The sequence below is a fragment of the Streptomyces sp. NPDC045695 genome (genome assembly GCF_056432025.1).
This window is the reverse complement of record NZ_JBWKJU010000009.1, coordinates 1-55,754: the sequence shown is the minus strand read 5'-3', so window position 1 is coordinate 55,754 and position 55,754 is coordinate 1. Positions and strand designations below refer to the sequence as shown.

General features: G+C 72.8%; 55 protein-coding genes and 1 riboswitch (1 of these 56 running past the window's edge). Of the genes, 33 read left to right on the top strand and 22 right to left on the bottom strand.

Features of this window, described 5'->3' with window-relative positions; genetic code table 11:
- From AC07DU_RS17765 to AC07DU_RS17725, 9 genes are all read left to right on the top strand, one after another.
- Positions 1-764 carry the 3' portion of a hypothetical protein gene (locus tag AC07DU_RS17765; RefSeq protein ID WP_479112210.1) on the top strand. Its footprint begins 298 nt before the window's first position, so only the last 764 of its 1,062 coding nucleotides appear in the window; the start codon falls outside the window, past its left edge; the stop codon is at positions 762-764.
- Positions 764-2,050 carry a sensor histidine kinase gene (locus tag AC07DU_RS17760; RefSeq protein WP_479112208.1) on the top strand — a complete coding sequence of 429 codons (1,287 nt, stop codon included), beginning with the start codon at positions 764-766 and terminating at the stop codon, positions 2,048-2,050. The genes AC07DU_RS17765 and AC07DU_RS17760 overlap by 1 nt, the downstream gene beginning before the upstream one ends.
- Positions 2,047-2,760, top strand: coding sequence for a response regulator transcription factor (locus AC07DU_RS17755; RefSeq protein WP_360890197.1), 714 nt, complete (start codon positions 2,047-2,049; stop codon positions 2,758-2,760). Before AC07DU_RS17760 ends, AC07DU_RS17755 begins: the two co-directional genes overlap by 4 nt.
- 62 nt (positions 2,761-2,822) lie before the next feature.
- On the top strand, positions 2,823-4,271 hold the full coding sequence (locus tag AC07DU_RS17750; protein WP_479112206.1) for a peptidoglycan D,D-transpeptidase FtsI family protein: 1,449 nt from the start codon (positions 2,823-2,825) through the stop codon (positions 4,269-4,271).
- A 64-nt stretch (positions 4,272-4,335) separates the two neighbouring features.
- Positions 4,336-4,836, top strand: a complete 501-nt coding sequence (locus AC07DU_RS17745; protein WP_479032977.1) for an N-acetyltransferase family protein — start codon at positions 4,336-4,338, stop codon at positions 4,834-4,836.
- 64 nt (positions 4,837-4,900) lie between these two features.
- The gene (locus AC07DU_RS17740; protein WP_479112204.1) at positions 4,901-5,608 is read left to right on the top strand and encodes a DsbA family oxidoreductase; all 708 of its coding nucleotides are present in this window, start codon (positions 4,901-4,903) and stop codon (positions 5,606-5,608) included.
- A 69-nt stretch (positions 5,609-5,677) separates the two neighbouring features.
- On the top strand, positions 5,678-6,739 hold the full coding sequence (locus AC07DU_RS17735; protein ID WP_479112202.1) for an aminotransferase class V-fold PLP-dependent enzyme: 1,062 nt from the start codon (positions 5,678-5,680) through the stop codon (positions 6,737-6,739).
- 93 nt (positions 6,740-6,832) lie between these two features.
- A complete protein-coding gene (locus AC07DU_RS17730; RefSeq protein ID WP_479112200.1) occupies positions 6,833-7,918 on the top strand; it encodes an amidohydrolase family protein in 1,086 nt (361 codons plus the stop codon).
- Between the two features lie 283 nt (positions 7,919-8,201).
- Entirely contained in the window at positions 8,202-9,125 is a 924-nt protein-coding gene (locus AC07DU_RS17725; protein ID WP_479112198.1) for an SCO1860 family LAETG-anchored protein, read from the top strand.
- A 126-nt stretch (positions 9,126-9,251) separates the two neighbouring features.
- On the opposite strand, the gene AC07DU_RS17720 is transcribed toward AC07DU_RS17725, so the two are convergent.
- Positions 9,252-10,484, bottom strand: coding sequence for a CapA family protein (locus tag AC07DU_RS17720; protein ID WP_479112196.1), 1,233 nt, complete (start codon positions 10,482-10,484; stop codon positions 9,252-9,254).
- Positions 10,485-10,936: 452 nt separating this feature from the next.
- Positions 10,937-12,358 (bottom strand): Rv2231c family pyridoxal phosphate-dependent protein CobC, encoded by a 1,422-nt coding sequence (gene cobC / locus AC07DU_RS17715; RefSeq protein WP_479032993.1) that lies wholly within the window; start codon positions 12,356-12,358, stop codon positions 10,937-10,939.
- Positions 12,359-12,501: 143 nt separating this feature from the next.
- Here cobC and AC07DU_RS17710 point away from each other — a divergent pair, with 143 nt between their 5' ends.
- Positions 12,502-13,227: a ZIP family metal transporter gene (locus AC07DU_RS17710; protein ID WP_479112194.1), complete on the top strand. Its 726-nt coding sequence runs from the start codon at positions 12,502-12,504 to the stop codon at positions 13,225-13,227.
- Between the two features lie 11 nt (positions 13,228-13,238).
- On the opposite strand, the gene AC07DU_RS17705 is transcribed toward AC07DU_RS17710, so the two are convergent.
- The 7 genes from AC07DU_RS17705 to AC07DU_RS17675 all read right to left on the bottom strand — a co-directional run bounded on the left by AC07DU_RS17705 (position 13,239) and on the right by AC07DU_RS17675 (position 22,097).
- Positions 13,239-14,789 (bottom strand): cobyrinate a,c-diamide synthase, encoded by a 1,551-nt coding sequence (locus tag AC07DU_RS17705; protein ID WP_479112192.1) that lies wholly within the window; start codon positions 14,787-14,789, stop codon positions 13,239-13,241.
- Positions 14,783-15,382: a cob(I)yrinic acid a,c-diamide adenosyltransferase gene (cobO, locus tag AC07DU_RS17700; RefSeq protein WP_360899644.1), complete on the bottom strand. Its 600-nt coding sequence runs from the start codon at positions 15,380-15,382 to the stop codon at positions 14,783-14,785. Before cobO ends, AC07DU_RS17705 begins: the two co-directional genes overlap by 7 nt.
- Positions 15,382-17,511, bottom strand: coding sequence for a putative cobaltochelatase (locus AC07DU_RS17695; RefSeq protein WP_479112190.1), 2,130 nt, complete (start codon positions 17,509-17,511; stop codon positions 15,382-15,384). Before AC07DU_RS17695 ends, cobO begins: the two co-directional genes overlap by 1 nt.
- A gap of 262 nt (positions 17,512-17,773) precedes the next feature.
- On the bottom strand, positions 17,774-19,297 hold the full coding sequence (locus AC07DU_RS17690; protein WP_479112188.1) for a cobyric acid synthase: 1,524 nt from the start codon (positions 19,295-19,297) through the stop codon (positions 17,774-17,776).
- Positions 19,294-20,289 (bottom strand): cobalamin biosynthesis protein, encoded by a 996-nt coding sequence (locus AC07DU_RS17685; RefSeq protein WP_479112186.1) that lies wholly within the window; start codon positions 20,287-20,289, stop codon positions 19,294-19,296. The genes AC07DU_RS17690 and AC07DU_RS17685 overlap by 4 nt, the downstream gene beginning before the upstream one ends.
- A 58-nt stretch (positions 20,290-20,347) precedes the next feature.
- Positions 20,348-20,433, bottom strand: a riboswitch (cobalamin riboswitch).
- Positions 20,434-20,583: 150 nt separating this feature from the next.
- Positions 20,584-20,805 carry a hypothetical protein gene (locus tag AC07DU_RS17680; RefSeq protein WP_479033009.1) on the bottom strand — a complete coding sequence of 74 codons (222 nt, stop codon included), beginning with the start codon at positions 20,803-20,805 and terminating at the stop codon, positions 20,584-20,586.
- A 29-nt stretch (positions 20,806-20,834) separates the two neighbouring features.
- Positions 20,835-22,097 (bottom strand): inorganic phosphate transporter, encoded by a 1,263-nt coding sequence (locus tag AC07DU_RS17675; RefSeq protein ID WP_479033012.1) that lies wholly within the window; start codon positions 22,095-22,097, stop codon positions 20,835-20,837.
- Positions 22,098-22,405: 308 nt separating this feature from the next.
- Here AC07DU_RS17675 and AC07DU_RS17670 point away from each other — a divergent pair, with 308 nt between their 5' ends.
- Together AC07DU_RS17670 and AC07DU_RS17665 are read left to right on the top strand one after the other, a co-directional pair.
- The gene (locus AC07DU_RS17670) at positions 22,406-23,536 is read left to right on the top strand and encodes an alpha/beta hydrolase family protein (protein ID WP_479112184.1); all 1,131 of its coding nucleotides are present in this window, start codon (positions 22,406-22,408) and stop codon (positions 23,534-23,536) included.
- Between the two features lie 116 nt (positions 23,537-23,652).
- On the top strand, positions 23,653-25,077 hold the full coding sequence (locus tag AC07DU_RS17665) for a hypothetical protein (RefSeq protein WP_453373734.1): 1,425 nt from the start codon (positions 23,653-23,655) through the stop codon (positions 25,075-25,077).
- A 67-nt stretch (positions 25,078-25,144) separates the two neighbouring features.
- Here the strand turns inward: AC07DU_RS17665 and AC07DU_RS17660 are convergent, their stop codons facing one another.
- Positions 25,145-25,540, bottom strand: a complete 396-nt coding sequence (locus AC07DU_RS17660; RefSeq protein ID WP_479112182.1) for a VOC family protein — start codon at positions 25,538-25,540, stop codon at positions 25,145-25,147.
- Between the two features lie 62 nt (positions 25,541-25,602).
- Entirely contained in the window at positions 25,603-26,493 is an 891-nt protein-coding gene (gene ypfJ / locus AC07DU_RS17655; protein ID WP_479112180.1) for a KPN_02809 family neutral zinc metallopeptidase, read from the bottom strand.
- A gap of 272 nt (positions 26,494-26,765) precedes the next feature.
- Between ypfJ and AC07DU_RS17650 the strand changes: the two genes are divergently transcribed.
- The 8 genes from AC07DU_RS17650 to amaP all read left to right on the top strand — a co-directional run bounded on the left by AC07DU_RS17650 (position 26,766) and on the right by amaP (position 32,202).
- Positions 26,766-28,364, top strand: coding sequence for an ABC-F family ATP-binding cassette domain-containing protein (locus tag AC07DU_RS17650; protein WP_360899617.1), 1,599 nt, complete (start codon positions 26,766-26,768; stop codon positions 28,362-28,364).
- A 386-nt stretch (positions 28,365-28,750) separates the two neighbouring features.
- Positions 28,751-28,975: a helix-turn-helix domain-containing protein gene (locus tag AC07DU_RS17645; protein ID WP_360899614.1), complete on the top strand. Its 225-nt coding sequence runs from the start codon at positions 28,751-28,753 to the stop codon at positions 28,973-28,975.
- A gap of 166 nt (positions 28,976-29,141) precedes the next feature.
- Positions 29,142-29,921, top strand: coding sequence for an enoyl-CoA hydratase/isomerase family protein (locus tag AC07DU_RS17640; RefSeq protein WP_360899611.1), 780 nt, complete (start codon positions 29,142-29,144; stop codon positions 29,919-29,921).
- A gap of 157 nt (positions 29,922-30,078) precedes the next feature.
- Positions 30,079-30,513: an Asp23/Gls24 family envelope stress response protein gene (locus AC07DU_RS17635; protein ID WP_360899608.1), complete on the top strand. Its 435-nt coding sequence runs from the start codon at positions 30,079-30,081 to the stop codon at positions 30,511-30,513.
- 16 nt (positions 30,514-30,529) lie between these two features.
- Positions 30,530-30,715: a hypothetical protein gene (locus tag AC07DU_RS17630; protein WP_360899605.1), complete on the top strand. Its 186-nt coding sequence runs from the start codon at positions 30,530-30,532 to the stop codon at positions 30,713-30,715.
- A gap of 7 nt (positions 30,716-30,722) precedes the next feature.
- Complete coding sequence (locus AC07DU_RS17625) at positions 30,723-31,088, top strand: Asp23/Gls24 family envelope stress response protein (RefSeq protein ID WP_479033024.1); 366 nt, start codon at positions 30,723-30,725, stop codon at positions 31,086-31,088.
- The gene (locus AC07DU_RS17620) at positions 31,085-31,639 is read left to right on the top strand and encodes a DUF6286 domain-containing protein (protein ID WP_479033026.1); all 555 of its coding nucleotides are present in this window, start codon (positions 31,085-31,087) and stop codon (positions 31,637-31,639) included. Before AC07DU_RS17625 ends, AC07DU_RS17620 begins: the two co-directional genes overlap by 4 nt.
- Before the next feature lie 5 nt (positions 31,640-31,644).
- On the top strand, positions 31,645-32,202 hold the full coding sequence (gene amaP, locus AC07DU_RS17615; protein WP_479112178.1) for an alkaline shock response membrane anchor protein AmaP: 558 nt from the start codon (positions 31,645-31,647) through the stop codon (positions 32,200-32,202).
- 27 nt (positions 32,203-32,229) lie between these two features.
- On the opposite strand, the gene AC07DU_RS17610 is transcribed toward amaP, so the two are convergent.
- From AC07DU_RS17610 to AC07DU_RS17590, 5 genes are all read right to left on the bottom strand, one after another.
- Positions 32,230-32,985: an SDR family oxidoreductase gene (locus AC07DU_RS17610; RefSeq protein WP_479112176.1), complete on the bottom strand. Its 756-nt coding sequence runs from the start codon at positions 32,983-32,985 to the stop codon at positions 32,230-32,232.
- 9 nt (positions 32,986-32,994) lie between these two features.
- Entirely contained in the window at positions 32,995-33,786 is a 792-nt protein-coding gene (locus tag AC07DU_RS17605; RefSeq protein ID WP_479112174.1) for an SURF1 family cytochrome oxidase biogenesis protein, read from the bottom strand.
- A 122-nt stretch (positions 33,787-33,908) separates the two neighbouring features.
- Positions 33,909-34,142, bottom strand: coding sequence for a hypothetical protein (locus AC07DU_RS17600; protein ID WP_360899587.1), 234 nt, complete (start codon positions 34,140-34,142; stop codon positions 33,909-33,911).
- Between the two features lie 89 nt (positions 34,143-34,231).
- Positions 34,232-35,209, bottom strand: coding sequence for a DEDDh family exonuclease (locus AC07DU_RS17595; RefSeq protein WP_479033132.1), 978 nt, complete (start codon positions 35,207-35,209; stop codon positions 34,232-34,234).
- A 43-nt stretch (positions 35,210-35,252) separates the two neighbouring features.
- Positions 35,253-35,876: a TetR/AcrR family transcriptional regulator gene (locus AC07DU_RS17590; protein ID WP_479112172.1), complete on the bottom strand. Its 624-nt coding sequence runs from the start codon at positions 35,874-35,876 to the stop codon at positions 35,253-35,255.
- Positions 35,877-36,009: 133 nt separating this feature from the next.
- On the opposite strand from AC07DU_RS17590, the gene AC07DU_RS17585 reads away from it, so the two are divergent.
- From AC07DU_RS17585 to AC07DU_RS17555, 7 genes are all read left to right on the top strand, one after another.
- Positions 36,010-36,819: an acetoacetate decarboxylase family protein gene (locus AC07DU_RS17585; protein WP_479112170.1), complete on the top strand. Its 810-nt coding sequence runs from the start codon at positions 36,010-36,012 to the stop codon at positions 36,817-36,819.
- Position 36,820: 1 nt separating this feature from the next.
- On the top strand, positions 36,821-37,705 hold the full coding sequence (locus tag AC07DU_RS17580) for an SDR family NAD(P)-dependent oxidoreductase (RefSeq protein ID WP_479112168.1): 885 nt from the start codon (positions 36,821-36,823) through the stop codon (positions 37,703-37,705).
- Between the two features lie 20 nt (positions 37,706-37,725).
- Positions 37,726-39,015 (top strand): amidohydrolase family protein, encoded by a 1,290-nt coding sequence (locus tag AC07DU_RS17575; protein WP_479033037.1) that lies wholly within the window; start codon positions 37,726-37,728, stop codon positions 39,013-39,015.
- Positions 39,015-40,232 (top strand): amidohydrolase family protein, encoded by a 1,218-nt coding sequence (locus AC07DU_RS17570; protein WP_360899569.1) that lies wholly within the window; start codon positions 39,015-39,017, stop codon positions 40,230-40,232. Before AC07DU_RS17575 ends, AC07DU_RS17570 begins: the two co-directional genes overlap by 1 nt.
- Positions 40,233-40,366: 134 nt before the next feature.
- Positions 40,367-41,332, top strand: coding sequence for a sterol desaturase family protein (locus AC07DU_RS17565; RefSeq protein WP_479112166.1), 966 nt, complete (start codon positions 40,367-40,369; stop codon positions 41,330-41,332).
- Positions 41,333-41,376: 44 nt separating this feature from the next.
- Positions 41,377-42,081 carry a lysoplasmalogenase gene (locus AC07DU_RS17560; RefSeq protein WP_479033135.1) on the top strand — a complete coding sequence of 235 codons (705 nt, stop codon included), beginning with the start codon at positions 41,377-41,379 and terminating at the stop codon, positions 42,079-42,081.
- 31 nt (positions 42,082-42,112) lie between these two features.
- Positions 42,113-43,156: a zinc-dependent alcohol dehydrogenase family protein gene (locus tag AC07DU_RS17555; RefSeq protein WP_479033041.1), complete on the top strand. Its 1,044-nt coding sequence runs from the start codon at positions 42,113-42,115 to the stop codon at positions 43,154-43,156.
- A gap of 69 nt (positions 43,157-43,225) precedes the next feature.
- Here the strand turns inward: AC07DU_RS17555 and AC07DU_RS17550 are convergent, their stop codons facing one another.
- Positions 43,226-44,770, bottom strand: coding sequence for a S8 family serine peptidase (locus tag AC07DU_RS17550; protein WP_360899557.1), 1,545 nt, complete (start codon positions 44,768-44,770; stop codon positions 43,226-43,228).
- Positions 44,771-45,027: 257 nt separating this feature from the next.
- On the opposite strand from AC07DU_RS17550, the gene AC07DU_RS17545 reads away from it, so the two are divergent.
- The 3 genes from AC07DU_RS17545 to moaA all read left to right on the top strand — a co-directional run bounded on the left by AC07DU_RS17545 (position 45,028) and on the right by moaA (position 48,278).
- On the top strand, positions 45,028-45,393 hold the full coding sequence (locus AC07DU_RS17545; RefSeq protein WP_360899554.1) for a DUF485 domain-containing protein: 366 nt from the start codon (positions 45,028-45,030) through the stop codon (positions 45,391-45,393).
- Positions 45,390-47,057: a solute symporter family protein gene (locus AC07DU_RS17540; RefSeq protein ID WP_360899547.1), complete on the top strand. Its 1,668-nt coding sequence runs from the start codon at positions 45,390-45,392 to the stop codon at positions 47,055-47,057. Before AC07DU_RS17545 ends, AC07DU_RS17540 begins: the two co-directional genes overlap by 4 nt.
- Before the next feature lie 231 nt (positions 47,058-47,288).
- Positions 47,289-48,278, top strand: a complete 990-nt coding sequence (gene moaA / locus AC07DU_RS17535; RefSeq protein ID WP_366868996.1) for a GTP 3',8-cyclase MoaA — start codon at positions 47,289-47,291, stop codon at positions 48,276-48,278.
- Between the two features lie 59 nt (positions 48,279-48,337).
- Here the strand turns inward: moaA and AC07DU_RS17530 are convergent, their stop codons facing one another.
- Both AC07DU_RS17530 and AC07DU_RS17525 read right to left on the bottom strand, forming a co-directional pair.
- A complete protein-coding gene (locus tag AC07DU_RS17530) occupies positions 48,338-48,574 on the bottom strand; it encodes a hypothetical protein (protein WP_479112399.1) in 237 nt (78 codons plus the stop codon).
- Positions 48,575-48,725: 151 nt separating this feature from the next.
- Complete coding sequence (locus AC07DU_RS17525; protein ID WP_360899538.1) at positions 48,726-49,067, bottom strand: DUF3099 domain-containing protein; 342 nt, start codon at positions 49,065-49,067, stop codon at positions 48,726-48,728.
- 188 nt (positions 49,068-49,255) lie between these two features.
- On the opposite strand from AC07DU_RS17525, the gene AC07DU_RS17520 reads away from it, so the two are divergent.
- Positions 49,256-49,534, top strand: coding sequence for a GlsB/YeaQ/YmgE family stress response membrane protein (locus AC07DU_RS17520; protein WP_360899535.1), 279 nt, complete (start codon positions 49,256-49,258; stop codon positions 49,532-49,534).
- A 127-nt stretch (positions 49,535-49,661) separates the two neighbouring features.
- Here the strand turns inward: AC07DU_RS17520 and tyrS are convergent, their stop codons facing one another.
- The 3 genes from tyrS to AC07DU_RS17505 form a co-directional block, all read right to left on the bottom strand.
- Positions 49,662-50,930, bottom strand: coding sequence for a tyrosine--tRNA ligase (gene tyrS / locus AC07DU_RS17515; RefSeq protein WP_360899532.1), 1,269 nt, complete (start codon positions 50,928-50,930; stop codon positions 49,662-49,664).
- A 65-nt stretch (positions 50,931-50,995) separates the two neighbouring features.
- On the bottom strand, positions 50,996-52,396 hold the full coding sequence (locus AC07DU_RS17510; protein WP_479112163.1) for a metallopeptidase TldD-related protein: 1,401 nt from the start codon (positions 52,394-52,396) through the stop codon (positions 50,996-50,998).
- Positions 52,393-53,955, bottom strand: coding sequence for a TldD/PmbA family protein (locus AC07DU_RS17505; RefSeq protein ID WP_479112161.1), 1,563 nt, complete (start codon positions 53,953-53,955; stop codon positions 52,393-52,395). The genes AC07DU_RS17510 and AC07DU_RS17505 overlap by 4 nt, the downstream gene beginning before the upstream one ends.
- Before the next feature lie 146 nt (positions 53,956-54,101).
- Between AC07DU_RS17505 and fabG the strand changes: the two genes are divergently transcribed.
- Together fabG and fabI are read left to right on the top strand one after the other, a co-directional pair.
- Positions 54,102-54,821, top strand: coding sequence for a 3-oxoacyl-[acyl-carrier-protein] reductase (gene fabG / locus AC07DU_RS17500; protein WP_360899523.1), 720 nt, complete (start codon positions 54,102-54,104; stop codon positions 54,819-54,821).
- Between the two features lie 5 nt (positions 54,822-54,826).
- Complete coding sequence (gene fabI, locus AC07DU_RS17495; RefSeq protein ID WP_360899520.1) at positions 54,827-55,597, top strand: enoyl-ACP reductase FabI; 771 nt, start codon at positions 54,827-54,829, stop codon at positions 55,595-55,597.
- The last annotated feature ends 157 nt before the right edge of the window (positions 55,598-55,754 follow it).

The following is a 55,754-nucleotide window of genomic DNA, read 5'->3' as shown; positions in this document are numbered from 1 at the left end:
TCACCCGGCCCTGGGGCATGCGGGTGCCGGCCTGGCTGCTGGTCGTCCCGGTGTTCGTCGCCACGGGACTGCTGACGCCGATCTTCCTCGGGTTCCCCGGTCAACTGCTCGTGCGGCTGCTCGGCTTCGCGGCGGACCCCACGAAGACGGCGCTGCGGGAGCCGTTCCTCGACCCCTGGGTGTTCAACGTCGTCTACACCGGCTTCATGGTCCAAGGACTCGCCCTGGCCGGACTGTTCGTGCCCTATGCGCGGAAGCGTTGGGGCCGGCGGTGGCAGGGCGTGCTGGGGCCGGGGGTCGCCCGGGTCGGCTCCCGGGGCGGATCCCGGAGGCTGCCGTCGCCCACGGGGGTGGCGGCGGCAGCCGCGGCAGCGGCCGGGCTGGCCGTCGCGGCCCTGCACGCCTACTGGGCCTTCGGCGGTACGGCGGGGATGGACGCCGAGGCGGTGGCCGCGTATTCGACGGAGGCGGCCGTGGTCACCGCGGTCCACGGGATGTGCGCGCTCGCTGCCGGAGCGGGGGCGCTCCTGCTGGCCCGAGGCGGGGCGCTGCGGGCGTGGTGGCCGCTCGGCCTCGCCTGGACCGGCGCGGGGGCGACCCTGACCTGGGGGGCGTGGACGCTGATCGCCACGCTGGGACCGGAGCTGGACGGCGGTGAAGGGCCGTCCGGGACGGCCCAGTTGATCTACGCTGGACAGATGATCACCGGATCCCTCGCGGCCGCGGTCCTCGCCCGCTTCCTCATATCCCGTCGCGAAGGGTGATGCGCGAGGGGGTGCGCAGGCTGCTGGGGGCCCGGGCCCGGCTGCGCTGGATCCATCTGATCCTCGGCGGGGCCCTGCTGATGCCGTATTTCCTCCTCGCCCAGGTGGGCGTCGGCATGGCGGCCGGCGGGGTCAACGCCCTCAGCTCCTTCCCGCTCACCCTCGCCGCCTATGCGGCCGCCCTACCGCTGGCCGCGGCGACGGCGGTGTACGGGCTGGTCCGGCCGCTGTCGGTGACCGCCGTCCGGGCCATGTGCGCGGTGCCGGGGGAGGGACTGGCCGAGGGGCCGGCGCGGTCCTGGGCCGCCCGGGGCAGGACCTCCGCCTGGTGGACCCTCCACCTGGGGGTCGGAGCGCTGGTCAGCGGGATGACCCTGGCGGTCCCGCCCATGGCGGTGGTGCTGATCGCGCTGCCGTTCGTGAGGCGACTGCGGGACGTCGAGCTCGGCCTGGGCTGGTTCTCCACGAGGGCCGATCCGTACCTCGCACCCCTCCTCGGGATCGGCCTGCTGGCCGGGCTCGCGCTCTGCGCCGCCGCGGCCGGGGCGCTGCTGGCCCGGCTGGCGCCCGTACTGCTCGGGCCGACGGCGGCGGACCGGCTGGCCGCGGCCGAGGAGCGGACCGCCGACCTGGCCGTGCGCAACCGCCTGGCCCGGGAACTGCACGACGCGGTCGGGCACGCGCTGAGCGCCGTCACCCTGCAGGCGGTCGCCGCCCAGCGGGTACTGGAGCGCGACCCCGGCTTCGTACGGGAGGCGCTGGCCGCGATCGAGGACACCACCCGGCGGACGGTGGGCGAGCTGGACGCCGTACTGGGCCTGCTGCGGGACGGGGACCCCGCCCGGCCGGACGCCGCGCCCGCGCCGACCCTCGCCGCCGACCTCGACGGGCTGCTGGCCCGCACCCGGGCCGCCGGCACCCCCGTCACCGCACACCAGGACCCCGGACCCCCCGGCGACTGGGCCCGGCTTCCGGCGATCGCCTCACGCGAGGCGTACCGGATCGTCCAGGAGGGCCTCAGCAACGCGCTGCGCCATGGCGCCGGCCCCGTGGACCTGCGGATCCGCGTACAGCCCGGCCACGACACCGGACCCCGACACCTGGAGATCACCATGACCAATGCGCCGGCCGCGCCCGAGGACCGGGAGCTCCGGACCACCGGCGGCCGTGGACTGCGCGGCTGCGCCGAGCGGGCCGCACTGCTCGGCGGCAGCGTCGAGGCGGGCCCGCACGGGGACCGCTGGCGGCTGCGGGCCGTCCTCCCGCTCGGCGGAGGCGACCGATGACCGGCCGGGCCCCCTCCGACCAGGCCCCCTCCAACCGGGCCCCCTCCGGCCGCCCGCCGCTGCGCATCGTGCTCTGCGACGACGAGCGGATGGTCCGCACCGCGCTGCGGGTCATCCTGGAGGCCGAAGCCGATCTGGAGGTCGTCGGCGAGGCGGCCACCGGGGCCGAGGCGGTCCCGCTGGTCCGCTCGCTGGCCCCCGACGTGGTGCTGATGGACGTCCGCATGCCCGAGATCGACGGCATCCGGGCCACCGAACAGATCCTCGCCACGATGAGCGAGCCACCCCGGATCGTGGTCGTCACCACCTTCGAGAACGACGCCTACGTCTACGACGCGCTGCGCGCGGGGGCCGCCGGCTTCCTCCTCAAGCGGGCCGACCCCGACGAGCTGATCGGTGCGGTCCGGCTCGTCGCGCGCGGCGACTCGCTGCTCTTCCCGGCCGCGGTCCGTTCCCTCGCCGCCGCCCACACGGCCGGTGCCGCGCCCGTCACCGCGCCCTGGGTGGCCCGGCTGACCGACCGCGAGGCCGACGTACTGCGTCTGATGGCCGCCGGACTGTCGAACCACGAGGTGAGCGAGCGCCTCGGGGTCGGACCCCAGACGGTCAAGACCCACGTCGCGGCGGTCCTCGCCAAGACCGGCTCCCGCGACCGCACCCAGGCGGTCATCGCGGCGTACGAGGGGGGCTTCCTCATGAAGAAACAGTGAGAACCCCGCCACAACCGGGGCAGAGCGGAACGGCCGGGGCCGCTGGGACGTCCTTCCAGGGGATGAACAAGACGATCAGGCGTGCGTCGGTCTTCTGTCTGCTCCTGGTGCTGGCCCTGCTGGTCCGCGTCACCTGGGTGCAGGCGTACCAAGGCCAGGCGCTCGCAGACGACAAGCACAACCGCCGCAATCTCATCGGGCAGTACGAGAACCCGCTGGGCGACATCATCGTGGGCGGGGAGGCGATCACCGGCTCGGCGAAGACGGGCGGCAAGGACTTCGGTTACAAGCGGACGTACGTCGACGGCCCCCTCTACGCGCCGGTCACCGGGTACAGCTCCCAGGCCTACGGCACGACCATGCTGGAGGGCGTCTACAAGAACGTCCTCAACGGCTCCGACAGCCGGCTCAAGACCGTGATGGACCTGCTCACCAACAAGCGGGCCGACCCCGGCGACGTCCTGACCACCCTCGACAAGAACGTCCAGAAGGCCGCCTACGACGCGCTCCAGGGCAAGCAGGGCGCTGCCGTGGCCCTCGATCCGGCGACCGGCGAGATCCTCGCGGTGGTCAACAACCCGTCCTTCGACCCGGGCACGATCACCGGCGCCAATGACGTGCAGGCCTGGACCGAGCTCTCCGCCGACCAGGGCAAGGCGATGGAGAACGTAGCCCTGCGCAAGCCCCAGGCCCCCGGTTCCACCTTCAAGCTCGTCACCCTCGCCGCCGCGATCGAGAACGGCCTCGTCACCGACATCGACCAGCAGACCGGCACCCCCGATCCGTACACGATCCCCGGCACCCGCACCCTGCTGCCCAGCGAGGCGGGCTCCGCGGCCTGCAACAACGTTTCCCCGCGCACCGCCCTGCGGCTGTCCTGCAACAACGTCTTCGCCGAGCTCGCGTCCAAGCTCGGCCAGGACAAGATGCGCGCGACGGCGGAGAAGCTCGGTTTCAACGTGCAGATCGACACCCCGGTCCGCACCAACCCGCCGAGCAAGTACCCGTCCAAGAAGATGTCGGTCGACCAGGTCGCCCAGACGGGTATCGGCCAGTTCGACGTGCAGGCCACCCCGCTCCAGATGACGATGGTGACGGCCGCGATCGAGAACGGCGGCAAGCTCGTCGCGCCGCACATGGTCTCCGAGGTCACCGACGCCGACGGCAACGTGCTGGAGAGCTTCAAGAACCCGAAGTCCCAGCAGGTCATGAGCGAGAAGACCGCCTCGATGATCCGCGACGCCATGCGGACGGTCGCCACCGAGGGCGGCGGAAAGCCGGCCCAGGTGACGGGCGCCGAGGTGGGCGGCAAGACCGGTACCGCCCAGCGCGGCGTCAACAACAGCCTTGCGCCGCTGGCCTGGTTCACCTCGTACGGGAAGCTGAACGGCAAGCAGATCGCCGTCGCCGTGGTGATCGAGAACTCCGACACCGACCGCTCCGAGATCGGCGGCGGCAAGCTGGCCGCCCCCATCGCCCAGAAGATGATGGAGGCGTGGCTGAAGAAGTAGCCACGCGGGAGACGCCGGCCGCGCGCCGGGAACCGTTCACGGGTCCCGGCGCGTTTTCCCTCCCATGATCAGAACCGCGCAGCCGGCCGACCTCGAAGCCATCGCCGCCCTGCACACCAGGGCCCGCGCCACCTACTACCAGGGCCACATCCCCGAGCAGGCCTACGCGGGCGACGCCGAACTCGCGCGCACCCGCGAGGGCTGGACCTCGGCCGTCGCCCGCGACGCCGCCGACGGCGGCGTCCTGTGCGCCGAGCAAGACGGCGAGATCACCGGGGTCGCCGCCTACCGGATCGCGGACGGCGAGACCACCCTGACCCAGCTCCACGTCGATCCGGTCCACTGGCGCCGGGGCACCGGGGCCGCCCTGCACGCCGCCTGCCTGGACGCCTGGCGCCGCGCCGGGATCCGCCGGGTCCGCCTGGAGGTCTACGAACACAACCTCCGCGCCCAGGCCTTCTACGCGACCCACGGCTGGCGCCCGGACCCGTCCGCTCCGCAGGCGGGCTCCCACCGCACGCTCTGGTTGCAGGTCGAGCCCCTGTCCGCGCCGTCCGGGGAATGAGACGCAGAGGCGGATGGTTGAACGGGCAAACAGTTCCGCCCTGAGCCTGGAGAGAAGAAAGATCATGCGCGTCGAGATCTGGAGCGACATCGCCTGCCCGTGGTGCTACATCGGCAAGGCCCGTTTCGCCAAGGGGCTGGCCGGGTTCGCGCACCGGGACGAGGTGGAGGTCGTCTTCCGGTCCTTCGAGCTCGACCCCCACGGGGCCAAGGGGGTCACCTCGCCGGTCGAGGCCATGATCGCGAGGAAGTACGGCCGCACCCTCGACGAGGCGCGCGCCATGGAAGAGCACGTCGCCGCCACGGCCCACGCGGAGGGGCTGGAGTACCGGACCGCCGGCCGCGACCACGGCAACACCTTCGACATCCACCGCCTGCTGCACCTGGCCGCCGCCCGTGGCCGCCAGGAGGAGCTGCTCGACCTCACCTTCCGGGCCCACTTCGGCGAGGAGCGCTCGGTCTTCGACCGCGAGGTGCTGGCCGGGCTCGCCGTCGAGGCCGGGCTCGACGGGGCCGAGGCCCGCGCGGTCCTCGCCGACGACTCCGCCTACGCCGACCAGGTCCGGGGCGATGAGCGCGAGGCCGCCGAGCTCGGCGCGAACGCCGTGCCGTTCTTCGTCCTCGACCGCCGCTACGGGATCTCCGGCGGGCAGCCGGCCGAGGTGTTCACCCGGGCCCTGGAGCAGGCATGGGCCGGGCGCGAGGTCGAGGAGCCGTCCGCCGGAGCCGAGGCGTGCGAGCCCGACGAGGCGTGCGCGGTCCCGCAGGTATAAGGATCGGTTGGGGTTGACCCAGTAAGTCAGGCAATGGACTTTGAGTCGTTCCTGGCGCAGAGTTGAGGCATGGATCTTCCGATCGCCGAAGCGACCCGTGCCGAGTTCGCCCACTCCACCACCTACCTCAACACCGCCACATGCGGGATCCTCCCGCGTTCCGCCGTCGCGGCAGTACGGGAGCTGGCCGAGGCGGCGGGGGCCGCGGTCCCCGCCGGATCCGGTGACTTCGACCGCGTGAACCGGGTCCGCGCCGCCTTCGCCTGCCTGGTGGGGGTCGACGTCGAGGCGGTGGCCCTCGGCTCCGCCGTGGCCACCCATGTCGGCCTGATCGCGGCCTCGCTGCCGCCGGGCGCGGAAGTCCTCTGCGCGGAGGGCGACTTCGCCTCCGTGATCAACCCCTTCGTGGTCCGCGGCGACCTCAAGGTGCGCTTCGCGCCGCTGGAGGGCGTCGCCGAGGCCGTCGGCCCGGACACCGCCCTGGTCTCCCTGAGCGCCGTACAGTCCGCGGACGGGCGGATGGCCGACCTGCCCGCGGTGCGCGCGGCGACGACGGCGCACGGGGCCCGGATGCTCGTGGACGCGACCCAGGCGGCGGGCTGGCTGCCCTTCGACGCGTCGCCGTACGAGTACACGGTCACCGCCGGCTACAAATGGCTGCTCGGCGCCCGCGGAGTCTCGTACCTGACCGTTTCGCGGGAGGCCCTGGACACCGTGACCCCGCTGCACGCCGGATGGGTCGCGGCGCAGTCCATGTGGGACGCCACTTACGGCCCGATGCCCGAACTGGCCCATGGCGCCAGGCGGTTCGACGAGTCCCCGGCGTTCCTCGCCTATCACGCGGCCGAGCCCTCGCTGGGCCTGCTGGAGCGGATCGGCATCGAGGCGATCCACGCCCACGACACCGCCCTGGCCGCCCGCTACCGTGCCGGGCTCGCCCGCCTCGGCCACGAGCCCGTGCCCGGAGGGGCCGCCATCGTCTCGGTGCCGGGCCTCGCGGACCGGCAGCCCGCCCTGCAGGCGGCCGGCGTCGCCACGTCCGCCCGGGCGGGCGCCCTGCGGGCCTCGTTCCACTTCTACACCACCGAGGCGGACGTGGACCGGCTGCTGGACGCCCTCTCCGCGTCCTGACGCGCCGGGGGCCGGGGTCGGGGGGCGGGACCCCGAGGCCCCGGCCCCCGGGGTCCCGGCCGGGCCCCCGGAGCGCGCACGTACAGTGCCGCCATGAGCGATGTGCTGCACGTGAAGGGGCGGGTGCTGGTCGGGCCCGACGAGGTCCGCGACGAGCTCTGGGTGGTGGGCGGAAGGATCTCCTACGAGCGTCCGCCCGGCGCCCGCGAGGTCACCACGGTGACGGGCTGGACCCTGCCCGGACTGGTCGACGCCCACTGCCACGTGGGCCTGGACTCCCACGGCCCGGTCGACGCCCAGACCGCCGAGCGCCAGGCCCTCACCGACCGCGACGCCGGGACCCTCCTCATCCGCGACGCCGGATCACCCTCCGATACACGCTGGATCGACGACCGCGAGGACCTGCCGAAGATCATCCGGGCAGGCCGGCACATCGCGCGCACCCGTCGCTACATCCGCAACTACGCGCACGAGATCGAGCCCGCCGACCTCGTCGAGTACGTCGGCCGCGAGGCGCGCCGCGGCGACGGCTGGGTGAAGCTCGTCGGCGACTGGATCGACCGGGAGGCCGGGGACCTCGCGGCCTGCTGGCCCCGCGCCGAGGTCGAGGCGGCCATCGCCGAGGCCCACCGGCTGGGCGCCCGCGTCACCGCGCACTGCTTCGCCGAGGAATCGCTGCGCGACCTGGTCGAGGCGGGCATCGACTGCATCGAACACGCCACGGGCCTCACCGAGGACACCATCCCGCTGTTCGCGGAGCGCGGGGTCGCGATCGTCCCGACCCTCGTGAACATCGCGACCTTCCCGAAGATGGCGGCGGGAGGCGAGGCGAAGTTCCCGCGGTGGTCGGCGCACATGCGGCGGCTCCACGAGCGGCGCTACGACACCGTGCGGGCCGCCTACGACGCGGGCATCGAGGTCTACGTCGGCACCGACGCGGGCGGTTCCCTGCCGCACGGCCTGGTCGCCGCCGAGGTCGCGGAGCTGGTGAAGGCCGGCATCCCGCCGCTGGAGGCGCTCTCCGCGACGACCTGGGGGGCGCGCGCGTGGCTCGGCAGGCCCGGTCTGACCGAGGGGGCGCCGGCGGACCTCGTGGTCTACGCCGCCGACCCGCGGGCCGACGTACGGGCGTTGGCCCAGCCGCTGCGCGTCGTGGTGAACGGCAAGGTCAGGGCCTGAGCGGCACGCGGTACCCGTGTTGACGGGGCGTGACGTCCGGGCCTCCCCGGTCGTTGGAGAGGCCCGCGCGGGAGGTCTGCCTGGGGCAGGAGGGAACTCCCGTTCCTCGTGAGGCGAAGAGAATCGAATATGTGCATGGAAACCACCCATTGGGGTGAACTCACCTCAGGTGGCTGCCCGTTCACTCTCAGTGCGTAAAGATTCCGGGGTCGAGGCCGTCGGCGCGCGCAATGTCCCCCATTGGCGGCGCGACGGCACCCATCTCCCCGGGGGTTCCACCACCTTGAACAGCAACACCTTCCGCATGCCCGCGGCCGTCCTCCTCGCCACGGGGGCGGTAGCCCTGCTCACCGCTCCGCCCGCCTTCGCCACGGGAGGCGGCGGAGCCGGAGGCGAGGGCAAGGCCGGCGCCGTGGTCCTGCGCACCGGCCTGGACGTCGGCCTGCTCAACAAGACCGTGCACGTGCCCCTGAAGGCCACCCTCAACGAGGTCAGCGCCCCGGCCACGGCCGAGAAGACCGCCCTGACCGTCACCCTGGACGGCGTCGAGGGCAACCAGCCGGTCAGCGTCCTGCGCGCCGACGTGGCCACCTCCAAGGCGACCGCGGACAAGACCCGCGCGCAGGCGGAGGCGAACCTCGCCAAGGCCAGGGTCCACGTGCCAGGGCTGCCGTTACTCTCCCTCATCGAGGTGGAGAAGGTCAGCTCCAAGGCCGTCTGCGAGGCGGGCAAGAAGCCCGTGGCCAGCGCGAACGTCCTCGGTACGGTGACGGCGCTCGGCAAGAAGGTCACCCTGTCCACCGGCGGCCCCACCAAGATCGAGGTGCCCGGCGTGGGCCTGGTGAGCCTGGAGCTGTCCGGCACGCAGACCACCTCCACCACGGCCGCCGCGGCCGCGCTCCGCCTGAAGGTGTCAGTGAACCCGCTGAACCTGAACGTGGCGCAGGTCGAGGGCGAGATCGTGCTCGCCGAGGCGCACTGCGAGTCCCCGACCGGACCGGCACCGAGCCCGTCCGCCCCCTCGGCCACGCCGGACGTCAAGCCCCAGACGGGATCCTCCACAGGCGGCTCGGCCCTGACCACGAACGCCAACCTCGCCGAGACCGGCGGCGGTTCGCTGACCCCCTACGTCGCGGGCGGGGCGCTGGTCCTGCTCGGCATCGGAGGGGGCGCGCTCGTCGTGACCCGGCGCGGCAGGAGTTCGTAGCCCGGCCCGAGGCGCCGGCCGGCACCCGCTGGAGCACCGGGAGGGGAGTGCTCGGCGGGTGGCGTGCCGACGGGTGGCGTGTCGGAGGTCGCCGTGCCGATGGGCGGCGCTTGAGCGGTCGGCGTTTCAGCGGGCGGCGTGCTCCAACCCCTGCCCGGCCGCGCCACGTGACATCACGGCCTCGGTGACCTGCCGGTCGATCCGGGCGTACTCGCTGCGCTTGGCGACCGGGAGGGAGTCGTCGGAGGCCGCGCAGGAGGCGCAGACGACGCGGAACGGCGGCCCCATGTCGGAGAACTGCGTGAGGTACTCCGCCTTCACCACCTCCCAGCGCCCGGGATGCGCCGGCGCCGGGGCGAAGGTGAAGCGGGGAATCGAGGACTGGTTGCCGCGCAGCTTGTCGGCCGGAGTGAAACTGGCGACCTGGTCGCCCATCCCGAAGACCACCCAGGTGCCGTTGATCTTCTCGTAGGGCTGCGGCACGTGGTTGTGCGTGCCGATGATCAGATCGATGTCGGGAAGGCCGTCGGCCGCGCGGGAGGCGGTCAGCGTCTGGGACAGCGCGCGTTGCTGCTCGTCGGGGGCCGTCTGCCACTCGGTGCCCCAGTGGACGCTGAGCACCACCACGTTCGCGCCGCCGGCCCGGGCGGCGCGGGCGTCGGCGATGATCCGGTCCGCGTCGATCAGGTTGACGGCCCACGGCTTGTCCGCAGGGAGTGGAATGCCGTTCGTGCCGTACGTGTACGAGAGTTGGGCCACCTTCGCACCGCCCGCCGCCATCAGGGCCGGGGTCTTGGCCTCCTGCGCGCTGCGGGCCGAGCCGGCGTGCGGGATGCCGACCCGGTCGAGGTGGTCCAGGGTACGGGCGAGACCCTCGTAGCCGTCGTCCAGCGTGTGGTTCGACGCGGTGGAACAGCCGTCGTAGCCCGCGTCCTTGAGCGCGTCCGCCAGCTGGTGCGGGGCCTTGAAGAGCGGATACCCCGTGTAGGGGCCGCCGGGGCGCCCGTACGGTATCTCGTGGTGGCATATCGCCAGGTCGGCGGCGGAGACCAGGGGTGCGACCCCCGCGAGTATCTTCCGGAAGTCGTACTCTCCGGCCCGGCCCGCGTCGTCCGCCGACCGCTGGACGATCGAGGGGTACGGGATGATGTCACCGGTGGCCACCAGGGTGAACGACTGCCCGGCGGCCCCGGGCGGCGCGGCGCTCGCGGCCGGCGTGCTTCTGGCGCCGAGCCGTTGCTGCGAGGCGGCGGGCCCCCGTTCCCCGTCACCCTCGATCAGCCCCGGGACGACGAGCACCCCACCGCCCACCACGACCAACCCGGCGACGGCCGCGCCCATCCGTGCGGATGCCTTCATCGATGCCCCCTGCTGCGCTGTCCACCCACCCCAGGCGCCATGCTAGGTGCCCGCCCGGGTACGCGCCTTTCGGAACCCGGCGCCGTGGCCCAACCCACCGGATCCGACGGGGTCGGGTGTGTGCCGGGGCGTCCCCGCAGGGCGCCGAACACACCGCCGCCGCACTCCCCGACCCCTCGCCACGTTCGGCGCCCGAGGAGACACCCCGGCGCGCGCCCGGCCCCGGCGGAACCGGCCCCGGTACTGCGGCCCCCGCCCCCAGGCGGGACCACCCCCGGTGCTTCGGGTCAACGCGCGGCGAGCGCGCGCCCGAGGAGACGCCCGGGCGCGCACCCGGCCCCGGCGCGCGCCCGGGCCCGTCGGAACCGGCCTCGTCGGAACCAGCCCCGGCGGAACCGGCCGGCCCCGGTGCTTGGGCCCCCTGCCCCGGGGGACCCGCCCGGTACTCGGGGTCAACGCGCGGCGAGCGCAAGGGCGTGGTCCATGGCCTGGAGCAGCCGGCCCGTCGTCGCCCGGTCGCGGACCGCCAGCCGGAGCCAGGAGGGGTCCAGCCCGGGAAAGGTGTCACCGCGCCGGACGGCGAAGCCGAGGGCGCGCAGCCGGGTGCGGACCTCCGCGCCGCCCGCCACCCGGATCAGGACGAACGGCCCCTGCGCCACTCCCACGGTCGAGATCTCCTCGAACTCCGCGAGCCCCGCCAGCAGGTGCGCCCGGTCCACCGCGATCTGCCGGGCCGCCTCCGCCGCCTCGGCCAGCGCCGCCGGAGCCACACAGGCCTCGGCCGCCACCAGCGCCGGGGTCGACACCGGCCACAGCGGCTGCGCGGCCGCCAGCTTCGCGATCACCTCGGGCTCTGCGAGCACGTAGCCGATCCGCAGCCCTGCGAGCCCCCAGGTCTTCGTCAGGCTCCGCAGCACCACCAGCCCCGGCACGTCCATCCGCCCGGCCAGGGCCTCCCGCTCGCCGGGGACGGCGTCCATGAACGCCTCGTCGACCACCAGGAGCCGGCCGGGCCGGGCCAGCGCGGCCAGCGTCGCCGCCGGGTGCAGGACCGACGTCGGGTTGGTGGGGTTGCCGATCACGACCAGGTCCGCGTCCTCGGGGACGGCCGCCGGGTCCAGCCGGAACCCGTCCGCCGCCCGCAGCACCACCCGCTCCACCCGGTGCCCCGCGTCCCGCAGGGCCGCCTCCGGCTCGGTGAACTGCGGATGCACCACGACCGGCCGTACGGCGCCCAGGGCCCGCGCGATCAGTACGAAGGCCTCCGCCGCCCCGGCCGTCAGCAGGACCCGCTCGACCGGCAGCCCGTGCCGGGCCGCCACCGCCGCGCGGGCGGGCCGCCCGTCGGGGTACGCCGCGAGATCGCCGAGGGAGGCGGCGATCCGCTCCTTGAGCCAGGCCGGGGGCGTGTTCGCCCGGACGTTGACCGCGAGGTCCACCAGCGCGGAGCCCGCGTCGATCACCTCGGCGTCCCCGTGGTGGCGCAGGTCGTGGGCGTGCGTGGTGGCCACCGCGCAGGTCGCCGCCATGGACCGCCGCTTGGGTACGAGGAGTTCCCCGCCGCCGGCGAGGGCTGCGGCCTCCGCCACCGAGGGGGTCCCGGCGGCGGTGCGGGCCGCGTCCGAGGGGTGCGGCACGGTGACGGCGGCGAGTTGCTCGGCCGGGTAGCCGAGGAGGGGCACGCCGAAACGTTCCGCCGCGCCCGCGATCCCCGCCTCGCCCACCTTCGACTCCACCGTGGCCAGCGCCGTCACCGCCGCCGTGGCCAGCCCGGCCCCCCGCAGCGTCTCCTCGACCAGGGCGCAGACCTCCGCGACGGAAACCCCCGCGCGGCCGCCGACCCCGACCACCAGCTGCGTCACGTGCTCGCCCACCGCGGATCCTCCTCCGTAGTCACCGTCACCGTCACCGCGGCCGTCCACTGGTCGGCCGTCCGCCGGTCGGTCGTCAACACTGCTCCGCCCGCCACCCGCGCGCGGACGTGCGCGCGGAGCGGGGAGCCGGTATTCAGGGGCACATGGCCGTGATCGTGGCGTTGGGCGCCTTCCTGATGACCCTGGCGGGCGGATGGACGGCGCAACGCGTCACCGACCGCCGCCACCTCGTGCTGGGCCTCGCCGGAGGGCTGATGCTCGGCGTCGTCGGCCTCGACCTGCTCCCGGAGGCCCTGCACGCGGCGGGGGACGACGTCCTCGGCGTCCCGCTCGCCCTGCTGCTCTTCGTCACCGGATTCCTCGTCGCGCACGTCGTCGAACGGCTCCTCGCCGTACGCCAGGCCGCGCACGGCGCCGAGAACGGCGGACGCGTCCCGCAGGTCGGGCTCACCGCCGCCGCGGCCATGGTCGGCCACAGTCTCGCCGACGGCGTGGCCCTGGGCGCGGCCTTCCAGGTCGGCGGGGGGATGGGGGTCGCCGTGGCGCTGGCCGTCGTCACCCACGACTTCGCCGACGGGTTCAACACGTACACGCTCACCAGTCTCTACGGCAACGCCCGGCGCAAGGCCCTGATGATGCTCTTCGCGGACGCCGTCGCCCCCGTCGTGGGCGCGGCGTCCACGCTGCTGTTCACCCTTCCGGAGGAACCCCTCGGCGCGTACCTGGGGTTCTTCGGCGGGGTCCTGCTGTACCTGGCGGCCGCCGAGATCCTGCCCGAAGCCCATCACCGGCACCCCGCCCTGTCCACGCTGATGTGCACGGTGGGCGGGGTGGCCGGCATCTGGCTGGTGGTCGACCTGGCCGACTGATCTCGGCGGCTTCACGGGCGTACGGCCGCCGCCGCCTCGACGAACCGCAGGGCGACGGACGGCTCGGCCGCCCAGTGCGTGTGCAGGTAGCTGGCGTGCACACCCGCCTGTACGAAGCCCTCCACGCGGCGTTCCGGGTGCGTGAACCCCCACGCGGGCGCGGCTCCGGCGCCCGGCTCGATCACCGTCCGGTGGAACTCGTGCCCGCGCAGCCGGGTCCCGGCGGGCGCGAGCGCGCTGTCGGACACCGCCACGGCCTCCCGGTAGCCCAGGGTGAGGCGCTCCGACATCCGCGCGTCGGCGTCGAGCACCCCGCACATGGGCTTCCCGTCGAGGGACCGCGCGAGGTAGAGCAGCCCGGCGCACTCGGCGGCCACCGGGCCGCCGGCCGCGGCGAAGGCGGCCACCGCCCCGCGGAGCGGCTCGTTGGCGGACAGCTCGGGTGCGTAGACCTCGGGGAAGCCGCCGCCGATCACCAGGCCGGTGGCTCCGTCGGGGAGCGCCTCGTCCCGCAGCGGGTCGAACGTGACGACGTCGGCCCCGGCCGCTTGCAGCAACTCGGCGTGCTCGGCGTACGAGAACGTGAACGCGGCCCCGCCCGCGACTGCGACCACCGGTCGTGGACTGGGGCTCTGCCCCAGACCCCGCGCCTCAAACGCCGGCGAGGCTGGATTTGGCCGATGCAGCGCCTTCTGCGAGCCGTGGCCGCCGGGCGGGCTGGAGTGCCCGGAGGGCGCTTCCAGCCCCTCCGACACCTTCAGCCCCTCCGGCGTTTGAGGAGCGGGGTCTGGGGCGGAGCCCCAGCTGCGCGCCAGCGCAGCGGCCGGAGACCACGGCTCGCAGGCCAGGGCCGGGGCCGTACGCGCCAAGGCCATCAGCGCGTCCAGGTCACAGCCCTCGCGGACCTGCGCGGCCAACGCGGCCACCGCGGCCAGCGCATCCGTGCGCCGCTCGGCCACGGGCACCAGGCCCAGGTGCCGCGAGGGCGTGGCCACCTGTGGAGCCCGCCGCAGGACGCCCAGGACCGGCATCCCCGCCTCCTCCAGGGCCTCGCGCAGCATCACCTCGTGCCGGTCGGAACCGACCTTGTTCAGGATCACGCCCCCCAGCCGCACCTGCGGGTCGAAGGAGGCGAAGCCGTGCACCAGCGCCGCCACCGACCGCGACTGCGAGGAGGCGTCGACCACCAGCACCACCGGCGCCCGCAGCAGCTTCGCCACCTGCGCCGTCGACGCCAGTTCGCCCCGGCCCGCGGCCCCGTCGTAGAGGCCCATCACACCCTCGACCACGGCGAGGTCGCAGCCGGCCGCCCCGTGCGCGAACAGCGGAGCGACCAGCTCCGGCCCGCACATGAAGGCGTCCAGGTTGCGCCCCGGCCGGCCGGTGGCCAGCGCGTGGTAGCCGGGGTCGATGTAGTCGGGCCCGGCCTTGTGCGGGGACACGGCGAGGCCGCGCTCCGCGAAGGCCGCCATCAGGCCCGTGGCCACGGTGGTCTTGCCGCTGCCGGACGACGGCGCGGCGACGACCAGACGAGGCACGTTGAACCGGTACGAGGTCACCACTCGATGCCCTTCTGGCCCTTCTGACCGGCGTCCATGGGGTGCTTGACCTTGGTCATCTCGGTCACGAGGTCCGCGAACTCCACCAGCTTCTGCGGCGCGTTGCGACCCGTGATCACCACGTGCTGCGTTCCGGGACGGTTGCGCAGCACCTCGATGACCTCGTCGACGTCGATCCAGCCCCAGTGCATCGGGTACGCGAACTCGTCGAGCACGTACAGCCGGTGCGTCTCGGCCGCCAGATCGCGCTTGACCTGCTCCCAGCCCTCCTTCGCGGCCTGCTCGTTGTCGAGCTGCGCGTCCCGCTGGACCCAGGACCAGCCCTCGCCCATCTTGTGCCAGACGACGGAGCCGCCCTCGCCGGAGGCGCCGAGCACCTTGAGCGCGTTCTCCTCGCCGACCTTCCACTTCGCCGACTTGACGAACTGGAACACCCCGATCGGCCAGCCCTGGTTCCAGGCGCGCAGCGCCAGCCCGAAGGCGGCCGTCGACTTGCCCTTGCCCGGGCCGGTGTGGACGAAGACGAGCGGGCGGTTGCGGCGCTGGCGCGTCGTGAGTCCGTCGTCCGGAACGACGGACGGCTGTCCCTGAGGCATTACGCGGCCCTCCTGTTGGTGTGGGATGCGGCGGTCGGTCCCGATGCGGGGGATGCCGCCGCGGTACGTACGTTCTTCACGAGCCCGGCCAGCGAGTCGGCCCGCAGCCCGTCGAGCGTGACGGCGGGTCCGCCGAGGTCGCCGGCCAGCACCCCGGCCAGCCCCAGCCGGACCGGCCCGGATTCGCAGTCCACGACCACGGAGGCGACGCCCTGCGCGGCCAGCAGCCGGGCGCTGCGTCCGGAGAGCTCGCGAGGGTCGCCGCCCGCGGCGCCGGCCGAGGTGGCCCGGCCGTCGGTGACGACCACGAGCAGCGGGCGGCGGCTCGGATCCCGCAGCCGCTCGATCCGGAGCACCTCGTGGGCCTTCAGCAGTCCGGCGGCCAGCGGGGTGCGGCCGCCCGTGGGCAGCTGCTCCAGCCGGGCCGCGGCAGCGTCCACCGAGGACGTGGGCGGCAGCGCCAGCTCGGCCGTGGACCCCCGGAAGGTGATCAGGCCGACCTTGTCGCGGCGCTGGTAGGCGTCCAGGAGCAGCGACAGGACGGCGCCCTTGACCGCGCTCATGCGCTGACGCGCGGCCATGGAGCCGGAGGCGTCGACGACGAAGAGCACGAGGTTGCCCTCGCGGCCCTCCCGGGTGGCCTGGCGCAGGTCGTCCTTGCGGATCACCAGACCGCGCCCGTTACGGCCGCGCGCCTTCTGGTGCGGGGCCGCCGCGTGCACGGTGGCCGCCAGGTGCAGCTTCGTGAGCTGGCCGCGGGGGCGCTGGGCGCCGGTGGTGCGGCCGTGGGCGGTGCGGGCGCGCGAGCGGCGCCCGGCCGCGCCCTCGCCGAGGCCCGGCACGCTCAGCATCTTGGTGCGAAAGGGCGCGGCGGCCCGTACGGCGGCCTGCTCGGGCCCGCCGTCTCCCTGGGCCGGGGCGGAGGGCCGGGGGGTCTCCGGGGCGTCCGCGGGGGCCTCGGGGGCCTCCGGCGCCTCGGCGCCCTCCGACGGCCCGTTGCCCTGCGGGGGCACCCCGCCACCGCCGTCGGGGCCGCCGTCCCCGGGACCGCCACCGTCGTCGTCCGGGCCCTTCGGCTCCGGGTCGGACTCGTCGTCCGGATCCGGTTCCGGCTCGTCGTCGGGGAACTGGTCCAGGATCTCGTCCAGTTTGTCCTCGTCGAGCCCGGGGGCGTCGAAGGGATTGCGGCGCCGCCGGTGGGGGAGCGCCAGCAGCGCGGCCTGCCGCACGTCCTCCTTGCGCACCTCGGTCCGTCCGGCCCAGGCGGCCAGCGCGGTGGCGGTCCGCGCCATCACGATGTCGGCCCGCATGCCGTCGACCTCGAAGGCGGCGCAGGTCGCGGCGATCCGCAGCAGCGCGGTGTCACCGAGCGCGACCTTCGGGAGCAGTGCCCGCGCGGCCACCACCCGGGCGCGGACCTCGCTCTCGTCACCCGCCCAGCGGGTCGCGAAGCCCGCGGGATCGTCGTCGTAGGCGAGCCGGCGGCGCACCACCTCCACCCGCTGGGCGGGTTCGCGGGAGGCGGAGACCTCGACCGTGAGACCGAAGCGGTCGAGCAACTGCGGTCGCAGCTCGCCCTCCTCCGGGTTCATCGTGCCGACGAGGAGGAAGCGGGCGGCGTGGCGGACGGAGACGCCCTCGCGCTCGACGTACGAGGCACCCATCGCGGCGGCGTCCAGCAGCAGGTCGATCAGGTGGTCGTGGAGCAGGTTGACCTCGTCCACGTACAGGATCCCGCGGTGGGCGTCGGCGAGCAGCCCGGGCTCGAAGGCCTTCACGCCCTCCGCCAGGGCCCGTTCGATGTCGAGGGCGCCGACCAGGCGGTCCTCGGAGGCGCCGACGGGCAGCTCCACCATGCGGGCGGGGCGGGCGGCACCGGGGCCGCTCTCGTGCGGGCCGTCGGGGCAGGCCGGGTCGGGCGCGGTCGGCGCGCAGCTGAACCGGCAGCCGGGCACGACGTCGACCTGCGGCAGCAGCGCGGAGAGCGCGCGCACGGCGGTGGACTTGGCGGTCCCCTTCTCACCGCGCACGAGCACCCCACCGACCGCGGGGCTCACGGCGTTGAGCAGGAGCGCCAGCCGCAGGTCGGTCTGGCCGACGACTGCGGTGAACGGGTAGGGCGTGCTCATACTGTGGCCCCTCCTTCTTGTGTACGGGTATGCGTGTGCGGGCGGGCGGGGCGATCCGGAGCGTGCGGGCGTGGGGCTCGGGGGAGGCCGGCCACTGCGCGGGGCCGTCCCCTGCCCGCCCTTCCACCGTTCCCCGGGGCTCCGCCCCGGACCCCGCGCCTCAAACGCCGGCGGGGCTGGACCAGCGGGATGGGGTCTGGGGCGGAGCCCCCGATTCGGGAAGGGGCGGGGTGGGGGACGGCCGCCCGCAGGGCCCGGCGCCTCACGGGGCACCCGGCGGCAGGAACGGGAGACCCGTCGGAGCCCCGGACTCGATCAGCCGAAGCAGCGCACGCGTATCGGCGTGCTCCTCGATCAGATCGCCCAGCAGGTCGAGCTGTTCCTCCCGCAGGGAGGAGAACGAGGTGTCCGCGGCCGGGACGAAGCGGCGGCCCGCCGCCGCGGCCACCTCCCGCAGGAACGCCCGGCGGAAGCCGTCCGACTCCAGCGAGCCGTGCCAGTGCGTGCCCCACACCGACCCGACCCGGCACCCGTCCAGGAACGGCTCGCCGCCCAGGACCTCGGCCACCCCGTGGTGGATCTCGTAACCGCAGACCTCCTCGCCCAGCGCCGAACCCTCCGGCCGCGCCAGGGTCTTCTCCACGGCGAACCGCACCCGCACGGGCAGGAGCCCGAGGCCCTCCACCTCCCCGGCCCGCGATTCGACCTCGTCGCAGATCCGCTCGCCCAGCACCTGGAAGCCGCCGCAGATGCCCAGGACCGGGCGGCCCTCCGCGGCCCGCCGCAGCAGCGCGTCCGCGAGGCCGCGCTCCCGCAGCCACGCCAGGGCCTTCACCGTGCCGCGCGTGCCGGGTACGACGACCAGGTCCGCGTCGGCCAGTTCCTCGGCCCGGTCCACGAACCGCACCACGACCCCCGGCTCCGCCGCGAGCGCGTCGACGTCCGTGAAGTTCGACATCAGCGGCACCGCGCACACGGCGACCCGCAGCACGTCCTCGCCCACCGGCGGCGCCACCACGGACTCCCGTACCGCGCCCCGCAGGGAGACCCTCAGGCCGTCCTCCTCGTCGATGCCCAGGCCGTGCCGGAAGGGCAGCACGCCGTACGTGGCCCGTCCCGTCAGACCGCGCAGCATCTCCATGCCCGGCTCCAGCAGCGACACGTCGCCGCGGAACTTGTTGACGAGGTACCCCGCGATCAGCGACTGGTCCTCGGCCGACAGCAGCGCCGTCGTACCGAAGAACGACGCGAAGACCCCGCCCCGGTCGATGTCGCCGACCACGACCACCGGAAACCGCGCGGCCCGCGCGATCCCCATGTTCACGATGTCGGTCCGGCGCAGGTTGATCTCGGCCGGACTGCCCGCCCCCTCGCAGATCACGGCGTCATACGTGCCCCGCAGCTGCTCCAGGCAGTCCGTGACGATGCCGAGCAACTGCTCCTGCCGGCCCCCGTGGTAGCCGCGCGCACTCATCTCGCCCACGGGCTTGCCCAGCAGCACCACCTGGCTGCTGCGGTCGCTGCCGGGCTTGAGCAGCACCGGGTTCATCAGCGCGGTCGGTTCCACGCGGGCCGCCTGGGCCTGCATGGCCTGGGCGCGCCCGATCTCGGCGCCCTCGCGCGTGACGAACGAGTTCAGCGACATGTTCTGCGCCTTGAAGGGCGCCACCTTCACGCCCTGGCGGGCCAGCCAGCGGCAGATGCCCGCCGTGACCACGCTCTTGCCGGCGTCCGATGTGGTGCCCGCGACCAGCAGTCCGCCGCCGCGCTTCGATCCGCCGCTCATGGACGTCCCTTCCTTGTCCTACGGGAGTTAAGGGAGTTACGGGAGCTACCGGAGCTACGGGCGAGCAGCGTCCGGGCCGCCACGCACGCGCCCAGCGCCAGCCAGGTCACCTGCCGCGACAGCCGGACCGCCCGTTCGATGTCCGCGACCTCCACGGGCCGCCCCGCCCCGCCGTTCAGTACGGCCCGGTGTTCGACCCGGCCGCCGTAGGCCAGGGTCCCGCCCAGTCTGACGCCGAGCGCCCCGGCGAAGGAGGCCTCGACGGGCCCGGCGTTGGGACTCGGGTGCGCGGCGGCGTCCGCGCGCCAGGCCCGTACGGCTCCCCGCCGGTCGGGGCCGGCCAGTACGGCGGCGATCGCCGTCAGCCGGGCTCCCGGCCAGCCGGCCAGGTCGTCGAGCCGGGCGGAGGCCCAGCCGTAGCGCAGGTAGCGGGGGGACTTGTGGCCGACCATCGAGTCCAGGGTGTTGACGGCGCGGAAGGCCAGCAGCCCCGGAACCCCGGCGACCGCCCCCCACACCAGGGCCCCGACCACCGCGTCGGAGGTGTTCTCGGCGACCGACTCCACGACGGCGCGGGCCATCTGCTGGTCGTCCAGGGCCTGCGGGTCGCGCCCGCACAGGTGCGGCAGGCGCTCCCGGGCCACCTCGGTGTCCCCGACGGCGAGCGCACCGCCGATGGCGCGGGCCTCCCGGCCCAGCGAGGTGCCGCCGACGACGGCCCAGGTGGCGGCGGCGGTCAGAGCGATACGGGCGGCCGCGGGCCGCGAGCGCACGGCGCGGGCGCCCAGAACGCCGAGGGCGGCCGCGCCCCCGGCGCACACCAGGGTGTGCAGGAGGCCCCGGGCGCGGTCGTCGCGCCACAGGGCGCGCTCGACGGCGGCGGCGGTTCGTCCGAAGGCGGCCACGGGGTGCCCACGGCGGGGATCCCCGAGGATCCGGTCGCCGATCAGGCCCGCCGTGGCGCCGTACGCGAAGACGCGATCGGCACGCATGGTGGCAGGTATGTCCTCACTCAGGGTCCGCGCCCTGGTTCGACGTGTCCGGCGGCGAGAGTTCCTGGCTCCCGGGGCGCACGCGCGGCGTGCGCTCCCCGGTGACAGTGGCGGGACCGCGCCGGATTCGCACCGGACTTCCTCTCCATGCCGCCGTATTGGCTCGGGCAGTCCACCACGCCCCGCGAAGGCCCGTCAACTCGCCGTTGACCTGCGACTCCGCAGGGACGGGGACACGCGAAAGACTCCCCCCGGGCAAACCCGGGGGGAGTCTTCACACGCTCTGGCGCCGCCTCAGGAGACGATCAGGTAGATCCCGAACGTCACGGCCGCCGCGACGAGCGCGAAGCAGACGTACGCGCCGCTGCGGGCGAGGGTGGCGGTGCCGCCCTGCTCGGTGGCGGTCTCGTGCTTGGACAGGCCCACCAGGCCCAGGGTGAACAGGGCCACGAGGGCGACGGTGGCGGAGAGGCTGACCCCGAAGACGGAGCCGAGTGCTTCCCAGTCGATCTTCATACTGCCGTTTCCTCTGTCGTTCTCGAAGGTCAGACCGCGGCGGCCGGAGCGGCCGGGGTCGTCGCTGCCGGGATGGTGGCCTTGAGGGCGTCGTCGGTCACCGCGGCGGTCGTGGCGGCCGCGACGGTCGGCGGGACGGTGACGGCCGCCATCGCCGTGGTGACGACACCCGGCTCCTCGGCGGCGGCCGGCTCGACGTCGTTGACGTTGTGGTGGTCGACGACCTGGCGGCGGGAGATGGCCCAGATGGCGAAGCAGGAGGCGACGAGGAAGACCGCGACGGCGGCGACGCCGACGTCACCGGTGCGCATGACCAGCTCGGCACCGGAGGCGACCAGGGCCGCGGCCGGCAGGGTCAGGCCCCACGCGATGAACATGCGGGTGGCGGTCGACCAGCGGACCACGCCGCCCTTGCGTCCCAGACCCGCGCCCATGACCGCGCCGGAGCAGGCGTGGGTGGTGGAGAGGGAGAAGCCGAGGGAGGAGGAGGCCAGGATGACGCTGGCGGCCGAGGTCTGGGCGGCGAAGCCCTGCTGCGGCTGCAGGTCGGTCAGGCCCTTGCCCATGGTGCGGATGATGCGCCAGCCGCCCAGGTAGGTGCCCATCGCGATGGCCATACCGGCGGAGACGATGACCCAGACCGGCGGGTTGGCGCCGGCCGGCAGGGCGTTCCCGGCGATGAGCGCCAGGGTGATGATGCCCATCGTCTTCTGCGCGTCGTTGGTGCCGTGCGCCAGGGAGACGAGACCGGCCGAGGCGATCTGCCCGGCGCGGTAGCCCTTGGTGGAGGTCTTCTCGCCGACCTTGCCGCCCAGCTTGTACGTGACCTTGGCGGCCAGCATCGCGGCCACACCGGCCACGATCGGCGCGGCGATCGCGGGGATGAGCACCTTGGTGACGACGACGCTGCCGTTGACCGCGTCGAGGCCGGCGGAGGCGACCGCGGCACCGATCAGGCCGCCCATCAGGGCGTGGGAGGAGCTGGAGGGCAGTCCGACGAGCCAGGTGACGAGGTTCCACAGGATCGCGCCGACGAGCGCGGCGAAGATCACTTCTGGCTGGATGCCCTCTTCGTTGACGAGGCCCTTGGAGATCGTCTTGGCGACCTCCACGGACATGAACGCGCCGACGAGGTTGAGCACGGCGGACATGGCCACCGCCGTCTTGGGCTTGAGGGCGCCGGTCGAGATGGTGGTGGCCATCGCGTTGGCTGTGTCGTGGAAACCGTTCGTGAAGTCGAACACGAGAGCGGTAATGATCACGATCCCGAGGAGAAGCGTTATGTGCTCCATTTACCCAGGCTTCTGTTTGACGTCAGTGGCTCGGCGACCGTAAGCAATCTGGGTGAACGGAAGATGAACTGGCGCGGGCGGAGCGGTGTACTGACCCGGGGCGCGATCGAGCCGTTTGTCCCGATTCTGGCGTAGATATATGGATTAATGCACGTCAAAGCCGGGTGAATGAACCCCTCCGGGCCGCCTCCGCATTGCATACGGTCCCGTCTGCGGGCGCCGGATGAGACCCAGATCACCCCGCCGTGCCTACGGCGGAGCGATTGCCTCGGGTGGCCCGCCGGAGCCCGCACCTCGACACTGGAGCGGTGCGTAGAGCCACAGCGACGGCAGCGGCCGTCGCCACGACCCTCCTGGGCGCCGGTGCGGCCGCCGTCGCGGCCGGCCGGTACGCCGCCGACGCGGCCCTGCGCCCCGAACCGGGCCGCCCCCTGCCCGGCGGGCCGCGGCTCAGCGTCCACTCCACCGCCGCCGGCCGGGTGGCGCTCACCCGCTCGCTGTCCTCCCTGACGCCGGGCACGTACGGCCTGACCGCGCCCGGTGTGCACGCCGTCGTCGGGCCCGTCCTCCCCGACGCCGCCCACGGCCCGGACACCGTCGTACGCCGGCTCCTCGCCGTCACGCACGGCACCCTCGACCCCGGCACGCGGGTCACCCTCACCCCCCAGGTCCACGTCGGCGACCCGCGCACCGCCCTCGGCCTCGACCACGCCGACGTCGACGTCCCGGGGGAGCTCGGCGCCCTGCCCGCCTGGTTCCTGCCCGGGGCCCGGGACACCTGGGTCATCACCGTGCACGGGCTCGGCGCCAGCCGTGAGCACCCCATGGTGGTCATGCCCTTCCTGCACCAACAGCGGATGCCCGTCCTCGACCTGGCCTACCGCGGCGACCTCGGCGCCCCCTCCTCGCCCGACGGCCTCGGCCACCTCGGGGAATCGGAGTGGCGCGACCTGGACGCCGCCATCCGCTACGCCCTGCGCTACGGCGCCCGGCGCGTGGTCCTGCACGGCTGGTCCACCGGCGCCACCATGGCCCTGCACGCCGCCGAGCGCTCGGCGCTGGCCGACCGGATCTCCGGGCTGGTGCTGGACTCGCCGGTGCTCGACTGGCACACCACCTTGCGCCGGCTCGCCGCGGCGCGCCGCACACCGGCCGCCGTGCTGCCGCTGGCGGTACGGGCCGCCGAGGGGCGCGCGGGGCTGCGCGCCGACCGCCGGCCGCCGGGCGCGCACCCCGGCGCGCTGCGCGTGCCCGTCCTGGTCTTCCACGGCCCGGACGACACCTTCGCCCCCTGGGAACCCTCCCGCAGGCTCGCCGCCGCCCGCCCCGACCTCGTCACCCTGCACACCGTGCGCGGGGCCGGACACGGGGCGATGTGGAACGCCGACCCGGGCCGCTACGAGGAGGCCCTGCGCCGGTTCCTCGTGCCCCTCATGTGAAGGCCGTGTGACGGAGGGGGCCCTGCGGGCGTCTTGCCCCGGTCTGCACCGCCGGCCCGTGTGGTAACGGCTGGTTCCGTTTGGGCTTTCGGCCAGTGACGGGCGAGACTGCTTCCGTGACGTCCCGAAAGCCTGATGAGCAGTTGGCTCGCGACTCCAGACTCCGACTCGTCTCCCCGCGGTCGGTCGCCGCGGCCCGCAAGGCGGTGACCGACCGACGCCCCCGGCCCGCCCAGCGGCCCCCGGCGGGCACGCCCGCCACCGCGGACCTCGCCAACCGGGCCCGGGCCTCGCTCGCCGACGCCGTACGCCTGACCCGCTGGGCCGAGCGCAACCTCGGCGCCGCGGACGGCGGCCGGCCCGCCCCGACGGGCGCCCTGGCGGCCTCCGACGTCGAACGCGCCGCCGAGGAACTGAGCCTGACGCACGGCCAGATCCAGGTGGGCTGGGACCGCGCGCGCCTCGCCGGCCTCGTCGAGGTGCACGGCGGCCACGCCCGGCCCGGCTGGCGACTGCGCGCCTGGGACCGGGACGACAGCGCCGTACTGCGCGGCTGGGTCGCGCTCTTCGACGCCTGGTCACTGGTCCACCCCGCCCCCGCCGACATCGCCCCCGCGGCGGTCGCCGAGGTCGTGGAGGCCATGCCCCAACTCCTCTCCCTGCTCCAGCTGTCCGCCGGGCCCGTGACCGTCCCCGACCTGCTCGACCTGCTGGGGCAGCGCGTCACCGAACTGCGCGACGAGCGGTGCGAGATCCCCTACGACGCCGAGCCCGTGACGGCACTGACGGCGGCCCGCGCCTCCGCGGAGAGCCGCCCCGTCCCGCTCGCACGGCTGCTGCGCTGGGCGCTCGGCGGACTGGCCGCCGTGGACGCCGTCACCCTCGGCCCCGCCCGGGCCACCCTCACCCCGCTCGGCAGCTGGGCCGTCTGGGTCAAGCTGGAGCAGATCTGCGTCGCCGCGCAGAGCCCCGCCGGGAACATCGAACAGTCGGCCGCCGCCATGCTGCACGGCTGCGCCCGGCTCACTCCGGGACCGGCCCGCGCGGAGTATCAGGCCTGGCTCGCCGCCCGCCCCGTCGGCCACGCCGTGACCGAGCTCCTGCAGGCGGCCCGCGGCGAGGACGCCCTGCTGCGCGGCCTCGCCTTCGAGGCGCTGCGCGTCGTCGGCGCCCCCGCCGAGCCCGAGGTCCGCGCCGCCGTCCGCGAGCCGGCCCTGCGCCCCTACGCCCTGCTCTGGCTCGCCGAGCACGACGGGATCGACCCCGACGAGGCGCAGGACGTGCTCACCGCCGAGGAGTCGACCTGGCTCTGGGTGGACACCGCTGCCGCCATCGCCGACCACGGCGAAGCCGACCTGCTGGCCCGCCACTTGGACTCGGCCGTCCGCACCACCGTGCCCCGGCTGCTGGACGAGGTCCGCGCGGTCGGCCATCCCCGCACCGTGCAGGTCCTGGTCGCACTGGCCGCGGCCCACCCCGACCCGGCCCTGGCCAAGGCGGTCCGCCGCGCGGCCTTCGAGGTGCACACGGGCGGCGCGTAACGCGCGTAGCGTCGGCCGCGGCGGAGGGCACGTACGCGCCGCGATGTGTACGTGGGCGCCGCGGGTCTCAGACCTGCGGCGCGTACGTCCCGAAGCTCCAGATGTTGCCCTCGGCGTCCCGGGCCATGTAGTCGCGGGAGCCGTAGTCCTGGTCGGTGGGCTCCATCAGGACCTCCGCCCAGTGCTCGGCGGCCCGCCGGTGGTGGGCGTCCACGTCGTCGACCACGACATAGACCCCGCAGGGGCCGGCGCCCTCCATGGCCCGGGCGAAGACCCCGCCGGTGCCCTCGCTGCCGAGCATCACGATGCCGTTGCCGTACGCCAGCTCCGCGTGCACCACCGAGCCGTCCTCACCCTCGTACACCGCGACCTGGCTGAATCCGAAGGCCTCGGTGAGCAGCTTGATGGCCGCCTTCGCGTCGCGGTAGACCAGCGTGGGACAGATGGATGAAGCGCCTGCCATGACGATCACTCCCTCTCGTGACGGTGATCCGCGTCACACAGCATGGCAGGCGCCGCCGACCGTCAGCGGAAGGTGTCGCACCGGGCCATGTCGCCGCTGCGGTAGCCCTGGTAGAACCACTGCTGGCGCTGCTCGGCCGAGCCGTGCGTCCAGGACTCCGGGGTCACCCGGCCCTGGAACCTCTCCTGGATCCGGTCGTCGCCGACCGCGGCCGCCGCGTCCAGCCCGTCCCTGATGTCCTGGTCGGTCAGGGTGGTGATCAGCGGCCGCCCGGTGGACGCGTCCGGAGTCCTCGTCGCGTTGTGCGCCCACACCCCGGCGTAGCAGTCGGCCTGGAGCTCCACCTTGACCGCGTTGCTGTTCGCGCCCTGCCGTCCGTCCTGGGCCCGCTGGAGCGTTCCGGTCAGGTTCTGGATGTGGTGGCCGTACTCGTGGGCGACGACGTAGGCCTGCGCGAAGGGCCCGCCGCTCGCACCGAACTTCGTCCGCAGCTCGTCGAAGAAGCCCAGGTCCAGGTAGACCTGGCGGTCTCCGGGACAGTAGAAGGGGCCGACGGCCGAGGTGGCCGTCCCGCAGGCGGTGTTCACCCGGCCGGTGAAGAAGACCGTGGACGCGGGGCTGTACTGCCCGCCGCGTTCGGTGAACTCCTGCTTCCAGAAGGCCTGGGTGCTGCGGACCACGGCCACCTGCCGGCAGTCCTCCCGTGCGTTGGCGTCCCGGCCCGTCTTGCAGGCCCGTTCCACCTCACTGAGGCCCGACGAGGCGGGGGCGGGCGCGGTGTCCCCCGAGGACAGCCCCAGCTCCTCGGGACCGACACCGAAGAGCAGTCCCACGACCAGTGCGATGAGGCCGACGATCCCGCCGCCGACGGTGGCCCTGCCGCCCGGGATGCGACTGCCCCGCACGTCCTTGACCTCGGAGGAGTCCAGCTGGGCGTCATCGTCGAACTGCATCCCGCACCGCCTTCGCTGCCTGAACCGGCCCTGCGGTGAGTATCAACCCATTCGTTCCGGCACGCGCCCCGGCCCACCACAGCGGCCGCTGAGCCGGACGGGGGACACGGGACACGGCCCCGCGGGCCGGGCGGACCGGCCCGCGCGCCCGGAAAGTAGTTGCGCACCCCCGGTAGAATGTCTCCCATGGCAAATCTCCTCGCGGATTAGCGGCGTCGAAGCATCGCGTCCTGCCCCCCTTCCGCCGTCCCGACCCGCCCTGGAGTATTTCCGTGATCACCGCCACCGGCATCGAGCTGCGCGCCGGCGCCCGCATCCTCATCGAGTCCGCCTCCTTCCGCGTCGCCAAGGGCGACCGCATCGGCCTGGTCGGCCGCAACGGAGCGGGCAAGACCACCCTCACCAAGTGCCTCGCGGGCGAGGGCCAGCCCGCCGCCGGATCCATCACCCGCTCGGGCGAGGTCGGCTACCTGCCGCAGGACCCCCGCACCGGCGACCTCGACGTCCTGGCCCGCGACCGGATCCTGTCCGCGCGCGGCCTCGACGTGCTCATCAAGAAGATGCGGGCCAACGAGGAGCGCATCGCCACCGGCTCCGGGGGCACCCGCGACAAGGCGATGAAGCAGTACGAGCGCCAGGAGACCGAGTTCCTGACCAAGGGCGGGTACGCCGCCGAGGCGGAGGCCGCGACGATCTCGGCCGCCCTCGGCCTGCCCGACCGGGTCCTCGGACAGCCGCTGCACACCCTCTCCGGTGGTCAGCGCCGCCGCGTCGAGCTCGCCCGGATCCTCTTCTCCGACGCCGACACCCTGCTCCTCGACGAGCCCACCAACCACCTCGACGCCGACTCGATCGTCTGGCTGCGCGACTACCTGAAGACCTACCGCGGCGGCTTCATCGTCATCTCCCACGACGTCGACCTGGTCGAGACCGTCGTCAACAAGGTCTTCTACCTGGACGCGAACCGCTCCCAGATCGACGTCTACAACATGGGCTGGAAGCTCTACCAGCAGCAGCGCGAGGCCGACGAGAAGCGCCGCAAGCGCGAGCGCCAGAACGCCGAGAAGAAGGCCGCGGCCCTGAACTCGCAGGCCGACAAGATGCGCGCCAAGGCCACCAAGACCGTCGCCGCGCAGAACATGGCCAAGCGCGCCGAGCGGCTGCTGTCCGGCCTGGAGGCGGTCCGCGTCTCCGACAAGGTCGCCAAGCTGCGCTTCCCGGACCCGGCGCCCTGCGGCAAGACCCCGCTGACCGCCGAGGGCCTCTCGAAGTCGTACGGCTCGCTGGAGATCTTCACCGACGTCGACCTGGCCATCGACAAGGGTTCCCGCGTGGTCATCCTCGGCCTCAACGGCGCCGGCAAGACCACCCTGCTCCGCCTGCTGTCGGGCACCGAGAAGCCGGACACCGGCACGGTCGTCGCCGGTCACGGCCTCAAGCTCGGCTACTACGCCCAGGAGCACGAGACCCTGGACCCCGAGCGCACGGTCCTGGAGAACATGCGCTCCTCCGCGCCCGACCTGGACCTGGTCGCGGTGCGCAAGACGCTCGGCTCCTTCCTGTTCTCCGGCGACGACGTGGACAAGCCGGCCGGGGTGCTCTCCGGCGGTGAGAAGACCCGCCTGGCCCTGGCCACGCTGGTCGTCTCCTCGGCGAACGTGCTGCTCCTCGACGAGCCCACGAACAACCTCGACCCGGCCAGCCGCGAGGAGATCCTGGGCGCGCTACGCACCTACAAGGGCGCCGTCATCCTCGTCACGCACGACGAGGGCGCGGTGGAGGCCCTGGAGCCGGAGCGGATCATCCTGCTCCCGGACGGCGTCGAGGACCTGTGGGGACCGGACTACCGGGACCTCGTGGCCCTCGCCTGATCCCCGGCGGACCGCCCCCGGGACCCCGCCCGGGCCGCCCTGCGGCACTGATCCAGTTCCTTATGGATCATTCGGCTCAGGGGTGATCCATCATCTGAGTGAGACGGTCTCGTACCGCAGCGGCGGCGCACTACGGCCCCGGCCGCACCTGTGAGGGTGCGCGACCGGGGCCGCTCTCGTGCCGCGCCCCGCCTCTGACCTGGTGATTCCCGCCGAAGGCGGTGAAGTGTGACGGAAGTCATGCGGCGGAAGAGGAGATTCCGTTCTGCTGGAGCGTCCACCCCCTGGGAAATGCCGCCGTACCGACCTTGCGGAATGGGTGGCCAGGAAGCGTGGGAGGGGTGATCATGAGAAGTCCAGAGCGCACTTCCCATGAGGAGGCACGGGTGGCCGAGACTCTGAAGAAGGGCAGCCGGGTAACCGGCGCCGCGCGCGACAAGCTCGCGGCAGACCTGAAGAAGAAGTACGACTCCGGTGCGAGTATCCGGGCGCTGGCCGAGGAGACCGGCCGGTCCTACGGATTCGTCCATCGGATGCTCAGTGAGTCCGGGGTTTCGCTGCGTGGCCGCGGTGGCGCGACGCGTGGCAAGAAGGCGGCCACTACGGCCTGACCCCGGGCCCATCGGTTCCAACGCGTCAAAGGGCTCCAACGGCTCAACGCTCACATGATCCGACGGTTCCTTCGGTGACCCCCGGTCGGCTCTCCGGTCGGCTGGGTGGTTACTGTGCAGTCACTTAGGCCGAGCTTGCGGCCGACTGCACACCGGAGGCATAGAGATGGCTCTGCTCGACAAGGACGGCGTACGACTCACCGTCGACGACACTGTCGCCACGGTGACACTGACCAATCCGGCCAAGCGAAACGCCCAATCCCCCGCGCTCTGGCGGGCTTTGGCCGAGGCCGGGAGGTCGTTGCCGGGCACCGTCCGGGTCGTCGTGCTGCGCGGTGAGGGCCAGTCCTTCTCCGCCGGGCTCGACCGGCAGGCGTTCACCCCCGAAGGTTTCGAGGGCGAGCCGTCCTTCATCGATCTGGCACGCGGTTCCGACGAACTGCTCGACGCCACGATCGCCGAGTACCAGGAGGCATTCACCTGGTGGAGGCGTAACGACGTCATCTCCGTCGCCGCCGTACAGGGACACGCGATCGGCGCCGGCTTCCAGCTCGCGCTCGCGTGTGACCTGCGCGTCGTCGCGGACGACGTCCAGTTCGCCATGCGCGAGACCAGCCTGGGCCTGGTCCCCGACCTGGCCGGCACCCAGCCCCTGACCTCCCTGGTCGGCTACGCCCGCGCGCTGGAGATCTGCGCCACGGGCCGCTTCGTGCATGCCGAGGAGGCGGAGCGGGTCGGCCTCGCCAACCTCGTGGTCCCCGCGGACGAGCTCGACGCCGCCGTCCAGGACCTGACCACCGCCCTGCTGGCACCGCCGCGGGACGCCGTGACCGAGACCAAGGCGCTGCTGCGCGGCGCCCAGTCCCGCCCGTACGACGACCAGCGCACGGCCGAGCGCGCCGCCCAGGCCCGTCGCCTGCGCGACCTGGCGGGCCTCTCCGACTGACCCGCGGGACACAGCCCCGGTCTTCGAGCACGTGGAACCGTGTCGCGGACCGGGGCGCTGCGAGCAGGTCCGGCCGAGCGGCGTAGTCCCGGCGCGCCGTGCGGGCCGCGCGCTTAACGTGGTGGGCAGTGAGTCCGTACGCACGGAAGGACACGCCATGACCGAATCCAGCGCAGGCGGCGGTTCCGCCAGGGAGCCCGGGGACCGGGGACGCACGAGCATCGCCGACGGGGTGGTCGAGAAGATCGCCGGGCTGGCCGCCCGCGAAGTGGTCGGCGTGCACGCCATGGGCAGCGGTAGCGGTCTGTCCCGGACCTTCGGCGCCGTGCGCGAGCGTGTCCCCGGCGGGGCGAAGGCCGCCGTCAGCCGCGGCGTCAAGGCGGAGGTCGGCGAGGTCCAGACCGCCCTCGACCTTGAGATCGTCGTCGACTACGGCGTGTCGATCCGCGAGGTGGCGCGGGCGGTCCGGGAGAACGTCATCTCGGCCGTCGAGCGGATGACCGGCCTGGAGGTCGTCGAGGTCAACATCGCCGTCAGCGACGTCAAGCTGCCGGACGAGCCCGACGAGGAGCCGGAAACCCGTCTTCAGTAGCCGAGAGGAGCCTGCAATGAGCATGGCGATCGCCGGCCTCTTCGCCGGTATGGCCCTGGCGTTCGCCGGTTACTTCGGCGGGTTCGGAGCCTTCCTGCTGGTGGCCGCCCTCGGTGCCGTCGGCTTCGTCACCGGGCGCTTCCTCGACGGGGACCTGGAGCCCGGGGACCTGTTCCGCCGCCGCGACGACCGGCGGCGGTGAGGCGCCGATGAGCACCCAGCCCCGGCCCGCCCCGTCGAAGGTCCCTCCCGGCGAGCGCGGCGCCACCCGTATCGCCGACCGGGTCGTCGCCAAGATCGCCGCCCGGGCCGCCCGGGAGGTCTCCACCCCGGCCGTCGGCGCGCCCCCGCACGCCACCGTCACCGTGCACCACGACATCGCACGGGTACGGGTGAGCCTGGAGCTCGGCTACCCCGCCGACCTCGCCGCCCAGTGCGCTGCCGTACGCCGGCAGGTCGCCCAGCGCGTCGGGGAGTACGCGCAGATGTCCGTCCCCGAGGTGGACATCGACATCGAGCACCTGCACTCCACCCACACCCGGACCGCCGCCGGGCGCGACCGGCGGCTGCGGTGAGGGCCCCCGGCGCCGCGGGCGCCGCCCGGTTCCGCTCCGCCCGGCGCGTCCCCGCCGCGCTGACCGCCCTCGCGGTGCTGGGTGTGGCGGCCCTCTTCCTGTACGACCTGGCCGCCGTACGGGCCCACCGCCCGGGCATGGCCTGGCGCCGCGAACTCGCCCACCAGCTGGAGCGGCACACCCCCGCCGACCTCCCGGTACAGCTGGCCGGCGGGGCCCTGGCCGTGGTCGGGGCGCTGCTCCTGCTGCTGGCGCTCACCCCCGGGCTCCGCGGGATCCTGCCGATGCGCACGCCCGACCCGGACAGCGGGTTGCGGGCCGGGATCGGGCGCAAGGACGCCGCGCAGGTCCTGCGGGACCGGGCCATGGAGGTGTCCGGGGTGCGGTCGGTCCAGGTCAGGGTGGGCCGCTCCCGCATCGGGGTGCGGGCCACCTCGCACTTCCGCGAGCTGGACGACGTACGGGCCGACCTGGACGCGGTCCTCGCCGTCGGCATCGACGAACTGGGCCTCGCGCACCCGCCGCAGCCGCGCGTACGGGTCAGGAGGTGAGCGGGGTGCTCGGAGTGGTGAACCGGATCCTGCTCGCGGTGCTCGGAGTGGTCCTGCTGGCGGCCGGGGTCTCGGCGCTGACGGGCTGGTGGCCGCTGCACGGCCGGCACGAGCCGCTGCTGACCGCCGCCACCCGGCACCGGTACGGGCACGCCGAGGGCTGGTGGTGGTGGGCGGTGCTCGCCGGGCTCGGCCTGTGCGTGCTGCTGGCCCTGTGGTGGCTGCTGTCCCAGCTCAAGCGCTCGCGGCTGCAGGCGGTGGCCGTGGACACCGGGGACGGGGCGTTCGCCCTGCTGCGCGGGCATGCGCTGGAGGAGGCGGTGGCCGCCGAGGCCGGCGCCCTGGACGGGGTCGCCGGCTGCCGGGTCGCGCTGCACGGCCGGCGCGGGTCACCCGCGCTGCGGATCGCGCTGGAACTGGAACCGCACGCGGTCCCCGCCGATGTCCTGTCCGCCGTCGCGGGCCCGGTCCTGACCCACGCCCGCGCCTCGGCGGGCCTCACCGACCTCCCGACGCAGGCCCGCCTCACGGTGACGTCCCACCGCGCGCGGCGCGTGACGTAGTGCTGTGACCCGCCCCGGGTGCGGCGGTCAGAAGCCGTGCCGGGAGCCGCCGTCGACCGGGAGCATGACGCCCGTCAGGTACGAGGCCGCCGGGGAGAGCAGGAAGGCCGCCGTGCGGCCGAACTCCTCGGGGGTGCCGTAACGCCGCAGCGGGATCCGGGACTCGTGCCCGGCCCGGGCCGCCGCCGCGTCCCCCGACAGCGCGTCCAGTTCGCGCACGCGGTCGGTGTCGATGCGGGCCGGGAGCAGGCCGACGACCCGGATCCCGCGCGGGCCGAGCTCCACCGAGAGGGACTTCGCGAAGCCCGCCAGGCCGGGCCGCAGACCGTTGGAGATGGTCAGGCCGGGGATCGGCTCGTGGACCGAACCCGACAGGACGAAGGCGATGACCCCGCCCTCGCCCAGCTCGGCGGCCGCCTCCCGCGCCAGTCGCACGGCGCCCAGGAAGACCGACTCGAAGGCCTGCGACCACTGGTCGTCGGTGTTGTCGGCCGCGGAGCCCGGGGGCGGGCCGCCGACGCTGATGAGGATGCCGTTGAAGCGGCCGAAGCGCTCGCGTGCGGTGGCGATGAGCCGCCCGGCCGCCGCCGGGTCGGAGTTGTCGGCCGCCACACCGGCCGCGTTCGGACCGAGCGCGGCCGCGGCGTCGGCCGCCCGCTTCTCGTCCCGGCCGCTCAGGAGCACCTTGGCGCCGTCGGCGGCCAGTTCACGGGCGGAGGCGAAGCCCAGGCCGCGCGTGGCCCCGGTGACGATGTAGACACGGTCCTTCAGTCCAAGATCCATGCCGACACGCTACGCCGTCGCGGGCTCCTGTTCGAGGGCGTCGGCCGAGGCCGCCGCCTCCTCGCGGTCGTGCTTCTCCCGCCGTACGAGGATCACCCAGCCGACCGGAACCGCGGCGGCGAACAGCCACCACTGGACGGCGTACGCCATGTGCGGGCCGATCGAGTCGTGGTCGGGTTCGGCGACGGGCTCGGGGCCGCCGTCCGGCGGGGCCGGCTGGTCCAGCTCCAGGTATCCGCCGAGGACGGGCCGGCCCAGGTACTGCGCCTGCTGCTCGCTGTTGATCAGCATCACCTGGCGGTCCGGCAGGCCCTTGCGGTCCTTGATGCCGCTGCCGCCGCTCGTCTCGTCGGCCTTGAGCCGGCCGGTGACGGTGACCTCGCCCGCGGGCGGGGCCGGCACCGGCGGATAGGCGCGGGGGTCGTCGCCGCCCGGCACCCAGCCGCGGTTGACGAGCGCCACCCGGCCGTCGCCGAGGACGAGCGGGGTCAGCACGTGGAAGCCGACCTTGTCGTCGTTGTCGGTCCGCATCCGGACGACCACCTCGTGCGCGGCGTCGTACGTGCCGGTCGCGGTGATGGTCCGCCAGAAGTCCGCGCGGGGGACCCGGTGTCCGGGGGAGGTGACCTCGGTCATGGGGAGCGGCTGCGCCCGCAGGTTCGTCTCGATCAGCTGGTTCTGCGCGATCCGGTGCTCATGGCGGTGGTACTGCCAGAACCCCAGCCTGATCATCGTGGGGATGAGGGCGAGGGTGACGAGGGTGAGGCACACCCACTGCCGGGTCAGCACAAAGCGGTACACGCCCACGACGGTACCCCCAGCGCGGCGGACCCCGGCGACCGGGTGGCCGTCCGGGGTCGTGGCGTACGGGCTCGGGGAGGGTTCGGGAGTCGGGGAGGGGTGGGGAGGGGAGGGCGGGGGATTCAGACGCGGTCGACGATGCCCACCTTCCCCTCCGCGCGGGCGCAGTGCGCCCCGCAGTACCAGTGGCCCTCGACCTCGACGCCCTGGCCGATGATCGAGACCCGGCAGTGCTCGCAGACGGGCGCCATGCGGTGGATGGCGCAGGAGAAGCAGTCGAAGACGTGCACGGCGCCCTGCGCGTGCACTTCGAAGGACATGCCGTAATCGTTTCCGCAGACCTCACAACGTGCCATGCGCCGAATGCTGCGCACGGGCGAGGACCGGAACAAGATCCAGCGGGGTGAGTCGCCGCGCGGGCACCCGCCCGGCGCAACGCCCGGGCTCAGGACTCCGCGTCCGCCACGTCCCGCAGCAGCTGGGTGAAGGCCGCCTCGTCGACGACGGGCGTGCCGAAGGACTTCGCCTTGACCGTCTTCGAGGTCGCCGAGTCGGGATCGTTCGTCACCAGGAGGCTGGTGAGGCGCGACACACTCGTCGCGACGTGCAGGCCCGCCTCGACCGCCCGGTCCTCCAGCAGCTCGCGCTCCACCGAGGTGTCACCGGAGAAGGCGATCCGCATGCCCTGCTTCAGCGGCTTGCCGTCCTCGTAGCGCCCCGGGTTGGGGTGCGGGCACGGCGGCCGCTTGCGCGAGGGCCGCCAGCTGCTGTTCCCGTACGAGGGCTGGTAGCCCACCCGCGGAGCGGCGGCGGAGTCCGACCACTCCGTCAGCGGCCGGCATTCCAGCAGCGGCAGCCGTACACCGTCGCGCGCGGCGGCGTGCAGCGACGGACGGAACGCCTCCGCCAGCACCCGCGCGTCGTCGAGGGCGTGGTGGGCGCGCTGCTGGACCACGCCGAAGTGCGCGGCGAGCGACTCCAGCTTGTGATTGGGCAGCGGCAGGTTCAGTTCCTTCGACAGGGCGATGGTGCACAGCCGCTGACGGACCGGCGCGGTGGCGGCGGCCCGGGCGTACTCACGGGCGATCATCTGCCAGTCGAAGATGGCGTTGTGGGCGACCAGCACCCGGTCCGCGAGCCGGCCGGCGAACTCCTCGGCGACGTCGCCGAAGAGCGGCGCGTCGGCGAGCATCGCGCTCGTCAGACCGTGGATCCACACCGGTCCCGGATCCCGCTGCGGGTTGACGAGGGTGTACCAGTGGTCCTCCACGTTGCCCTGCGCGTCGAGCCGGTAGACGGCCGCGGAGATGATCCGGTCGTCGCGAGCGAGCCCGGTGGTCTCCACGTCGACGACCGCGTACCCCTGGGGGTACGCGGTCGGCCATGTCGTCTCTGCGGTCGTACGGTCGTCGAGCATGGTCACAGAGGATATCGGCACCGACTGACAGCCTCGGCCGCGATGCCGTTCAGCGCGGACCCGCGAGCAGGGCCGTGACGAGGGCCCGTACGGACAGCAGGAACAGCCGCTCCGGATCCGCGGGGCGGGCCAGCGCCCGGGCGAGGGCGGGGTCGTGGGGGGCGGTGGCCGGGTCCCAGAGGTCGCTCTCGGCGGGGGACTGCGCAGGGGCGCGTTCGCGGTTGCGCTCGACGAGGAGGAAGCCGACGATCTGGAACTGGATCGCGCGCACCGCGTCGGCCGCCCGGGCGCCGCGCAGCCCCGCGCGGTGCACTTCGTGCACCAGGGCCTGCTGCGCGGGCAGGAACATCCGCTCGGTCAGCCCGCGTTCGTGGACCATCGCGATCAGGTGCGGGCGCTCGCGCAGCTCGCGGCGCAGGGTCCGGGCCACCGACAGGATCCGCTCGGCGGGGGTGCGGCCGGCCGGCCGGATCGCGCCCATCTCCTCCACGGTCCGCCGCACGAGGGCGTCGAGCAGCGATTCGCGGTTGCCGACGTGCCAGTAGATGGACGTCACCGCGGTGCCCAGCTCGGCGGCGAGCCCCCGCATGGTGAGGGCGGCCGGGCCGTGCCGCTTGACCAGGGAGGCCGCGACGTCCAGCACCTCGTCGCGGGTCAGCGTGCTTCTGGCCATGGATCCGGTCCACCCGTCTGTCGTGGCTGGGAAAACTGACTGACTGTCAATTCTGCTGGGTGCAGGGGTCTTTACCCTTCATCGGTCGCGGTGTAACTGTGTTACAGAACCGAACCGAGAGGTGGTGCGAGACATGGCACGCGTACGGTACGGAGCGCGGACCGAGGCCGAGATCGCGGCGTCGCGCGAGAAGAGTTCCCGGCTCCCCGACATCTGGTCCACCGGTGTGGTGGCCGTCTGGGAGAGCGATCCCGACGTGGTGGCGGCGGTCCTGCCGCCCCCGCTCAAGCCCGCCGAGCGCCCCCTCGTACGGGCCAACATCAGCAAGGTCGACCTGCCCGGCTATCCGCTCGGCGCCGGCTCGGTGGCCGTCGCCGCCCGGCACGGCGGGGTCGAGGGCTGGTACCCGCTGGTCATGCCGATGACCCACGAGCGGGCCCTGATCGGCGGCCGGGAGGTCTTCGGCGAGCCGAAGAAGCTGGGCGAGGTCACCGTCGAGCGCGACGGGCTCGTGGTACGGGCCTGCCTGGCCCGGCACGGGATCGCCTTCGTGGAGGTGCGCGGGGCGGTGGACCGCGAGCTGCCGCTCCCCCCACCCACCCTGAAGACCGACTTCTACTTCAAGTTCCTGCCCGCCGTGGACGGTTCGGGCTTCGACGCCGACCCGGTCCTCGTCCACTGCACGCGGAACGAAAAGGTCCGCAAGCTGGAGCACGTCACCGGGGACGTGGTCCTGCGCGAGTCCATGTTCGACCCGGTCGCCGACCTCCCCGTCCGCCGGATCGTGGAGATCACCATCGGCGAGAAGACCACCGACCAGAAGGGCAGGGTGGTCGAGCGGGTGAGCGCCGAGGCCCTGCTCCCGTACCTCCACCAGCGCTACGACGACCCGATGCAGATCCTCGACGCACCCCCGGCGGCAGCGGCGCAGGGGAGGGACTGACGTGCGGCTCGAACCGGGACAGGTGGCCGTGGTCACCGGCGCCGCCAGTGGCATCGGCCTCGCGATGGCCCGCCGCTTCGCCGCCGAAGGGCTGAATGTCGTCCTCGCCGACGTGGAGGAGGGCGCCCTGCGCAAGGCCGCTGACGCACTGGACGCGGAAGGGGCCCGCGTCCTCGCCAAGACCGTCGACGTCAGCGACCGCGACTCCGTGACCGCCCTGGCCGACGCCGCCTACGAGGCCTTCGGTGCCGTCCACGTCCTGTGCAACAACGCGGGAGTCGGCTCCGGCGCCGAGGGCCGGATGTGGGAGCACGAGCCCAACGACTGGAAGTGGGCCTTCTCCGTCAACGTGTGGGGCGTCTTCCACGGCATCCAGGCCTTCGTCCCCCGCATGCTCGCGGGCGGCGGCCCCGGACACGTCGTCAACACCTCCTCCGGCGACGGCGGCATCGCCCCGCTGCCCACCGCCTCCGTGTACGCGGTCACCAAGGCGGCCGTGGTCACCATGACCGAGTCGCTCTACGCCCACCTCCGGGCCGAGGGCGCGGCCGTGGGGGCCTCCGTCCTCTTCCCCGGACCGCACATGCTGCGCACCGGGCTGTGGGAGTCGCACCGCAACCGCCCCGCCCGGTACGCGAAGGAGCGGCCGCGCAGGTCCCCGTACCGCAGCCTCGACCAGTACGAGGCGGCGATGAAGCAGGCCGGCCACCGGGTGGAGTTCACCCCGGTCGAAGAGGTCGCCGAGCACGTGGTCGACGGGATCCGCGCCGACCGCTTCTGGATGCTCCCGGCCAGCGAGCACAGCGACCGGCAGATCCGGGCCCGCTCGCAGTCGATGCTCGACCGGGCCAACCCCGCCTACCTGGAACGTTTCATCCTCGACTGACCCGACTGAGGGGCGCTCCCGTGAGTGACGCACCGTACGAAGACCCGTACCTGATCATCTCCTCCGACTGCCACGCGGGCCTGCCGACCGAGCGGTACCGGCCGTACCTGGACCGCAGGTTCCACCCCCAGTTCGACGAGTTCCTCGGCGAGCGCGACGCCCGCCGCGCGGAGGCCACCCGGCTGGGCGTCCGTAACGAGGCCTTCGCCGAGAAGTGGTTCCACGATCACGAGGAAGGCCTGAAGGGCGGCTGGGACACCGGTCGGCGGCTGAAGGAACTCGACGGCGACGGCGTGGCCGCCGAGGTCGTCTTCCCCGACGCGGACGCCGTCGACAGCCAGACCGCGGCCCCCTTCGGGGTCGGCCTCGGCCTCTCCGGCGACCAGGACCCCGAGCTGGGCATGGCGGGGGCGCAGGCGCACAACCGCTGGCTGGCGGAGTTCGTCTCCGAGCACCCCGAACGCCACTGCGGGGTCGCCCTGCTGCCCATCACCGGCGAGCCGGACAAGGTCGTCGCGGAGGTCCACCGGGCCAAGGAGTCCGGGCTGGGCGCGCTGATGATCCCCGCGATGTGGGTGGACAAGGCGCCCTACCACGACCGCCGCTACGACCCCGTCTGGGCGGCGGCGGCCGAGACGCGGATGCCGATCGTCACCCACTCCGGGTCCTCGCCGCGCCACGAGTACGGCGACCACCTCGGCATCTTCGTCTCCGAGGTCACCTGGTGGCCCTCGCGCCCGCTCTGGTTCCTGCTCTGGTCCGGGGTCTTCGAACGCCACCCGGAGCTGAAGTTCGGTATCGCCGAGTCGGGCTGCTGGTGGCTCCCGAACCAGCTGTGGTTCATGGACCGGCTCTACCTCGGCGCGCACGGCGGCAAGAAGCTCTCCCCGTTCGAGGAGCTGAAGCGCCCGCCGAGCGAGTACCTCGACCGCCAGGTGTTCATCTGCGCCACGAACACCAAGCGCCGGGAGCTGGCGCAGCGCTACGAGATCGGCGTGGAGAACATCCTGTGGGGCTCGGACTTCCCGCACCCCGAGGGCACCTGGCCGAACACGCGCAGCTGGCTGAAGAAGACCTTCCACGACGTCCCGGTCGCGGAGACCCGCCGGATGCTGGGCCTGGCGGCGGCCGAGGTCTTCGGCTTCGACACCGCGAAGCTGGCCCCCGTCGCCCGCCGGATCGGCCCCACCCCGGCCGAGCTCGGCCAGTCCCCGGACCAGGCGGCGGTGGAGGCCTCCTGGGCCCGTTCCCGCGAGGTGGGCCGCCACTGGCTCACCGGCCACGAGTTCCCGGTGCTGGGGGTGTCCTGATGGAGGACCGCTACACGGTCATCTCGGCGGACTGCCACGCGGGCGCCGACCTGCTGGACTACAAGCCGTACCTGGAGAAGCGCCACCACGAGGAGTTCGACGCCTGGGCCGCCTCGTACGTGAACCCGTACGAGGACCTCCTCGCGGACACGGCCGACCGGAACTGGAACTCCCAGCGCCGGCTCGCGGAGCTCGAAGCGGACGGCATCGTCGCCGAGGTGCTCTTCCCGAACACCATCCCGCCCTTCTTCCCGTCCGCCTCCCTGATGGCTCCGGCCCCCACGGCGGCGGAGTTCCAGCTCCGCTGGGCCGGCCTGCGGGCCCACAACCGCTGGCTGGCCGACTTCTGCGCGGACGCCCCGGGCCGGCGTGCGGGAGTGGTCCAGATCCTCCTCAACGACGTCGACGAGGCGGTGAAGGAGATCCGCCGCACCAAGGAGGCGGGCCTCACCGGCGGCATCCTGCTGCCGGGCGCCCCGCCCGGATCGGGCGTCCCCGAGCTGTACTCCGCCGCCTACGACCCCTTGTGGGCGGTGTGCGACGAGCTGGACGTCCCGGTCAACCACCACGGCGGCTCCGCCTCGCCCCCGCTGGGGGAGGAACCCGCCGCCCGCGCCGTCTTCATGGTGGAGACCACCTGGTTCTCGCACCGTGCCCTGTGGCACCTGATCTTCGGCGGGGCCTTCCGCCGCCACCCGGGTCTCAAGCTGGTCCTCACCGAGCAGGGCTCGGGCTGGATCCCCGGCGTGCTGGAGATGCTGGACTACTACCACGGCCGCCTCGTCGCCGCCTCGGCCACGGCCGAGTCCAAGTTCGGGGCGGGCCTCGCCGAGTCCATGGGCAAGGGCCCGAGCGAGGTCTGGCGGGACAACTGCTTCGTGGGAGCCAGCTTCATGCGCCCCCACGAGGTCCCGCTCCGGGAGCGGATCGGCCTCGAAAAGATCATGTGGGGCAGCGACTACCCGCACGACGAGGGCACCACGCCCTACTCCCGCGAGGGCCTGCGCATCGCCTACGCGGGGCTGCCGCGCGCGGAGGTCGCCGCGATGGTCGGCGGCAACGCGGCCCGCGTCTACGGCTTCGACCTGTCGCTGCTGGACGCCGTCGCCGCCAAGCACGGCCCGCTGGTCCGCGAGATCGCAGAGCCGCTCACCGAGATCCCGCCCGCGGCCACCAGCCCGGCCTTCGCCCGCGGCGGCTCGGTCCGCGTCTGGTGACACCCGGCCGGGCCGGTGGTGACACCCCGGCCGGGCCGGATGGCCGACCCGGCCGGTACCCACGGTAACCCCGTTGGATACCGATCGGTAACAACCTCTAGCGGCACCCCGGAACGCGCCTCTATGGTGCGGACATGCCGAACCTGCCCGATGTCGTGCTGTGGTCCATACCAGCCTTCGTGCTGCTCACCGTCATAGAGATGGTGAGCTACCGGCTCCATCCCGACGAGGACGCCGCAGGGTACGAGGCGAAGGACGCCGTCACCAGCATCGGCATGGGAATCGGCAGCATCGGCTTCGACCTGCTCTGGAAGATCCCGGTCGTCGCGATCTACACCGCGGTCTACGAGCTGACGCCGCTGCGCGTGCCCGTGCTGTGGTGGACCGTCCTGCTGATGCTGCTCGTGCAGGACTTCCTCTACTACTTCCAGCACCGCGGCCACCACGTCATCCGCATCCTCTGGGCCTGCCACGTGGTGCACCACAGCAGCCGCAAGTTCAACCTCACCACCGCCCTGCGCCAGCCGTGGACCAGCGCCACCTCCTGGCCGTTCTACCTGCCGATGGTCGCCCTCGGCGTACACCCGGCCGTGATCCCGTTCTGCTACTCGATCAACCTCGTCTACCAGTTCTGGGTCCACACCGAGCGCATCGGCAAGCTGCCGCGCCCCATCGAGTACGTCTTCAACACCCCCTCCCACCACCGCGTCCACCACGCCTCCCAGGGCGGGTACCTCGACCGCAACTTCGGCGGGATTCTGATCATCTGGGACCGGATCTTCGGCTCCTGGGTGGGCGAGGGCGAGAAGCCCGTCTTCGGTCTGACGAAGAACATCAACACCTACAACCCGCTGCGCGTGGCCACCCACGAGTACGTCGCCATCGCCCGGGACGTGCGGGCCGCCGGCTCGTGGCGCGAGCGCGCCGGGCGGGTGTTCCGCGGTCCCGGCTGGCAGCCGGCGGCCCGTCCGACCGAGGCCGCGGCGCCGGACCCGGCCCCTGCTGCGGCTCCCGCTCCGGCTCCGGCGCAGGCCCCCGCTCCCGCGCAGGCCCCCGCTCCGGCTCCCGCTCCGGCTCCCGCCCAGGAGACCAGCGCGTGAGCGGCGCCGAGTCCACCGGCCGCCGCACGCCCTCCTGGGTCACCGTGGCCGCCCCGGCCGGGCGGGCCCGCCTCGGCAGGGCCGCCCTCGTCGCCTTCGCCGTGGCCACCGCCCTCGACCTCGGCTCGCTGCTCGCCGGCTGGCACCTCGGGCACGTCATCGCCAAACCGCTGCTGATGCCCCTGCTCGTCGTCCACGTCTGCACGGCCGGACGCGGGGGCACGCGCGGCGTGCCCCGTCTGCTCGTGGCGGCCCTGCTGCTGGGCTGGGGCGGGGACCTGGCGCTGCTCTTCGACGCCGAGGCCGCCTTCCTGATCGGCATGGGCTCCTTCTCCGCCGGGCACGTCTGCTACCTCGTCCTCTTCGGCAGGAAGGCCGCGAACCCGCTGCTCGGGGGCGCCTACGCGCTGGCGCTCGTCGGGACCGTCGGGCTGCTGTGGGGCGACCTCCCCGCCGACCTGCGGATCCCCGTGGCCGGCTACAGCCTGCTGCTCACGACCATGGCCTACCGCTCCAGCGCGATGGGCCTGCGGGCCGGGGCCGGCGGGGCGCTGTTCCTGATCTCCGACATGATCATCGCCACCGGCGTCGCCGCATGGCCCCAGCCGCCCCGGCCGGACTTCTGGATCATGGCGACCTACCTGGCCGCCCAGTACCTCCTGGCCACGGGCAGCCTCGCCGCGCGGGAGGCGTACCGTGGAGAGGCCCCACAAGGGCACCACCCACGAGGGCAGCACCCACGGAGCTGACCCATCCCCCCACCCGGAGGACTGCACCACCATGCGCGCCACCGTCATCCACGCCCCTCACGACATCCGCGTGGAGGAGGTGCCCGACGCCGCCATCCAGCGCCCCGAGGACGCCGTCGTCCGCGTCCTGCGCGCCTGCATCTGCGGCAGCGACCTCTGGGCCTACCGCGGCGCGGCCGCGCGCCAGCCCGGCCAGCGCATCGGCCACGAGTTCCTCGGGATCGTCGAGGAGACCGGCTCCGCCGTGTCGGGCCTGCGCGCCGGCGACCTCGTGGTCGCCCCCTTCATGTGGTCCGACGGGACCTGTGACTACTGCGCCGAGGGCCTGTTCACCTCGTGCGAGCACGGTGGCTTCTGGGGCTCGGTCGGCCACGACGGCGGCCAGGGCGAGGCCGTACGCGTCCCGCACGCCGACGGCACCCTGGTGAAGCTGCCCGCCGCGGCGGTCAGCGACGACCACCTGCTGACGGGGCTGCTCGCGCTCTCCGACGTCATGGGCACCGGCCACCACGCGGCGCTCGGCGCGGGCGTGCGCGAGGGCTCGACGGTCGCGGTCGTCGGTGACGGCGCGGTCGGCCTGTGCGGGGTCCTCGCCGCCAAGCGCCTCGGTGCCGAGCGGATCATCGCACTGGGCCGCCACACGGCCCGTACGGACATCGCCAAGTTCTTCGGGGCCACCGATGTCGTCGCCGAGCGCGGGGAGGCCGCCGAGGCGGCCGTCCGCGAGCTCACCGGCGGCCGGGGCGCGCACGCGGTCATCGAGGCGGTCGGCACCGAGCAGTCCATGCGCACCGCCGTGAACATCACCCGCGACGGCGGCGCCGTCGGCTACGTCGGCGTCCCGCACGGCAGCGGCACCGGCCTCGACCTCGGTGTCATGTTCGACCGCAACATCACCTTGCGCGGTGGCGTGGCTCCCGTCCGGGCCTACATCCCGGAGCTGCTGGAGGACGTGCTCAGCGGCGCGATCGACCCGTCGCCCGTCTTCGACCGGACCGTGTCCCTGGACGAGGTCCCCGAGGGCTACCGCGCGATGGACGACCGCAGTGCGCTCAAGGTCATGATCACGCTCTGACTCCCGAGTCTCGATACGGGAAAGGGCCGGACGGGGTCACCCCGTCCGGCCCTCTGCCGTATCAGCCGGTTACTTGACGGCCTTGAGCGCGTCGACCACGCCGTAGCCGTAGTAGCCCGTCTGGCCCCACTTGCTCTGGCAGGTGGTGGCGTCGATCAGGGTGCCCGCGCTGTTGTAGATCTGGCTCGGGCAGCTGGCCTTGGTGGCCTGGCCCTTGAGCATCGCCTGGATCTGCGAGGGCGTGGCCGAGGGGTGGGCGCTCTTGAGCAGCGCCGCGACGCCCGCCACGTGCGGCGCGGCCATCGAGGTGCCCTGCTTGTAGCCGTAGCCCCCGCCCGGGACGGTCGACAGCACGCGGCCGTTGGCGTCCGGGGTGGCCGGGACCTGCCACTTGTCGCCGCCCGGGGCGGCGACGTCCACGACCCCGAGGCCGTAGCTGGAGTAGTACGAGCGCAGGCCCTTGTCACCGGTCGCCGAGACCGTGACGACACCCGGCAGCTGCGTGGGCAGGTCCAGGCAGACCTTGGGGTCGATGGTGCGCGGCCCCGGAGTGGTGTCGTTCGGGCTGGAGTCGTCCAGGATCGAGTCCCCGGCCAGGTCGTGGTTGGAGTTGCCGGCCGAGGCCACGTGGAGCGTGCCCTTGCGCTCGGCGTACTTGGTGGCCCGGCCGATGGCCTCCACGAGCGCCTTCTGGTCGTCGTCCGCCTTGCAGTTGTAGAGCCAGGGGTCGACGTAGTAGCTGTTGTTGGTCACCTCGATCCCCTTCTCGGCGGCGAACATGAAGCCGCAGACGACCGCCTCGGTGTAGAAGAGGCTGGTGCCGGGCTCGCTCACCTTGATCGCGGCGATCTTCACGCCGGGCGCGACACCGCTGATGCCTATGCCGTTGCGGGGGGCCGCGATGGTGCCCGCCACGTGCGTGCCGTGGTCGCTGCCGTCGGCGTACGGGCGCCAGGCGCCCTCGGTGGTGTCCGCGACGCCGCCGACGCAGTTGGCCGACTGCTCCTTGGAGAAGTTCGGGGCGAGATCGGGGTGGGTGTCGTCGACACCCGTGTCGATGATGCCGACGGTGACGTCCTGGCTGCCATCGTTGATCTTGTGAGCCTCGTCGGCCTTGATCGTCCGCAGGTCCCACTGGTTGGACTCGAGCGGCTCCTGACCCTCCTGGGCCTGCGCCGCCGCCTTGGCGGCGTCCGCCTCGCTCAGCCGCTGAGTGGCGCCCTCCTCGGTGGTCTGCACGGCCTGCATCGGGGCCGTCCGGGTGGCACCGACCGACACGAACAGGCCGCGCTGGGCACGCAGCTGCTTGGCGAAGTCCGGGTTCTGGGAATGTGCGACGACGACCCCGATCTCCTCATAGGCCGTCACCACCGTTCCACCGGCGCGCTCTATGGCCTTCTTGGCGGCCGTCACCGTGGCGTAGGAGTTCAGGTTCGCCACGTAGGACAGCTTGGGGCCAGTGGTGTCGGCCTTCGAAGCCGTCGCCGCGTCCGCCGTGTTGCCCAGCGGGGCGGCGGAGGCCGCGACCGAGGGCAGGAAGGCGAGCGAGGCGGTGAGCGCCAGGCCGACCGGAACGGCGAGGGCATGCCGGCGGCCGGATCCCAGATGAGCCATGGGTTCTCCACATCATCTTCGAGAAAGCCGTCCGTGCGCGGTCGCGTCGGACGGGTTCATGACACGCGAACCTAGCGTCGTCGTTCCCCTTTGCGCCATCAGTTCGAGAAATCAGTTTTCGAAGAATCCGGGGGTGTTGAACCGTCCCGACGCGCCGGCCGTGCCGTTGACAGGGGGGCTCGGCACCACCGTCCCCCCACACGGAGGTTGTTTTGTCCGTCGTCCCCACCGCACCCGCGTCACAAGGAGATCCCCCCGTGACCACCGAAGCAGCGCCGCCGCCGGGCGGCACGGGAACGCCACCGGCGGGCCCGACGGCCGATGATTTCGCGAGCGTCCAGCAGAGCGCCGAGTTCGCCGAACTGCGCAGCTCCTACCGCTCCTTCGCCTTCCCGCTCACCGTGGCCTTCATCGCCTGGTACCTGCTCTACGTCCTGCTGTCCAACTACGCGGGCGGCTTCATGGGGACCAAGCTCTTCGGCAACGTCAACGTCGCCCTCGTGCTCGGTCTCGCCCAGTTCGCGACGACCTTCCTCATCGCCTGGCTGTACTCGCGGCACGCCGCCACGAAGCTCGACCCCAAGGCGCAGGCCATCAAGGCGCGGATGGAGGCCGCCGAATGAGCGGCACGCTGACCGGTCTGACCGATCTGACCGGCCTCGCGGACCCGACCGGCCTCACGACGGTCGCCGCGGGCGCCTCCGAACACCGGCCGCTGATCATCACCCTGTTCGGGCTGTTCGTCGTCGCCACCCTGGTCATCACCGTCTGGGCCGGCCGCCAGACCAAGGACGCCGCCGACTTCTACGCGGGCGGGCGCCAGTTCACCGGCTTCCAGAACGGCCTCGCCATCTCCGGCGACTACATGTCCGCCGCGTCCTTCCTCGGCATCGCCGGGGCCATCGCCCTGTTCGGCTACGACGGCTTCCTCTACTCCATCGGCTTCCTGGTGGCCTGGCTGGTCGCCCTGCTGCTCGTCGCCGAGCCGCTACGCAACTCCGGCCGCTACACGATGGGCGACGTCCTCGCGTACCGGATGCGCCAGCGGCCCGTGCGTACCGCCGCCGGCACCTCCACCATCGTGGTCTCGATCTTCTACCTGCTCGCCCAGATGGCCGGCGCCGGCGTGCTCGTCTCGCTCCTCCTCGGCATCACCAGCGACGGCGGCAAGGTGGCCGTGGTCGCGCTCGTCGGCGTACTGATGATCGTCTACGTGACCATCGGTGGCATGAAGGGCACCACCTGGGTCCAGATGATCAAGGCCGTCCTGCTGATCGCGGGCGCCCTGCTGATCACCTTCCTGGTGCTGCTGAAGTTCGACTTCAACATCTCCGCCCTGCTGGGCCAGGCCGCCGAGAACAGCGGCCAGGGCACGAAGTTCCTGGAGCCCGGACTCAAGTACGGCAAGGACTCGCTGACCAAGCTGGACTTCATCTCCCTCGGCCTCGCCCTGGTCCTCGGCACCGCGGGCCTGCCGCACATCCTGATCCGCTTCTACACCGTGCCCACGGCCCAGGCTGCCCGTAAGTCCGTGAACTGGGCCATCGGCATCATCGGCGCCTTCTACCTGATGACCATCGCCCTCGGTTTCGGCGCCGCGGCCCTCCTCAAGCGGGCCGACATCCTCGCCTCCAACAAGGCCGGCAACACCGCCGCCCCGCTGCTCGCCCAGGAGATCGGCGGCGGCCCCGACTCCACCGGCGGCGCCGTCCTGCTCGCCGTGATCTCGGCGGTCGCCTTCGCCACCATCCTCGCCGTGGTCGCGGGCCTCACCCTGGCCTCCTCCTCTTCCTTCGCGCACGACCTGTACGTCAACGTCATCCGCAAGGGCAAGGCCACCGAGAAGGAGGAGATGCGCGCGGCCCGCTGGTCCACCGTCGTGATCGGCGCCGTCGCCATCGGCCTGGGGGCGCTGGCCCGCGACCTGAACGTGGCCGGGCTGGTGGCGCTCGCCTTCGCGGTGGCCGCCTCCGCCAACCTGCCGACGATCCTCTACAGCCTCTTCTGGAAGCGCTTCAGCACCCGGGGGGCCCTGTGGTCCATCTACGGCGGGCTGGTCTCGGCGGTCGGCCTGGTGCTGTTCTCCCCGGTCGTGTCCGGCAAGCCCACCTCGATGTTCAAGGACGCCGACTTCTACTGGTTCCCGCTGGAGAACCCCGGCATCATCTCCATCCCGCTCGGCTTCCTGCTGGGGTGGCTGGGGACGGTCCTGTCCAAGGAGAAGGCCGACCCGCAGAAGTTCGCCGAGCTGGAGGTCCGCTCCCTGACCGGCACGGGGGCCCACTGAGCGGGCCCACTGAGCGGGCCTGCTGAGAGGGCCCACTGAGCGGGCTCTATGAGTTCGGCCGAACACTGAACGTGGCCGCGTCGTAGGTCCCTACGACGCGGCCGTGTTACGTCTCGTTCATTCGGGCACCTCTGGCTGTCACACGGGTCGCGTAGTCTCGAAAGAGAACGCGTGAAGAAGATCCCACAGGTCGCGCGTACCTCTACATCCGGACAGGGGAGGGGGCCCACAGTGCTTCTCGACACGTACGGCCGCGTGGCCACTGACCTGCGCGTCTCGCTCACCGACCGGTGCAATCTGCGCTGTACCTACTGCATGCCCGAAGAGGGACTGCAGTGGCTCGGCAAGTCGGATCTGCTCAGCGACGACGAGATCGTCCGGCTGATCCGCATCGCCGTCACGCAGCTCGGCATCACCGAGGTCCGCTTCACCGGCGGCGAGCCGCTGCTGCGCCCCGGCCTGGTCGGGATCGTCGAGCGGTGCGCGGCCCTCGAACCGCGCCCCAAGATGTCGCTGACCACCAACGGCATCGGTCTCAAGCGCACCGCCCAGGCCCTGAAGGCCGCCGGCCTGGACCGGGTGAACGTCTCCCTGGACACCCTGCGGCCCGAGGTCTTCAAGACCCTCACCCGCCGCGACCGGCACCGGGACGTCATCGACGGGATGGCCGCCGCCCGCGACGCGGGGCTGACCCCCGTCAAGGTCAATGCCGTGCTCATGCCGGGACTCAACGACGACGAGGCCCCCGACCTCCTCGCCTGGGCCGTGGAGAACGAATACGAGCTCCGCTTCATCGAGCAGATGCCGCTCGACGCCCAGCACGGCTGGAAGCGCGACGGCATGATCACCGCCGGGGACATCCTGGAGTCCCTGCGCACCCGCTTCACCCTCACCGAGGAGGGGGCCGACGAGCGCGGCTCCGCCCCGGCCGAGCGCTGGGTGGTCGACGGCGGCCCGGCCACCGTCGGCGTCATCGCCTCGGTCACCCGCCCGTTCTGCGGCGCCTGCGACCGCACCCGGCTCACGGCCGACGGCCAGATCCGTACGTGCCTGTTCGCCACCGAGGAGTCGGACCTGCGCGCCGCCCTGCGCTCGGGCGCCCCGGACGAGGAGATCGCCCGCCTGTGGAAGGTGGCGATGTGGGGCAAGAAGGCCGGGTCCGGCCTCGACGACCCGTCCTTCCTCCAGCCCGACCGCCCGATGTCCGCCATCGGCGGCTGAACTTCCCGCTGCCGGACCGGAGTTCGCAGGAGTTCAGCGCGGGCGTTCAGCGCAGACGTTCAGCGCAGGCGTTCCGAGCCCTCCGGCTGCACCCACTCGTCGATCTTCACGACGCCCTTGAGGAAACCGCGGACCCCCAGGAACTGGGAGAGCTGTTCGCGGTGCTCCTCGCAGGCCAGCCAGGTCTTGCGCCGCTCCGGCGTGTGCAGCTTGGGGTTGTTCCACGCGAGGACCCACACGGCCGCTTCGCGGCAGCCCTTGGCGGAGCAGACGGGGGTCTCGTCGGGGCCGGAGATGTCAGAGGAAGTCACGGCCCAACCCTAGAACGGAAAGGCGACGCCGAGCAGCCACGGGGGGAGCTGCCCGGCGTCGGTCCGTCGCTCCGACGGGGGATGCGGAGCGCGTAGGCAGTATGTCACGCAGGACCCCGTCGAGTGCACCGGAACTTCATGATTGATCTGAGCTTTTCTTGAGCTTTCCGGCGTCCAGCTCCAGCCGTGCGGGAGCCGGGAGGAAGTGCGAGGGCAACGACGGCGTCGACTCGCGCCCGGCGTTGGCGATCACCACGGCCACGTAGGGCAGCAGGGCGCCGGCGACGAGGGTCACGATCGCCACGGGGCGCTGCACGTTCCACAACAGCACGGTCGCGATGACCGACAGGGTTCTGACGGCCATCGAGATCACATATCGGCGCTGGCGGCCCCGCACGTCCTCGGCGAGGCCCATCCGGGCCCCGGTGATCCTGAAGACCTCGGCCCCGTTCCGCTTCTGCCGCTTCGTCCGCTCCATGCTCCACCACCCGATCGCCCGCCGGGCAGTCCCGGCCCGGACCTCCCACGGTACGCCGCCCCCGTGCGGGCGAGGAGAGGGGGCCACCCCTGGCGGGCGCTCGGACGGAGTCATCCGACATGCGCGCTATGTCCCACGGGTCGAGACTGGGCCCACGTGCGCCGCCAGGCGCCAGGAGGAGGCTCGACATGCATTGGTTGTGGGCGATCATCGTCGGTTTCGTGCTGGGGCTGATAGCCCGGGCCATCCTGCCGGGCAAGCAGCACCAGCCCCTCTGGCTGACCACCGTGTTCGGCATCATCGGTGGTGTCCTCGGCAACGCGGTGGCCACCTGGATCGGCGTGGAGGAGACCAGGGGCATCGACTGGGTCCGGCACCTGCTCCAACTCGCCGGAGCCGTGCTCGTCGTCGGGATCGGCGACATGATCTACGTGGCCATGCGGGGCGGCAGACGCCAGCGGGTGTGAGGCGCTCCGCGTGCGAGGCGCTCCCCGTGTGAGGCGCTCCGCGCATGACGCAGGGGCCGGCCGGACGGTGCGTCCGAACCGGCCCCTGCGCCGTGTTCCGTGCCGTGACGTCAGTGACGTCCCGTGATCAGGCGCCGACGACCTCGACCGCCGCCAGGTTCTTCTTGCCCCGGCGCAGCACCAGCCAGCGACCGTGCAGGAGGTCCTCCGCGGCCGGAACCGCGTCCTCGGCGGTGACCTTCACGTTGTTCACGTAGGCACCGCCCTCCTTCACGGTCCGACGGCCCGCCGACTTGCTCGCGACCAGACCGGTCTCCGCGAGCAGGTCGACCACCGGGCCGAGCTCCGCCACCCGGGCGTGCGGCAGCTCGGACAGGGCCGCGGCCAGCGTGGCCTCGTCCAGCTCCGCCAGCTCGCCCTGGCCGAACAGCGCCTTCGACGCGGCGATCACGGCGGCGCACTGGTCGGCGCCGTGCACCAGCGTGGTCAGCTCCTCCGCCAGCGCCCGCTGGGCGGCACGCGCCTGCGGTCGCTCGGCGGTCTGCGCCTCCAGCGCCTCCAGTTCCTCTCGGGACTTGAAGGACAGGATCCGCATGTAGGTCGAGATGTCCCGGTCGTCCACGTTCAGCCAGAACTGGTAGAACGCGTACGGCGTGGTCATCTCCGGGTCGAGCCAGACGGCCCCGCTCTCGGACTTGCCGAACTTGGTGCCGTCCGCCTTGACCATCAGCGGGGTCGCCAGCGCGTGCACGACCGCGCCCGGCTCGACCCGGTGGATCAGGTCGAGCCCGGCCGTCAGGTTGCCCCACTGGTCGGAGCCGCCCTGCTGGAGCACGCAGCCGTAGCGCCGGTACAGCTCCAGGAAGTCCATGCCCTGGAGCAGCTGGTAGCTGAACTCGGTGTAGCTGATGCCCTGGTCGGATTCCAGCCGCTTGGCGACCGAGTCCTTCGTCAGCATCTTGTTGACGCGGAAGTGCTTGCCGATGTCCCGCAGGAACTCGATGGCGGACATGCCCGCCGTCCAGTCCAGGTTGTTCACCATGAGCGCCGCGTTCTCGCCCTCGAAGGACAGGAACGGCTCGATCTGGGTGCGCAGCCGGGTGACCCAGTTCGCGATGGTCTCCGGGTCGTTCAGGGTCCGCTCGGCGGTCGGCCGGGGGTCACCGATCTGCCCGGTGGCCCCGCCCACCAGCGCCAGCGGCCGGTGCCCGGCCAGCTGCAGCCGGCGCACGGTGAGCACCTGGACCAGGTGCCCCACGTGCAGCGAGGCGGCCGTCGGGTCGAAGCCGCAATAGAACGTGACCGGACCGTCCGCGAAGGCCTTGCGCAGCGCTTCTTCGTCAGTGGACTGGGCGAAGAGCCCACGCCACTTCAGTTCGTCGACGATGTCCGTCACGGTCTCTCGACTCCTTCGGATGATCGGAATTGCAACACTTCGTTGCAACGATCAGTCTAGGTGGGTCAGACGCCCTTGCTGACCGAACTCATGTTGAAGTCCGGGATGCGCAGCGCCGGCATCGCGGCCCGGGTGAACCAGTCGCTCCACTCGCGCGGCAGGGTCTTCTCGGTCCGCCCGGCCTCCGAGGCCCGCGACAGCAGGTCCACCGGGGACTCGTTGAACCGGAAGTTGTTGACCTCGCCGACGACCTGCCCGTTCTCCACCAGGTAGACGCCGTCCCGGGTCAGGCCCGTGAGCAGCAGCGTGGCCGGGTCCACCTCGCGGATGTACCACAGGCAGGTCAGCAGCAGACCCCGCTCGGTCCCCGCCACCATCTCGTCCAGCGACTTGTCGCCGCCGCCGTCCAGGATCAGGTTTCCGAAGCCGGGGGAGAGGGGCAGCCCGGTCAGCCCGGCGGTGTGCCGGGTCGTGGTCAGCCTGGCCAGCTCACCGTCCCGGATCCAGTCGGTCGCCGGGACCGGCAGGCCGTTGTCGAACACCGAGGCGTCGTCGCCGGAGCTGTGCGCGATCACGAACGGCGCGGACTCCAGGCCCGGTGCGTTCGGGTCGCTGCGCAGGGTGAGCGGCAGCTCGGACAGCTTCTCGCCGAGCCGGGTACCGCCGCCGGGCTTGGAGAAGACCGTACGGCCCTCCACCGCGTCCCGGGCCGCCGCGGACCACATCTGGTAGATCAGCAGGTCCGCCACGGACGTCGGCGGTAGCAGCGTCTCGTACCGCCCGGCGGGCAGCTCGATCCTCCGCTCCGCCCAGCCCAGGCGCACGGCGAGCTCCGCGTCCAGCGCGGTCGGGTCCACGTCCTTGAAGTCCCTGGTCGAGCGGCCCGCCCAGGCCGAGCGCTGCCGGTCGGGGGACTTGGCGTTGAGCTCCAGGGTGCCCTTGGGCTGGTCGTGGCGCAGCCGCAGCCCCGTCGAGGTGCCGACGTACGTGGAGACCAGCTCGTGGTTGGCGAAGCCGTACAGCTCCCGGCCGCCCGCGCGGGCCCGGGCGAAGGCCTCACCGAGGGCCGGGGCGAAGTCCGCGAACACCGCCGACGTGGTCTCCGCGGGGGCGTCGGTGAAGTCCGGCGAGTGGGGGGTGCCGGTGACCAGCGGCTGGGCGTCCTCCGCCGGGCCCGCCCCGCGGGCGGCCGCCTCGGCGGCCCGTACCAGCGGCTCCAGGTCGGCGGCGGTGACGGCGGAGCGCGAGACGACCCCCGAGGCCGTCCCCTCTTTGCCGTCCACCGTGGCGATGACCGTGAGGGTGCGGCCGCGGGTGACGCCGTTGGTGGTGAGCGCGTTGCCCGCCCAGCGCAGATTGGCGGTCGACTCCTCGTCGGCGATGACGACACAGCCGTCGGCGGTGGACAGCTCCAGCGCCTGCTCGACGATCTCGTGGGGCTTGGTGGTGCGCATCGACGAGCTCATCGCCCGGCCTCCTGCGTGGTGTTCAGGATGTTCACATCGCGAAACAGCGCGGACGGGCAGCCGTGCGAGACCGCCGCGACCTGGCCCGGCTGGGCCTTGCCGCAGTTGAAGGCGCCGCCCAGGACGTAGGTCTGCGGGCCGCCGACCTTCTCCATCGAGCCCCAGAACTCCGTCGTGGTGGCCTGGTAGGCGACGTCGCGCAGCTGCCCCGCCAGCCTGCCGTTCTCGATGCGGAAGAACCGCTGGCCGGTGAACTGGAAGTTGTAGCGCTGCATGTCGATCGACCAGGAGCGGTCGCCGACCACGTAGATCCCGCGCTCCACACCGCCGATCAGGTCCTCGGTGGACAGCCCGCCCGGGTCCGGCTGGAGCGAGACGTTCGCCATCCGCTGGACGGGCACGTGCGCCGGGGAGTCGGCGAACGCGCAGCCGTTGGAGCGGCCGAGGCCGGTCAGCCTCGCGATCCGCCGGTCCAGCTGGTAGCCGACCAGGGTGCCGTCCTTGACCAGGTCCCAGCTCTGCGCCTCGACGCCCTCGTCGTCGAAGCCGACCGTGGCCAGCCCGTGCTCGGCGGTGCGGTCACCCGTCACGTTCATGATCGGCGAGCCGTACTTGAGCTTGCCCAGCTGGTCGAAGGTGGCGAAGGAGGTCCCCGCGTACGCCGCCTCGTAGCCCAGGGCCCGGTCGAGCTCGGTGGCGTGGCCGATGGACTCGTGGATGGTGAGCCACAGGTTGGACGGGTCGACGACCAGGTCGTAGCGCCCGGCCTGCACGCTCGGCGCCCGCATCTTCTCGGCGAGCAGCCCCGGGATCTGCTCCAGTTCGGAGTCCCAGTCCCAGCCGGTGCCGGTCAGGTACTCCCAGCCGCGGCCCGCGGGCGGTGCGATGGTGCGCATCGAGTCGAACTCGCCGGTGGTGGCGTTCACGGCCACCGCGGTGAGCTGCGGGTGGATCCGGACCCGCTGCTGCGTGGTCACGGTGCCCGCGGTGTCGGCGTAGAACTTGTTCTCGTGGACGGCGAGCAGCGAGGCGTCCACGTGCGCGACCCCGTCGGCCGCCAGCAGCCGCGAGCTCCAGTCGGCGAGCAGCGCCGCCTTCTCCGCGTCCGGCACCTCGAAGGGGTTCACGTCGTAGGCGGAGATCCAGGTCTTCTCCGCGTGCACCGGCTCCTCGGCGAGCTCCACGCGCTCGTCGGAACCGGCGGCCCTGATCACCTGGGCGGACAGCTTCGCCATGGCCACGGCCTGCGAGGCCACCTTCGCGGCGGCGTCCATGGTCAGGTCCACACCGGAGGCGAACCCCCAGCTGCCCCCGTGCACCACCCGGACCGCGTATCCGAGGTCGGTGGTGTCGGACCCTCCTGAGGGCTTGGCGTCCCGCAGGCGCCAGGAGGCGCTGCGGATCCGCTCCAGCCGGAAGTCGGCATGCTCGGCGCCCAGCGCGCGAGCCCGGGCGAGCGCCGCGTCGGCGAGCGCCCGCAGGGGCAGCGCGGTGAAGGCCGCGTCGATGGTATGGGGCACGGAAGTCCTCCCGGGGTCGGGGCCGGTCGCCCCGATCATGTCGCGATCGGGGCGCTTGTGCCTACATCTTTCTGTAGGGACTCGACAGAGCCCGCAGCGAGGCCCTGTCGGGGACCGATTCTCCGAACGGGCGATGCGACCGATAGGTTTTTGCTATTCAGACCGCTACTCGAAAGGGTGATCCGTTGAGCCGCTCGGTTCTCGTCACCGGAGGAAACCGGGGCATCGGCCTCGCCATCGCCCGAGCTTTCGCAGAGGCCGGCGACAAGGTCGCGATCACGTACCGCTCGGGTGAGCCGCCGCAGGCGCTCACCTCGCTCGGCGTCCTGGCGGTGCGGTGCGACATCACCGACTCCGAGCAGGTGGAGCAGGCCTACAAGCAGATCGAGGACGCGCACGGCGCGGTCGAGGTGCTGGTGGCCAACGCCGGCATCACCAAGGACACGCTGCTGATGCGGATGTCCGAGGAGGACTTCTCGTCGGTCGTCGACACCAACCTCACCGGCACCTTCCGGGTGGTCAAGCGCGCGAACCGCGGCATGCTCCGCGCCAAGAAGGGCCGCGTCGTCCTGATCTCCTCGGTGGTCGGACTCCTCGGCTCGGCGGGGCAGGCCAACTACGCCGCCTCCAAGGCCGCGCTGGTCGGCTTCGCCCGCTCGCTCGCCCGCGAGCTGGGCTCCCGCAACATCACCTTCAACGTCGTGGCCCCCGGTTTCGTGGACACCGACATGACGAAGGTGCTCACCGACGAGCAGCGTGCCGGCATCGTCGGCCAGGTGCCGCTCGGCCGTTACGCGCAGCCCGAGGAGATCGCGGCCGCCGTCAGCTTCCTGGCGTCCGACAACGCCGCGTACATCACCGGAGCCGTCATTCCCGTTGACGGCGGATTGGGCATGGGTCACTGATCACCATGAGCGGAATCCTTGAGGGCAAGCGCATCCTCGTCACCGGAGTGCTGATGGAGTCCTCCATCGCGTTCCACACCGCCAAGCTGGCCCAGGAGCAGGGCGCCGAGGTCATCCTCACCGCCTGGCCGCGCCCGTCGCTGACCGAGCGCATCGCCAAGAAGCTGCCCAAGCCGGTCAAGGTGATCGAGCTCGACGTCACCAACCAGGAGCACCTGGACCGCCTGGAGGGCCTCGTCCGCGACGAGCTCGGCGGCCTGGACGGGGTCGTGCACTCCATCGGCTTCGCGCCGCAGGACGCGCTCGGCGGCAACTTCCTGAACACCCCGTTCGAGTCGGTCGCCACCGCCATGCACGTTTCGGCGTTCTCGCTGAAGTCGCTGACGATGGCCTGCAAGCCGCTGTTCCCGCAGGAGGGCGCGGCCGTCGTCGGCCTCACCTTCGACGCGCAGTTCGCCTGGCCGCAGTACGACTGGATGGGCCCGGCCAAGGCCGCTCTGGAGGCCACCAGCCGTTACCTCGCCCGTGACCTGGGCAAGGAGAACATCCGCTGCAACCTGATCTCGGCCGGTCCGATCGGTTCCATGGCCGCGAAGTCCATCCCGGGCTTCGGCGAGCTGGCCGAGGTCTGGAACTCCCGCTCGATGCTGGACTGGGACATGAGCGACCCGGAGCCGACCGGCAAGGGCGTCGTCGCCCTGCTGTCGGACTGGTTCCCGAAGACCACCGGCGAGATCATCCACGTCGACGGCGGTCTGCACGCGATGGGTGCCTGACCCCAGGTCAGACCAGCGGTTCCGTACGGCGGCGGGGGGGGGGGGGGGGGGGGGGGGGGGGGGGGGGGGGGGGGGGGGGGGGGGGGGGGGGGGGGGGGAGGGGGGGGGGGGGGGGGGGGGGGGGAGGGGGGGGGGGGGGGGGGGGGGGGGAGAGGGG

Coding starts and splice junctions, on each gene's coding strand:
- AC07DU_RS17570 (WP_360899569.1), top strand. CDS start 39,015: ATGGAGGACCGCTACACGGTCATCTCGGCGGACTGCCACGCGGGCGCC.
- AC07DU_RS17695 (WP_479112190.1), bottom strand. CDS start 17,511: ATGAGCACGCCCTACCCGTTCACCGCAGTCGTCGGCCAGACCGACCTG.
- AC07DU_RS17685 (WP_479112186.1), bottom strand. CDS start 20,289: ATGCGTGCCGATCGCGTCTTCGCGTACGGCGCCACGGCGGGCCTGATC.
- ypfJ (WP_479112180.1), bottom strand. CDS start 26,493: ATGCAGTTCGACGATGACGCCCAGCTGGACTCCTCCGAGGTCAAGGAC.
- cobO (WP_360899644.1), bottom strand. CDS start 15,382: ATGCCTCAGGGACAGCCGTCCGTCGTTCCGGACGACGGACTCACGACG.
- AC07DU_RS17550 (WP_360899557.1), bottom strand. CDS start 44,770: ATGGCTCATCTGGGATCCGGCCGCCGGCATGCCCTCGCCGTTCCGGTC.
- AC07DU_RS17720 (WP_479112196.1), bottom strand. CDS start 10,484: ATGAAGGCATCCGCACGGATGGGCGCGGCCGTCGCCGGGTTGGTCGTG.
- AC07DU_RS17630 (WP_360899605.1), top strand. CDS start 30,530: ATGAGCATGGCGATCGCCGGCCTCTTCGCCGGTATGGCCCTGGCGTTC.
- AC07DU_RS17640 (WP_360899611.1), top strand. CDS start 29,142: ATGGCTCTGCTCGACAAGGACGGCGTACGACTCACCGTCGACGACACT.
- AC07DU_RS17610 (WP_479112176.1), bottom strand. CDS start 32,985: ATGGATCTTGGACTGAAGGACCGTGTCTACATCGTCACCGGGGCCACG.
- AC07DU_RS17590 (WP_479112172.1), bottom strand. CDS start 35,876: ATGGCCAGAAGCACGCTGACCCGCGACGAGGTGCTGGACGTCGCGGCC.
- AC07DU_RS17760 (WP_479112208.1), top strand. CDS start 764: ATGCGCGAGGGGGTGCGCAGGCTGCTGGGGGCCCGGGCCCGGCTGCGC.
- fabI (WP_360899520.1), top strand. CDS start 54,827: ATGAGCGGAATCCTTGAGGGCAAGCGCATCCTCGTCACCGGAGTGCTG.
- AC07DU_RS17680 (WP_479033009.1), bottom strand. CDS start 20,805: ATGAAGATCGACTGGGAAGCACTCGGCTCCGTCTTCGGGGTCAGCCTC.
- AC07DU_RS17540 (WP_360899547.1), top strand. CDS start 45,390: ATGAGCGGCACGCTGACCGGTCTGACCGATCTGACCGGCCTCGCGGAC.
- AC07DU_RS17710 (WP_479112194.1), top strand. CDS start 12,502: ATGGCCGTGATCGTGGCGTTGGGCGCCTTCCTGATGACCCTGGCGGGC.
- AC07DU_RS17730 (WP_479112200.1), top strand. CDS start 6,833: ATGAGCGATGTGCTGCACGTGAAGGGGCGGGTGCTGGTCGGGCCCGAC.
- AC07DU_RS17745 (WP_479032977.1), top strand. CDS start 4,336: ATGATCAGAACCGCGCAGCCGGCCGACCTCGAAGCCATCGCCGCCCTG.
- AC07DU_RS17660 (WP_479112182.1), bottom strand. CDS start 25,540: ATGGCAGGCGCTTCATCCATCTGTCCCACGCTGGTCTACCGCGACGCG.
- AC07DU_RS17635 (WP_360899608.1), top strand. CDS start 30,079: ATGACCGAATCCAGCGCAGGCGGCGGTTCCGCCAGGGAGCCCGGGGAC.
- AC07DU_RS17625 (WP_479033024.1), top strand. CDS start 30,723: ATGAGCACCCAGCCCCGGCCCGCCCCGTCGAAGGTCCCTCCCGGCGAG.
- AC07DU_RS17740 (WP_479112204.1), top strand. CDS start 4,901: ATGCGCGTCGAGATCTGGAGCGACATCGCCTGCCCGTGGTGCTACATC.
- AC07DU_RS17675 (WP_479033012.1), bottom strand. CDS start 22,097: ATGGAGCACATAACGCTTCTCCTCGGGATCGTGATCATTACCGCTCTC.
- AC07DU_RS17510 (WP_479112163.1), bottom strand. CDS start 52,396: ATGAGCTCGTCGATGCGCACCACCAAGCCCCACGAGATCGTCGAGCAG.
- AC07DU_RS17735 (WP_479112202.1), top strand. CDS start 5,678: ATGGATCTTCCGATCGCCGAAGCGACCCGTGCCGAGTTCGCCCACTCC.
- AC07DU_RS17565 (WP_479112166.1), top strand. CDS start 40,367: ATGCCGAACCTGCCCGATGTCGTGCTGTGGTCCATACCAGCCTTCGTG.
- AC07DU_RS17505 (WP_479112161.1), bottom strand. CDS start 53,955: ATGATCGGGGCGACCGGCCCCGACCCCGGGAGGACTTCCGTGCCCCAT.
- AC07DU_RS17555 (WP_479033041.1), top strand. CDS start 42,113: ATGCGCGCCACCGTCATCCACGCCCCTCACGACATCCGCGTGGAGGAG.
- AC07DU_RS17600 (WP_360899587.1), bottom strand. CDS start 34,142: ATGGCACGTTGTGAGGTCTGCGGAAACGATTACGGCATGTCCTTCGAA.
- AC07DU_RS17755 (WP_360890197.1), top strand. CDS start 2,047: ATGACCGGCCGGGCCCCCTCCGACCAGGCCCCCTCCAACCGGGCCCCC.
- AC07DU_RS17690 (WP_479112188.1), bottom strand. CDS start 19,297: ATGAGCGGCGGATCGAAGCGCGGCGGCGGACTGCTGGTCGCGGGCACC.
- AC07DU_RS17750 (WP_479112206.1), top strand. CDS start 2,823: ATGAACAAGACGATCAGGCGTGCGTCGGTCTTCTGTCTGCTCCTGGTG.
- AC07DU_RS17585 (WP_479112170.1), top strand. CDS start 36,010: ATGGCACGCGTACGGTACGGAGCGCGGACCGAGGCCGAGATCGCGGCG.
- AC07DU_RS17525 (WP_360899538.1), bottom strand. CDS start 49,067: ATGGAGCGGACGAAGCGGCAGAAGCGGAACGGGGCCGAGGTCTTCAGG.
- AC07DU_RS17520 (WP_360899535.1), top strand. CDS start 49,256: ATGCATTGGTTGTGGGCGATCATCGTCGGTTTCGTGCTGGGGCTGATA.